Below are 55709 nucleotides of genomic sequence, written 5' to 3' on the forward strand. Positions count from 1 at the left end.
CGGCCAGGCACAGCAGTTTGTGCGGCAGGCGGGCATTGCCGGTCAGCACCACCAGCAGCCGATAGGCCGCGCGCGCGCCGCGCGCCGGCTGGAACAGGCTGTAGATGAAGCCGCGCCGCGACAGCTGTGCCGACACCGCCGACAGCCCGCCATAGCCGGCGTCGCCAGCCAGTTGCTCGCCGGCCTGCTGGCGGCGATCGCCGCAGGCCGCTGCAGCCGCCACCGCTGCCGCAATGGCGCCGGCTGAAGTGCCGCCGATGCTCTTGAAGCGATACTCGCGGGCCAGCGCCAGTACCGCATTGGGGTACACGATGCCGCTGGTGATGCCGCCTTTCATGACCAGATCGCAGTACTTGTCCGCCACTGTCTTGCCCCCGAGCATGCCGTCCGCCGCGTGGGTTGCAGTATGGCGCAGCGGCTTCTCAGGGCCTGAGAACAACGGCGCAGTCCGCGCACGCAATGCGCCGTTCAGCAGAAAGCACGGCTGCAGGCTTGACCCGCCCCGCCATCGGCGTAGCATCTGCAGCAAGCCAAGGGACAGACCCGCGGCTGCCACAACGACATGAGGGATTCTCATGGAATTCGACTATCTCGTCTTCATCGGGCGATTCGAGCCCTTCCACAACGGCCACGCCGCCGTTGCCCGCCTGGCCCTGAGCCGGGCCCGCAAGCTGATCTTCCTGGTCGGCTCTGCCGATACCCCCCGCAGCCTGCGCAATCCCTGGACCGTGGCCGAGCGCGCCGTGATGATCCAGGCGGCCCTCGACGGCCACACCGACCGTCTGCTGATCCGCCCGCTGCGTGACCACCTGTACAACGAAGCACAGTGGATCGCCAACGTGCAGCGCCAGGTGGCTGACGCCCTGCGCAACGACAGTGCCGCCGCCGATGCCAGGGTGGGCCTGATCGGCATGGACAAGGATGCGTCCAGCTACTACCTGCGCGAGTTCCCGCAGTGGCCGCTGGTGGACGTGCAGCACACCGCCACCCTGTCGGCCACCGAGCTGCGGCGCTACCTGTTCGAAGCCGGCGACGTCGACTTCCACGGCGCGCTGCTGATGCTGCGTGGCAATGTGCCGGCGCCGGTGTATGACATGCTTGAAGCGTTCCGCAAGAGCGCGCCTGCCTATGGCCAGCTGGTGGCCGAGTACCGCTTCATCGAACAGTACAAGGCCGCCTGGAAGGATGCGCCCTACGCGCCCACCTTCGTCACCACCGATGCGGTGGTGGTGCATTCGGGCCACGTGCTGCTGGTGCGTCGCCGCTCGGAACCCGGCAAGGGGCTGTGGGCATTGCCCGGCGGCTTCGTCGGCCAGGAACAGAGCCTGCTCGACAGCTGCCTGCGCGAACTGCGCGAGGAAACCCGGCTGAAGATTCCGTTGCCGGTGTTGAAGGGGTCGCTGAAGGGCCAGCAGGTGTTCGACCACCCGGACCGCAGCCAGCGTGGCCGCACCATCACCCACGGTTTCCACTTCGAGTTTCCGGCCGGCGAGCTGCCGCCGGTGCGCGGTGGCGACGATGCCGACAAGGCACGCTGGATACCGGTGAGTGAGGCCCTGGACATGGGCCCGCAGCTGTTCGAAGACCACCTGCACATCCTGGAGTATTTCCTCGGCCGCGGCTGACCGGCCCGGCTGTCCCACTGGCGGATAGACCGCCGGTGCCACCCGACGCGAAGGAGCTTCCGTCATGCACTACCTCGATAATCTTCTCCTCAACACCGACAGCTACAAGGCCAGCCATTGGCTGCAGTACCCGCCGGGTACCGATGCCACGTTCTTCTACGTCGAATCACGTGGCGGCCTGCACGATCGCACGGTGTTCTTCGGCCTGCAGGCGATCCTCAAGGACGCGCTGGCACGGCCGGTCACCCACGCCGACATCGACGACGCTGCTGCGGTATTCGCCGCGCATGGCGAACCGTTCAACGAGGCCGGCTGGCGCGATATCGTCGACCGGCTTGGCGGCCACCTGCCGGTACGCATCCGTGCCGTGCCCGAGGGCAGCGTGGTGCCCACCCACCAGGCACTGATGACCATCGAGTCGACCGATCCGGCCGCGTTCTGGGTGCCGTCGTACCTGGAAACGCTGCTGCTGCGGGTGTGGTATCCAGTCACCGTGGCCACCATCAGCTGGCACGCACGGCAGACCATCGCCGCGTTCCTGCAGCAGACCAGCGATGATCCGCAAGGGCAGCTGCCGTTCAAGCTGCACGACTTCGGCGCGCGCGGTGTATCGAGCCTGGAATCGGCCGCGCTGGGCGGTGCCGCACACCTGGTCAACTTCCTCGGCACCGATACCGTATCGGCGCTGTGCCTGGCGCGCGCGCACTATCACGCGCCGATGGCCGGCTATTCGATTCCCGCCGCCGAGCACAGCACCATCACCAGCTGGGGCCGCGAGCGCGAGGTGGACGCCTACCGCAACATGCTGCGCCAGTTCGGCACGCCCGGTGCGATCGTGGCGGTGGTATCGGACAGCTATGACATCTACCGCGCCATCAGTGAGCACTGGGGTACCACCCTGCGCGATGACGTGATCGCCTCGGGCGCCACCCTGGTCATCCGCCCCGACTCGGGCGACCCGGTGGAGGTGGTGGCCGAAAGCCTGCGCCGGCTGGATGAAGCCTTCGGCCACACCCTCAACAGCAAGGGCTACCGCGTGCTCAACCACGTGCGGGTGATCCAGGGCGATGGCATCAACCCGGATACCATCCGCACCATCCTGCAACGCATCACCGACGACGGCTACGCCGCCGACAACGTAGCCTTCGGCATGGGCGGTGCGCTGCTGCAGCGGCTGGACCGCGATACGCAGAAGTTCGCGCTGAAGTGCTCGGCGGCGAGGGTCGAGGGTGAGTGGATCGACGTCTACAAGGATCCGGTCACCGATGCTGGCAAGACCAGCAAGCGCGGTCGCATGCGCCTGCTGCGGCGCCTGGACGATGGCAGCCTGCATACGGTGCCACTGCCGGCCAACGGCGACGACACCCTGCCGGACGGCTTCGAGGACGCAATGGTGACCGTGTGGGAGAACGGCCGCCTGCTGCACGACCAGCGGCTGGACGACATCCGCACGCGGGCGGCCGTGGGGCATTGAAGGTGCATCCCGACCGGGGTCAGAGCCCGCTGCGTGGCAGCGGGATCCGACCCCTTCCTTCCGCTGGGGTCGGATCCCGTTGCAGCGTAGCGGGTTCTGACCCCTGCGCTCTTGACCGGCGCCACCAACAGGTCCACCTTGCACACGCCGAAGGTATCCCTCCCATCGCTGCGGCGCGGGGAGGGATTTAAACGGGAATCCGGTGAAGGCGCCTCGCGCGTCCATTCCGGAGCTGCCCCGCAGCGGTGAATGGAAACGAATCCTGCCAACAGCACTGGGCTCGCGCCTGGGAAGCGGCGGGTAGTAGGTGGGCTGCGGCCCGTGTCCATCAGCCCGAATACCGGCCCCGGCCGGGGGACACGACCGTCCCCTGACTCGATCTGGAATCTCCGCGGGGAGGTTGCCGGGGCCGTCGTCGTCCTGCGCGTGCAGGCGGTGTGGCCGCGCGCGTCCTGTTCACGGTATCCGGCCAGACCCGTTCACCCACGCGCTGATGCATGGGCCACCGCCGTTGCCGGCGGTCCATGCGGTACCTGACGATGACCGAGCTCCAACGCCCCACCCTGACCCTGCCCGCCGACGGCAAGCGCCTGCTGCTGCATTCGTGCTGCGCGCCCTGTTCCGGCGAAGTGATGGAGGCGATCACCGCCTCCGGGATCGACTACGCGATCTTCTTCTACAACCCCAACATCCACCCGGTGAAGGAATACGAGCTGCGCAAGCAGGAGAACATCCGCTTCGCCGAGCAGCACGGCATTCCCTTCATCGACTGCGACTACGACACCGACAACTGGTTCAGCCGTGCGCGGGGCATGGAAAACGAACCCGAACGCGGTATCCGCTGCACGATGTGCTTCGACATGCGTTTCGAGCGCACCGCGCTGTATGCGCACGAGCACGGCTACGACACCATCAGTTCGTCGCTGGGCATCTCGCGCTGGAAGAACATGGCGCAGATCAACGACTGCGGGATCCGTGCGGCGTCGCGCTATGAAGGCCTGCAGTACTGGGACTACAACTGGCGCAAGGGCGGCGGCGCCAGCCGCATGATCGAGATCAGCAAGCGCGAGCAGTTCTACCAGCAGGAATACTGCGGCTGCGTGTACTCGCTTCGCGATGCGAACCGCCATCGCCGCGAGAATGGCCGCGAGCGGATCAGGATCGGCCTGTTGTACTACGGGCAGGACGCTGGGACGCCGCAGGGCGATTGACGTGCAGGCATGGGGCGGCCACGCTGGTCGCCCCTTCTGTTGTAGCGGACCTGCCATGACCGCCCTGCCCGCCGATGTCGCCCTGCTGGTGATCGACCTGCAGCCGGACTTCATGCCCGGTGGCGCCTTGGCCTGCGACCAAGGCGATGCGCTGGTGGCACCGATCGCCGATCTGTTGGCGCAGCGCCGCTACCGCACCGTGGTGGCGACCCAGGACTGGCACCCGGCCGACCATGCCTCGTTCGCCAGCCAGCACCCCGGCCAACGCCCCTTCGAGACCATCCTGCTGCACGCGCAGCCGCAGACGCTGTGGCCGGACCACTGCGTGCAGGGCAGCGCCGGTGCCGCGCTGCACCCGGGCGTGGACTGGACCGTGGCCGACCTGATCCTGCGCAAGGGCACGCGCCAACAGGTGGATTCGTACAGCGCCTTCCGCGAGAACCATGGCCCCGATGGCGAGCGCCCGGCCACCGGCCTGGCCGGCTGGCTGCACGAGCGCCGCATCCGCGAAGTGCACGTGTGCGGCCTGGCCCGCGATTACTGCGTGCTGTGGAGCGCGCAGGACGCGGTGAAGTCCGGCTTCCGGGTGAAGTTCCTGTGGGAGCTGACCCGGCCGGTGACCGAAGCCAACGACGCGATGGTGCGCGAGGCGCTGGGCAAGGCGGGAATCGCGACCGCCTGACCCACAACGGTAGTGCCGGCCGCTGGCCGGCAACGCCTGGATCCCTGCAGTTGCCGGCCAGCGGCCGGCACTACCGGATCACATCCGTGGGTAGCGCCGGGCCATGCCCGGCGGACCCGGAAGGGGCAGCGCGTTACCGGAACACCACCGTGCGATGCCCGTTGAGCAGGATGCGGTGCTCCACATGGCGGCGCACGGCGCGTGCCAGCACCAGCGATTCGGTATCGCTGCCCAGCCGCACCAGCTCGCGCGGCGCCATGGCGTGATCCACGCGGGCCACGTCCTGTTCGATGATCGGTCCTTCGTCCAGATCCTCGGTGACGTAGTGCGCGGTGGCGCCGATGATCTTGACCCCGCGCGCGTGCGCCTGGTGGTACGGCTGCGCGCCCTTGAAGCTGGGCAGGAAGCTGTGGTGGATGTTGATCGCACGCCCGGCCAGCGCGCGGCACAGCGTGGGTGACAGGATCTGCATGTAGCGTGCCAGCACCACCAGGTCGATGCGCTCGCGCTCGACCAGGTCGATGATCTGCTGCTCCTGCACCGCACGCGTATCGGCGGTTACCGGCAGGTGGTGGAACGGTACCTGGTAGGACGCGGCCAATGGCGCGAAGTCGGCGTGGTTGGAGGCCACCGCGGCAATGTCGACCTTCAGCTGGCCGCTGTGGGCGCGGAACAGCAGGTCGTTGAGGCAGTGCCCCTGCTTGCTGACCAGCACCAGCAGGCGTGCACGGCGGCGGCCATCATGCAGCTGCCAGTCCATGCCGAAGCCTTCGGCAAGCGTGGCCATCGCGGCGTGCACGGTCTCCAGCGGCAGGCCGGCGTCACGGTCGAAATGCACGCGCAGGAAGAAGCGGCCGCTTTCCTCATCGCCGAACTGCTGGGCGTCGAGGATGTTGCAGCCGTGGTCGAACAGCAGGCCGGACACGCGGTAGACGATGCCGGTACGGTCGGGGCAGGACAGGGTGAGGATGGAATCGGGGCGCATCGCCACAGTGTAGGGCAGCTTCCTGTCCAGCAGCCGGATGATCACCGATGCAACCGAACCGCTTGGTTCAGTCCCAAGCGATACTTGGCCATCACCGTGGCAAGCTGGTCGGTCATGAACCTGTTGCAACTGATCCGCAGCTTCACCCGCACCGCAGAGACCGGCAGCATTGCCGCCGCGGCCCGCATCCTTGGCATCAGCGCCACCGCAGTCGGCCAGAACATCAACCGGCTGGAAGCGCATCTGGGCGTACGGCTGCTGAACCGGAGTACGCGCCAGCTGGCGCTCAGCGAGGCCGGCGCGCTGTACCTGGCGCAGGTGCGCCACATCGAGGCCGACCTGGCGCGCGCACAGGCGATGGTCACCTCCGGTGATATCGAACCGGCCGGGCCGCTGCGCATCGCCAGCAGCAGCGCGTTCGGCCGCCACGTGCTGGCCCCGTTGCTGCCGTCACTGCAGCAACGCTACCCGCAGCTGCAGCTGGAACTGCGGCTGACCGACCGCGCCGTGCAGCATGGTCCAGAGGCGGTGGATGCCAGCATCCGCATCGGGGCGCAGCTGGAGGATGGGGTGGTCGCGCGACAGCTGGCGCGTGTTCCGTTCGTGTTCTGTGCCTCGCCGGCCTACCTGAAGGCCCATGGCACCCCGCAGGAACCATCAGATCTGGGCAGCCATCGCGGGCTGCTGCACCGCTTCCCCACCGATGGCCGGCCGTTGCGCTGGGGCCTGCTGAAGGACGGCCAGCGTGTGGACGCCGCGCTACCGCCGAGCATGGTCTGCGATGACATCGATGCGCTGGCGTCGTTGGCGGCGGCCGGTGCCGGCATCACGCGGTTGGCTGCGTTCGTGGCCGAGCCCTACCTGCGCGATGGACGCCTGCAGGCCGTGTTCGGCGCCGACAGCACGTGGCGTCCGGAGCCGATGGAGGTCTATTTCTGCGTCAGCGATCGCCGCGACTTCACCGCCAAGATCCGCGCGCTGTTCGAGCACCTGCAGGCCGGCATGGCGCCGGCCTGGCGGGTGTGAGCCTCAGCGCGCCTTGAACACGCCGCGCGCATCGCGCGGCTCGCAGCGCAGGTACTGCGGCGCCGGTTCAACGCTGTCGCGCAATGCGGCGGCGGCATGCCACGGCCAGCGCGGGTCGTAGAGGATGCCGCGCGCCAGGGCCACGGCATCGGCGTGGCGATGGCGCAGGATCGATTCGGCCTGCTCCGGTTCGGTGATCATGCCCACGGCGATCACCGGCATGCGCACCTTGGCCTTGATCGCTGCTGCGAACGGCACCTGGTAGCCCGGACCGACGGTGATCTTCTGGCGCTCGTCCAGGCCGCCACTGGAGACATGCAGGAAATTGCAGCCGCGCGCGTCCAGCACCTGGGCCAGTGCTTCGCTCTGCACCAGGTCCCAGCCACCCTCGACCCAGTCGCTGGCGGAAATGCGCACGCCCACGGCGACCTTGTCGGACACCGCCGCGCGTACCGCGTCGAACACTTCCACCAGCAGGCGCAGGCGGTTCGGCAGCGACCCACCGTAACCATCGGTGCGGCGGTTGCTCAGCGGCGACAGGAACTGGTGCAGCAGGTAACCGTGCGCGGCATGCAGCTCGATCAGCTCGAAGCCCAGGCGCTCGGCGCGCACCGCACTGGCAGCGAAGGCGGCGATGACCTCGGCGATGCCGGCTTCGTCCAGTTCCTGCGGTGCCGGATCGGCGGCATGGAACGGCAGCGGCGACGGCGCCACGGTGGCCCAGCCACGCGCATCGCCGGCCGGCAACTGGCCACCCCCGTCCCACGGGCGGGCGGTGGATGCCTTGCGGCCGGCATGGCCCAGCTGGATGCCCAGCGGCATCGGCGACCAGCGGCGGACGCTGGCCAGCACCTGTGCCAGCGCGGCCTCGGTGCCGTCATCCCACAGGCCCAGGTCGGCCCAGCTGATGCGGCCGCGCGGCTCGACCGCGGTGGCTTCCAGGATCAACAGGCCGGCGCCGGACTGCGCCAGGTTGCCCAGGTGCATGGCGTGCCAGTCGCTGGCGCGGCCGTCTTCGGCGGAGTACTGGCACATCGGCGCGATGACGATGCGGTTGGACAGGGTCAGGGGGCCGAACGAGATCGGCGAAAACAGCTGGCTCAAGGGGGTGATGAACGACGTAGGGGGTGCGTATTGCACCGCTGCGCGGCTTCTGGATCAACCGTCTGGATGGATCGCTGTTTCGCAGCCGATCATGCCGCCGAGCGCCGAACAGTCCCTTGTAGAGCCGAGCCGACGCTCGGCTCAGCCCGCCACCCAACCGGACAAGGCTTCAGCGCAGTCCCGCTCATCCTTGAACAACAGCAGGTCGTCGGCACGGGTGCGGCCGCGGTTCAGCGCCGCCACCGGCAACCCTGCCTTCGCCGCCGCCTGCACGAAGCGGAAGCCGGAATAGACCATCAGTGACGAGCCCACCACCAGCACTGCATCGGCCTGCTGCAGATGATCGTGCACCGCCGCCACCCGCTCGCGCGGCACGTTCTCGCCGAAGAACACCACGTCCGGCTTCAGCACGCCGCCGCAGTGCGGGCAATCAGGCACCACGAACGTGGAGAAATCGGTCTCCAGGTCGGCGTCGCCATCCGGGGCGATGCCGGCCTCCAGCGCGTCCCAGCCGGGATTGGCGTCCAGCAGCCGCTGCTGGAAATCCTCGCGGCCACTGCGGCGCTCGCAGCCCATGCAGCGCACCAGATCCAGGCGGCCATGCAGGTCGATCACGTTGCGGCTGCCGGCGCGCTGGTGCAGGCCGTCCACGTTCTGGGTCAGCAGCACCTGCAGCTTGCCGCGGCTTTCCAGGGCGGCCAGGGCCTGGTGGGTGCCGTTGGGCCGGGCCAGGCCGAAGCGAGGCCAGCCCAGCAGGCTGCGCGCCCAGTAACGCTGGCGGGTGGTCGCCTCGCCCATGAAGGCCTGGTAGGTCACCGGCGGCGTGCGTTTCCACTGGCCGTCGGCGTCCCGGTAATCGGGTATGCCCGAGGCGGTGCTGCAACCCGCGCCGGTCAGCACGAACAGGCGCTCGGCGCGGTCGATGAAGTCGGTCAGTGGCAGGGTCATGGCTGCCAGATGGGGGCGCCGCAGCGCCCCCGCAAGCACCGGTTCAGCCGGTGGTCTCAGGCGGCCGGCAGCGGCGCCACCGCGATCGGGTGGCCTTCCTCGTCCAGCGCGATCATCACGAAGTGGCCGCGGGTGCACAGCTTGCGCTCGCCGCTGTGCAGGTCCTCGGCGACCAGTTCCACCTCGACCTTCATCGAGCTGCGGCCGACTTCGACGATGCGGCCGATGGTTTCCACCATCTGGCCGATGCGGATCGGCAGCTTGAAGTCGACCTGGTCGCTGCGCGCGGTCACCACGGTGCGGCGCGAATAGCGGGCGGCGGCCAGGAACGCGGCCTTGTCCATCCATGCCAATGCCTGGCCACCGAACAGGGTGCCCAGGTGGTTGGTGTGGTTGGGGAAGACGATTTCAGCCATGCGCACTTCGGTGGGCGGCACGGTCTCGGGGATCGGGGTCATGGGGGTGCTTCGGTGTGGGGTGCTGCGGATTCTAAGCGACCGGCGTGATGGCCATCGGCATGCACGTGCAACGGTCACCCGGCAGCGGTGCCTGCGCAGGCCGCGCCTGCGGCAGGCGTTACACTGCGCCACGCCCACTGCCAGGACTGCCCATGCCCGCCACTTCCGACCTGCTGGCCTTTGCGCTGGTTTCGCTGGCCATGGTGCTCACGCCCGGGCCGAACATGATCTACGTCATCTCGCGCTCGATCTGCCAGGGGCCGATGGCTGGCCTGATCTCGCTGGGCGGGGTGGCGCTGGGCTTTGTGTTCTACATGCTGTGTGCGGCACTGGGTATCACCGCCCTGCTGATGACCGTGCCGTTCGCCTACGACGCGCTGCGCATCGGCGGCGCGCTGTACCTGCTGTACCTGGCCTGGCAGGCGCTCAGGCCCGGCGGCCGTTCGCCGTTCGCGGTGCGTGACCTGCCGCAGGACAGCCCGCGCAAGCTGTTCACGATGGGCTTCCTGACCAATCTGCTGAACCCGAAGGTGGCGGTGATGTACCTGTCGCTGCTGCCACAGTTCCTGCACCCGGACGGCGAAGGCAGCGTGCTGATGCAGTCAATCGTGCTGGGCTCCACCCAGATCCTGGTCAGCGTCAGCGTGAACGGCATGATCGCGCTGACCGCCGGCAGCATCGCCGGCTTCCTGGCCGCGCGCCCCACCTGGCAGATGGTGCAGCGCTGGCTGATGGGCACGGTGCTGGCCGGGCTGGCGGTGCGCATGGCGGTGGAAGGGCGGCGCTAGCCGCTCCTTGTAGAGTCGAGCCGTGCTCGACTGCTGTTTGCGAAGATCAGTCGAGCATGGCTCGACGCTACGGAAACAAGAAACCCCGGCATTGGCCGGGGTTCTTCGTTGCGACAGGCCTGGCCGTTTCGATCAGAAGTTCATGTCGAAGGCGACTTCGCCCTGCACGCCGACCTGGTAGGCCGAGACGCGGCGTTCGAAGAAGTTGGTCAGCTCCTGCACGTCCTGCAGTTCCATGAACGGCAGCGGGTTGCGCACGTTGTACTTCTTTTCCATGCCCAGCTTGGCGAAGTGCTGGTCGGCGCAGTGCTGCAGGTACTGGCGCATGTCGCGGGTCGAGATGCCGGCCACGCCGCCGGACAGCACGTCCTCGGCGAACTGCACTTCGCATTCGATGGCTTCGGCCAGCATGTCGTAGACCTGCTGCTTCATCTCGTCGTCGAACAGGTCCGGCTCTTCCTCACGCACCACGCGCACCGACTCGAACGCAAACTCCATGTGCGCGCTCTCGTCGCGGAACACCCAGTTGGTGCCCGAGGCCAGGCCCGGCAGCAGGCCGCGCGAACGGAAGTAGTACACGTAGGCGAACGCAGCGAAGAAGAACAGGCCTTCGATGCAGGCGGCAAAGCAGATCTGGTTGAGCAGGAACTGGCGGCGCTGTTCGCGGGTCTCGATGCGGGTCAGGTCCTGGATCGAGTCGATCCACTTGAAGCAGAAATCGGCCTTCTTCTTGATCGAGTCGATGTTCTCCACCGCCGAGAACGCCTTGGCGCGCTCTTCCGGATCCGGCAGGTAGTTGTCCAGCAGGGTCAGGTAGAACTGCACGTGCAGTGCTTCTTCATACAGCTGGCGCGACAGGTACATGCGCGCTTCGGGCGCATTGAGATGCTGGTACAGGTTCAGCACCAGGTTGTTGGAGACGATCGAGTCGCCGGTGGCGAAGAACGCGACCAGGCGGTGGATCAGGTGGCGCTCACCCGGCGACATCTTGCTGTGCAGGTCGGTGATGTCGATCTGGAAGTTGATCTCTTCCACCGTCCAGGTGTTCTTGATCGCATTCCGGTACATGTCATAGAACTGCGGGTAGCGCATCGGGCGCAGGGTCAGTTCAAAACCGGGATCGAGCAGCATCTGCTTGGGCTTGTCGGCCATGGGTGTTTCCTTGAATTCCTGGGTGAGCCGCCGGGCGTGGCCCGGCGCTACCGTGGGTGTTTTTCCGCAGCCGAGCATGGCTCGGCTCTACAGGTGCGAGGTGTTCGAGTGCCGACCAACGGTCGGCACCCACCGCGCGGTGTCTTACTGGCAGGCCTCGCAGGCTTCCGGGTTTTCCAGCGAGCAGGCGATGGCTTCGTCCGGGCTGAACACCTTGGCCGGGGCCGCAGCGCTGACCGTGGTCTTGGCGATCTTGGTGGCCGGGCGCGAACGCAGGTAGTAGGTGGTCTTGATGCCCTGCTTCCAGGCGTACATGTACATGGAGGACATCGCGCCGATGTTCGGGCTTTCCATGAACAGGTTGAGCGAGGCCGACTGGTCGATGAAGGCGCCACGCTCGGCGGCCATGTCGATCAGCGAACGCATCGGCAGTTCCCACGCGGTGCGGTAGACCTCGCGCAGCGTTTCCGGAATCTGCGCCACGCCGGCGATGGAGCCTTCGGCCAGCTTGATGGCATCGCGCATGTCGGCGGTCCACAGGCCCAGCTTCTTCAGCTCGTTGACCAGGTAACGGTTGACCTGCAGGAAGTCACCGGACAGGGTCTCGCGCTTGAACAGGTTGGACACCTGCGGCTCGACGCACTCGTAGCAGCCGGCGATCGAGGCGATGGTCGCGGTCGGGGCGATCGCGATCATCAGCGAGTTGCGCAGGCCGTGTTCCTTGATGCGGGCGCGCAGGGCATCCCAGCGCGCGGTGTCTTCCGGCACCACGTTCCAGGCGTCGAACTGCAGTTCGCCACCGGCGGCACGGGTGTCGTTGAACGACGGGTGCTTGCCACGTTCCTGGGCCAGCTCGCAGGAGGTTTCCAGCGCGTGGAAGTAGATCGCTTCGGCAATCTTCTTCGACAGGGCGCGGGCTTCGGCGCTGTCGAACGGCAGGCGCTTGCGGAAGAACACGTCCTGCAGGCCCATGCAGCCCAGGCCGACCGGACGCCAGCGCAGGTTGGCGCGGCGGGCGGTTTCGATCGGGTAGAAGTTCAGGTCGATGACGCGGTCGAGCTGGCGCACGGCCAGGCGAACGGTCTCGGCCAGCTTCTCGAAGTCGAACTCGTTGTGCTCGTCGAAGTGGTTGCCCAGGTTGATCGAACCCAGGTTGCACACGGCGGTTTCATCGTTGGAAGTGACTTCCAGGATTTCGGTGCACAGGTTGGACAGGTGGATCACGTTGCCCGGACGCAGGGTCTGGTTGCTGGCGCGGTTGCACTTGTCCTTGAAGGTCATCCAGCCGTTGCCGGTCTCGGCCAGGGTACGCATCATGCGGGCATACAGCTTGCGCGCGGAGATGGTGCGGTTGGCCTTGCCCTGGGCTTCGGCCTGCAGGTAGGCCTGCTCGAAGGCTTCGCCGAACAGGTCGGTGAACTCCGGCACGACGCGCGGATCGAACAGCGACCATTCCTGGTCGGCTTCGACGCGCTTCATGAACAGGTCCGGCACCCAGTTGGCCAGGTTCAGGTTGTGCGCACGACGGGCTTCGTCACCGGTGTTGTCACGCAGCTCGAGGAAGTCCTCGATGTCGGCGTGCCAGGTTTCCAGGTACACGCAGGCCGCGCCCTTGCGCTTGCCGCCCTGGTTCACCGCGGCCACCGACGAATCCATGGTCTTCAGCCACGGCACGATGCCGTTGGAGTGGCCGTTGGTCGACTTGATCAGCGAGCCACGCGAACGCACGCGGGTGTAGCTGACGCCGATACCGCCGGAGAACTTCGACAGCTGGGCGATGTCGCCGTACTTGGCATAGATCGACTCCAGCGAGTCCTGCGGCGAGTCCAGCAGGAAGCACGAGGACAGCTGCTCGTGGGTGGTGCCAGAATTGAACAGGGTCGGGCTGGACGGCAGGTAGTCCAGGTTGCCCATGCGCTTGTACAGCGCCAGGGTCTCGGACACGTCCTCGCTCAGCGCGCTGGCGATGCGCAGGAAGAACTGCTGCGGGGTCTCGATCACCTTGCGGGTGTGCGGGTGGCGCAGCAGGTAACGGTCGTACAGGGTACGCAGGCCGAAGTAATCGAAGTTCAGGTCCAGCGAGATGTCGATGGCATCGTTGAGCTTGCGTGCGTTGGTCTGCACGAAGTTCAGCAGGCGGTCGTTGATCAGGCCGACTTCATGGCCACGGCTGACCGACTGCGAGAAGGCGTAGATTTCCTGGCCCGAGACTTCCTTGGCGATGTAGTTGGCCAGCAGGCGCGCGGCGAGGCGGCCGTACTCGGGCTCTTCACCGATCAGCAGGGCGGCGGTGCGGATGGACAGTTCGTCCAGCTCGCGGGTGGTGGCACCGTTGTACAGGCCGGAAATGGTGCGGGTGGCCACGCGCATCGGGTCGACGGCGTGCAGGCCTTCGGAGGAACGCTGCACCGCACGCACGATCTTGTTCAGGTCCACCAGTTCGGTGGTCCCATTGCGCTTGGTCACACTCATCGCGTTGGCCGTCGGCGGCGACGTCAACAGGAATTCGCTTTCCTTCTCGATGGTGGCGCTGGATTCGGTGCTCACGGCGTGTGTCCTCTTGGCGTGATTTGGGGGTGCTCGATGCATCGGGTGACGCGGCCCGGGACATGACAGCCCAGGATGGCAGGACGGCGTCGCAGGGGATGAGACCCTGCGCCTGCCACTGCCGTTGACGATCGCGGATGGGTACCCCGGGGCAACCCCTGGAATGGGGGTTGCTGCGACCGACGGCCACAAGATAGTGGGGGTAATGGGGTCCGTCAACGCCAAATGTAGTGAAATTCGGCAATCCCTTGCGCCGCAAGGATCGTGCCATCGGCGCCCTGATCAGACGCTTCAGACCTGCCGGAACGGGCTGCGCAGTCAAGTCCGAAAGGCGTCATTGCGGTGGCACAACGCACCGCGAAAACGGAACAATGACAGCTTCACATGACAGTGATGAAACTGGCTAGGGACAACCCTGTGGATAGGTGGTGGGCAGCCGGTGGGAAAGCCGGTATGGCCGGACGAATCGCCATCGCGCAGTGACTTTCGGCGGGTGACGGCGCCTGCCGAACGCGGGATGCTGGGGTCCTGCAATGACCGGAAAGGATTCCACCATGCGCCTGTCAGCACCCGCCTTGGCCCTGCTGGCTGCTGTGGTCACCGTACCTGCAATTGCCGCTGACACCCCGAAGCTGCGCGCGGACCAGTGCGGTATCCACACCGACTATGACGTGCTGGTGGACAGCGGTGGCATCTGGCTGCGGCATGGCCCGCAGGCACCGCACGAGGTGGTGTTCCACGATGGCGTGCTGAGCCTGGACGACACGGTCGTGCCGGTCAGCGAGGCCGACGCGGCCCGCCTTCGGCAGATGGAGGCCGGGGCACGGCAGCTGATGCCGGCCGCCACGGCGCTGGCCCATGAAGTGAGCGGACTGAGCTTCGACGTGCTCGACGGGGTCTATGAAAGCCTCACCGGTACCGCCAACAGCCGCAAGGTCCGGCGCCTGCGCCGGCAGGCCGATGACTGGATCGGCGGCACGCTGGGCAAGGGCTACTGGGAACAGGCTGTGTTCGGGCCAGGCTTCGAGGCCAAGGTGCAGGACATGGCCGAGTCGCTGTCCGCCTCCATCGCCCGCAGCATGCTGTGGCAGATCTTCACCGGACGCAGCGCTGCGATGGAGGCACGCGCCGACCGTCTGGACGCGCAGATGGAACAGCAGCTGGAAGGCCGCGCCGAACGCATCGAGGCCCAAGCACAGTCGCTGTGCCCGCTGGTGCAGTCGCTGGCCGACACCCATGACGCGCTGGAAGTGCGCTACCAAGGCCAACCGCTGCGGCTGCTGGAGCGCAGCGAGAGCGTTCGGGTGGAGCACGGCGATGGCTCGGGCCTGCAGGTGTCGGCCGGGCCGGATGAGCGGCCGCGTGACAACGCTGTGGCACCTTCCCGATAGCTGCGCGGCGCTGCTGTAGAGCCGAGCCCATGCTCGGCTCCCTTTCGGCACATCATCCAGAAGCAGCCGAGCGTGGGCTCGGCTCTACAGTAAACCGCCCTCACGCCCGGTGCGGGGTACCCAGGTACTCGGCGCTCTGCATCTCGATCAGGCGCGAGGCGGTGCGCTCGAACGCGCCCTGCAGGCGCTGGCCGGTGTACAGCTCGATCGGCGAGGTGCTGGCGGTGCAGACCAGGTTGACGTGGCGGTCGTACAGCTCGTCGATCAGGTTGACGAAGCGGCGCGCGGCATCCTCATTCAAGCGGTCGAAGGCGGGAATGCCGCCCAGCAGCACCGTGTTGAACTCGTGCGCGATCTCGATGTAATCCGAGGGCCCGCGCGGGCCTTCGCACAGCGCGGCGAAATCGAACCAGGCAATGCTCTTGCCACGGCCGCGTACCGGAATCTTGCGGCCCTCGATCTCGATGTTGCCGGCCTTGGCCGGCTGGCCGCCACTCAACTCGTTCCAGCGCGTGGCCAGCCAGTCGTCGCTGTCGGCCGCCAGCGGTGCGCGGTATACCGGCGAGCGGGTCAGCGCGCGCATCCGGTAATCCTCGGTACCTTCGGCGTACAGCTCCACGCAGAAGCGCTGCAGCAGGCCGATGGCCGGCAGGAAGCTCTCGCGCTGCAGGCCGTTGAGGTACAGGTTCTCCACTGCGGTGTTGGAGGTGGTGACCAGGGTCACGCCCTCGGCGAACAGCCGCTCCAGCAGCCGCGCCAGCAGCATCGCATCGCCGATGTCGGTGACGAAGAACTCGTCCAGCACCAGCACGCGCAGGTTGCTGCGCCATTCCTGGGCGATCTTCGCCAGCGGGTCGCTCTGGCCCTGGTGCTCGCGCAGGCGCTCATGGACGCTGCGCATGAAGCGGTGGAAATGGGTGCGGTACTTCTGCTTGATCGGCAGCCCGTCGTAGAACAGGTCGACCAGGAAGGTCTTGCCACGGCCGACGCCGCCCCAGAAGTACAGGCCCTTGACCGGCTCGGGCTTCTTCCAGAACGAAGACAGGCGGTCCAGCCAGCCATCCTCGGCACTGTCCAGCAGGCCCAGGTGGATGCGGTCCAGCTCGGCCAGCGCCGCATGCTGGGCCGGATCGTTCTGCCAGTCGCCACGGGCAACCCCTTCCGCATACCGCTGCGACGGGGTCAGCTCGGGTGCACTCATGCCGCCGCGCCCAGCCAGTGCTTGACGCCGTGGGTCAGCGCGCCGCGCAGGTCGATCAGCTTGCGGTGGAAGAAGTGGCTGGTCTCGGGCATGCGTACCAGCTCATGCGGGGCGTCCAGCGTGTCCAGCCACTGGTAGACGACCTGCGGGTCGACGATCTCGTCCTGCTCGCCCTGGATCACCAGCCAGCGCGCCGGCGGCGCGATGCCGTCGAAATCCCAGCGACCGGCCGGCGGCGCGATCGAGATCAGCGCTTCCGGCTGCAGCGTGGCGGCGGCCTTCAGCGACACGAACGCGCCGAAGCTGAAACCGGCCAGCCACAGGCGGTCGTCCGGGCGCTGGCTGCGCACCCAGGCCGCGACGGCCTTCAGGTCATCCTGCTCGCCCACGCCGCCATCGAAGGTGCCAGCCGAACCACCCACGCTGCGGAAGTTGAAGCGCACCGTGGCGATGCCCAGCTCGCGCAGGGTGGAGGCGGTCATGGTGACCACCTTGTTGTGCAGGGTGCCACCTTCGGTGGACAGCGGATGGCAGACGATGGCCACGATCGGCTGCACCGGCACATCGGCCTTGGGCAGGTCGACGACCACTTCCAGCGGGCCGGCCGGGCCGTCCAGTTCGAGGCAGGCGGTTTCGCCGGGGGCAACGGGGAACAAGGGCTTGTGCATGGCACCATGATACCGTCCCCCGCCCCTGCCCTGTGCCCGCCCCATGCTCTATCTGTCACTGGCCGTGATCTGCAGTGTGCTGGTTTCGGTGTTGTTGAAGGTGGCCGCACGCCGCCAGCTGGATGTTGCGCAGATGGTCACCTGGAACTATCTGGTGGCGGCAACGCTCACCGCCGTGGTGCTGCAGCCACCGCTGGATGCGCTGCGCGCGCCGCATGCGCCGTGGCTGTCACTGCTGGCGCTGGCGGTGGTGCTGCCCTCGATCTTCCTGGTACTGGGCCGCGCGGTGGCGGTGGCCGGCATCGTCCGCAGCGACGTGGCGCAGCGGCTGTCGTTGCTGCTTTCCCTGGCCGCCGCCTTCCTGTGCTTCGGCCAGACCGCAACGCCCTGGAAACTGGCCGGCCTGGGCCTGGGCCTGCTGGCGATGGTGGCCATCAGCCTGCGCCCGCGCGGCCCGGCGGTGGCGTCCTCACCCGGCGGCTGGGGCTGGCTGCTGGGCGTATGGGCCGGATTCGCAGTGGTGGACGTGCTGCTCAAGCAGGTGGCGCTGTCCGGCACGCCGTCGATGGCGGCGGTGCTGGCCAGTTTCAGCGTCGCCTTCGTGCTGATGCTGGCAATGCAGCTGTGGCGGCATGTCAGTGGCCGCAGCCGACTGGCCTGGCGCAACCTCGGCGCGGGTGCACTGCTGGGCCTGCTCAATGGCGGCAACATCCTGTTCTATGTGCATGCGCACCAGGCGATGCCAGAGAGCCCGGCCACCGTGTTCGCCGGCATGAACATCGGCGTGGTGGTGCTGGGCGCGCTGGTAGGCATGTTCGTCTTCGGCGAGGCCACCACGAAGTGGAACCGCGCGGGACTGGCGCTGGCGGTGCTGGCGATCGGGATGATCGCCTGGGGGTGAGCGATACCCGGGGTCGGATCCCATTCCCACGGAATGGGCTCTGACCCCTACGCCTCAGACCCCGCGATGCCTTGGGTCAGAGCCCATTCCGTGGGAATGGGATCCGACCCCGGCCTGGCGCGTTACTTGTCGAAGCCCAGCAGCAGCGGGTCGTGGTCGGAGCTGCGCCACGGGCCCTGCACGTTGCGGCCCTGGTAGCCGCTGGCGTCCTGCTCGTCGGCGTTGCTGTGCCATTCGGCGGCACCGCGCAGGCGCCTGGCCATGCCCGGGTTCAGCAGCGCGTGGTCGAGGCGGCCGGTGTAGCCGTTGTAGACGTAGCTGTAGGGATGCTCGACCTTGGCAACCTTGAACGCGTCCTGCCAGCCCAGATCATGCAGGGCGCGGATCGGGTCTTCCATCGCGTAGGCATTGAAGTCACCCAGCAGCACCGCGTCCCTGGCGCCGGTACCGGTCGGATCGGTCTGCAGCCAGGCGTGCAGCTGCTGCGCCGACGTCACACGGGTGGCGTTCCAGCAGCCCTGATTGTCGTTGCGGTCGGCGTCGGCACCGGCCGCGTCACGGCAACCCTTCGATTTGAAATGGTTGGCAACCACCACGAACGGCGCGCCCTGCTTGCCCTGGAAGGCCTGCGCCAACGGTACGCGGCTGTGCTCGACGAACGGGCCGCCGGTCAGCGTGGCCGGCTTGCCGACCGGCTGCAGGCGCGTGCTTCGGTAGATGATCCCGACCCGGATCGGGTTGTCGCCGGGGCCGTTGCCGGCGTCGACGAAGCGCCAGTCGCCCTGCGCGCCGCGGTCGCGGTTGAGCGCGTCGACCAGTTCGGCGATGGCCGAGTGCGGGCCGTAGCCGTCGTTCTCCAGTTCCATCAGCGCAGCGACATCGGCGCCCAACGCGTTGACCGTGGTGACCAGCTTGGCGAGCTGCGCCTTGTGCTCGTCCAGCGTGCGCGCGCCGCGCAGCGTCGGGAAGCCACCGCCCTGGCCGTCACCATTGAAGAAATTCTCCAGGTTGAAGGCGGCCACGTGCAGGCTGCCCGGCACCGTGGGTACTGCCGGGCGCTTCAGTTCCGGCAGCTTCAGCGCGCCTTCGACCTGCAGGCGCGGATGGCCCTGCGCGTCCACGCGCACGATGCCCTCCACGTTGCGCAGCTGCATGCCGGTGCGCAGCACCGGGTTGCCCGGCAGGTAGGGCACGCTGGCGGGGTCGCGGGCATCGCTGCCATCTTCCAGCACCAGGCGGCGGCGCCGGTTGTCGGCCATCACCTGCTCATAGCCGGCAGTGCCCGGCGCGGCCACTTCGGTCGGCTGCCAGAGACGGCCATCGAACGCCACCGTGAGCTGGCCGAAGTGCTGCAGGCCGTCGGTACCGGCCAGGGTGAGCGGCGCGGCGATGCGCACGCGCTGCCCATCCAGCGCGCGCCAGTCGGCCGGCGCGGCGGTCAGCACCACAGTGGCGCTGCCGCGCGCGACGGAGGGCGCGACCGGCGTGGCCTGCGGCTGGGCCTGGGCAAAGGCGCCGGCCGGCAGCAGCAGGGACAGGGCAAGGGCGAGGGAACGGCGGCGCATCAACGGGCGACTCCATGGAAGAGGCGCACAGACTAACCCTGAAATGCGAAACCCCGCCTGCGCAGCGGGGGCATATGAGCGATCAGGCCTCGGTGGGCAAAGCCGGGGGATCGTAGAGCCGAGCCCATGCTCGGCTGCACCTGGCCGCACCGCGCGGAGAGCAGCCGAGCGCGGGCTCGGCTCTACAGGAAGCGGCGCGTTGCGGCGGTTACTTCAGGTTGCCCAGCATCCAGTCCACGGTGGCATGGATCTGTTCTTCGGTCAGCGCCGGGTTGCCGCCCTTGGGCGGCATGATGCCGCCGTCGGGGCCGGTATAGCCCTCGATGGCGTGCTTGTAGAGGGTGTCCTTGCCCTGCGCGATGCGCTTGTCCCAATGCGAATGGTCCAGCGTCGGTGCCATGCCCACACCGTTGGTGTGGCAGGCGGTGCACAGGTTGTCGAAGATCACCTTGCCATCCTTGGTGCCGCCGTAGGCCACCTGCGAGGCGGCCTTGGCCAGAGCGGCAGCCTTGGCCGCGGCCTGCGCGGCGGCGCCGGTGCTGCCGGCATAGACCGCGCCGGTGGGCGAGATGCGCTGTTCGGTGCGCTTGGCCGCGGTCGGCGACACCTCGGGCGGAATCCGGGTGTGGATGTAGGCGGCAAGGAGGATGAGGCCGAGGGTGATGGTCGCCAGCAGCGCGATCACCATGGAGAAGCGTTTCAGGAACTCCAGATCGTAATTCCGCACTCTTCGTTACCCCTGGCTGATAGTCGTTGGACCACGGCTGAGCGACTGCGTGATGGACCGAGTATAGAACGCGCCTTGCGTGCGACAACAGGCGTCACTGCTGGTGCGGCGCAACATGCCGGGGGATGCGGTCGGGGATGGGGTCAGATCCCTTTTGCGGCGCAAAAGGGATCTGACCCCAGCAACAGAAGCCGGCCAGCGGCCGGCGCTACCGGATTACCGGGGCACCGATCGCGCGCAGGCAGAAGCTGCAGATCGCATCCACCAGCGCGTCTTCGTCGCGGTGCGCTTCGCGGCTGGGCGCGGTCGGACCGACCATCGCTTCGGTGAAGGCGCCGACCAGGCACGCGGCGGCCACATGCGCGTCCTGCGCCGGCAGCTCACCGGCGGCCACGCCTTCCTCCACCAGCCGCAGGAACACGTCGCCGAACGCGCGACGTCCGCGCATGCGCTCGGCCTCCACGTCCGGATCGACCGGTTCGACGATGAAGGCGTGCGCCAGCCCCGGCCCGGCCAGGGCGCGGCGGACGAAGGCGGTGATTGCCAGCCGCAGGCGCTCGCTGGCCACCTCCGGACCGCTGGCGATGCGCTCCATGATCGCGACCTCGTGGGCCACCGCGGCGTTGAGCACCTCCACGAACAGCTCGGCCTTGGACGGGAAGTGGCGATAGATCAGGCCGGTGGACACCCCCGCCTGGGTCGCCACGGCGGTCACCGGGGCGTTGCGCCAGCCGCCGGTGGCGACCAGCTCGCGGGTGGCCAGCAGGATCCGTTCACGGGCGCCCGCCAGGCGTTCTTCCATCAATGCAGAGCGTTTATAGGCCATGTTCTGATTCTAGTTTCAATTTTTGAATTCGTATTCACTTCTTATCCGAACCCCGCTACGCTGGGGCCATCGCCCGTGCGGGTGGCGGTCCTGCCGACCGCCGCCCGCTCCCCCGCCGGGTGCGTCCATTCCCTGCCATCCCGCCGTGGAGCCACCACAATGCACGTGCCATCCCTGAACTTCGATCTTGGCGAAGACATCGACCTGCTGCGCCAGAGCGTGGCCCATTTTGCCGCCGCCGAGGTCGCACCGCTGGCCGCCGAGGCTGATGCCAGTAACCAGTTCCCGCTGGCCCTGTGGCCGAAGCTGGGCGAACAGGGCCTGCTCGGCCTCACCGTGGAAGAAGAATACGGTGGTACCGGCATGGGCTACCTGGCCCACGTGGTGGCGATGGAAGAAATCTCGCGCGCCTCCGGCGGCATCGGCCTGTCCTATGGCGCGCACTCCAACCTGTGCGTGAACCAGCTGCGCAAGAACGGCAACGAAGAACAGAAGCAGCGCTTCCTGCCCGGCCTGTGCAATGGCAGCCTGGTCGGCGCACTGGCGATGAGCGAACCGGGTGCCGGTTCGGACGTGGTGTCGATGAAGCTGCGTGCCGACAAGCGCGGCGACCGCTACGTGCTCAACGGCAACAAGATGTGGATCACCAACGGCCCGGATGCCGACGTGCTGGTGGTCTACGCCAAGACCGACATGGACGCCGGTGCCAAGGGCATCACCGCGTTCCTGGTCGAGAAGGGCATGAAGGGCTTCTCCACCGCGCAGAAGCTGGACAAGCTCGGCATGCGCTCCTCGCCCACCTGCGAGCTGGTGTTCCAGGACTGCGAGATTCCCGAAGAGAACGTGCTGGGCCAGGTCGGCGGTGGCGTGCGCGTACTGATGTCCGGCCTGGACTACGAGCGCGTGGTGCTGTCCGGTGGCCCGCTGGGCCTGATGGCCGCGGCCATGGACGTGGTCATGCCCTATGTGCACGAGCGCCACCAGTTCGGCGAACCGATCGGCAGCTTCCAGCTGATCCAGGCCAAGATCGCCGACATGTACGTGGGCCTGGGTGCCTGCCGCGCGTATGTCTATGCCGTGGCGCGCGCCTGCGACCAGGGCCGCACCACCCGCCAGGACGCCGCCGGTGCGATCCTGTACGCCGCCGAGAAGGCCACCTGGCTGACCGGCCAGGCGATCCAGATCCTCGGCGGCAACGGCTACATCAACGAATACCCGACCGGCCGCTTGTGGCGCGACGCCAAGCTGTATGAAATCGGCGCCGGCACCTCGGAGATCCGCCGCATGCTGATCGGCCGCGAACTATTCCAGCGCACCCTGTAAGGCCACCGCGATGACCGTCCTGAACAGCCAGCTGCAACCGGGCAGCGAAACGTTTGAAAGCAACCGCGCGGCCATGCAGGCCGTGGTCGACGACCTGCATGCCACCCTCGCGCGCACCGCGCTGGGTGGCAGTGAGGCGGCACGCGCCAAGCACACCGCGCGCGGCAAGCTGCTGGTGCGCGACCGCATCGACGCCCTGCTCGACCCCGGCAGCGCCTTTCTGGAAATCGCGCCGTTGGCCGCGCACGGCATGTATGAAGACGCCGTGCCCGCCGCGGGCGTGGTGGCCGGCATCGGCCGGGTGAGCGGCGTGGAATGCGTGATCGTGGCCAACGACGCCACGGTCAAGGGCGGCACCTACTACCCGATGACGGTGAAGAAGCACCTGCGCGCGCAGGAGATCGCCGAGCAGAACCACCTGCCGTGCATCTACCTGGTCGATTCCGGTGGCGCGTTCCTGCCGCTGCAGGACGAAGTCTTCCCCGACCGCGACCATTTCGGCCGCATCTTCTACAACCAGGCCAACCTGTCGGCGCAGGGCATTCCGCAGATCGCCTGCGTGATGGGTAGCTGCACCGCCGGTGGCGCCTATGTGCCGGCGATGAGCGACGAGACCGTGATCGTGCGCGAGCAGGGCACGATCTTCCTCGGCGGCCCGCCGCTGGTGAAGGCGGCCACCGGTGAAGTGGTCACGGCCGAGGAACTGGGTGGCGCCGACGTGCACACCCGCATCTCCGGCGTGGCCGACCACATGGCCGACAACGATCTGCAGGCACTGGCACGGGTGCGCGCGATCATCGCCCAGCTCAACTGGCGCAAGCCGGAACCGGCGATGGCGGTGCGGGCCCCTGAAGCGCCATTGCTGCCGGCCCATGAGCTGTATGGCGTGATCCCAGCCGATACGCGCAAGCCCTACGACGTTCGCGAAGTGATCGCGCGGCTGGTGGATGGCTCGCGCTTCGACGAGTTCAAGCCGCGCTACGGCGCAACGCTGGTGACCGGTTTCGCCCATCTGAACGGCTACCCGATCGGCATCATCGCCAACAACGGGATCCTGTTCTCCGAGTCGGCCCTGAAGGGCGCGCACTTCATCGAGCTGTGCACCCAGCGCAACATCCCGCTGGTGTTCCTGCAGAACATCACCGGCTTCATGGTCGGCCGCAAGTACGAACAGGGCGGCATCGCCAAGGACGGCGCCAAGCTGGTGATGGCGGTGGCCTGTGCCAAGGTGCCCAAGTTCACCGTGGTGATCGGCGGCTCGTTCGGTGCCGGCAACTACGGCATGTGCGGCCGTGCGTACTCGCCGAACTTCCTGTGGATGTGGCCGAACGCGCGCATCGGCGTGATGGGCGGCGAGCAGGCCGCCAGTGTGCTGGCCACGGTCAAGCGCGATGGCATTGAAGCCAAGGGCGGCCAGTGGCCGGCGGCGGAAGAGGATGCCTTCAAGGCACCGATCCGCGACCAGTTCGAACAGCAGGGCCACCCGTACTACGCCAGCGCGCGCCTGTGGGACGACGGCGTGATCGATCCGGCCGACACCCGCCAGGTGCTGGCGCTGGCGCTGTCGGCCAGCCTCAACGCCGCCCCTCAGCAGACGCGCTTCGGCGTGTTCCGCATGTGACCCGTGCCATGACCGAGCACGCTCCTATGAAGCACGTTGCCATGTTCAGCAAAGTCCTGATCGCCAACCGCGGCGAAATCGCCTGCCGCGTCATCGCTACCTGCCGCCGCCTCGGCATCGCCACCGTGGCGGTGTATTCCGATGCCGACCGCAACGCACGCCACGTGCGCCTGGCCGACGAAGCCGTCCACATCGGCCCGGCCGCCGCACGCGAGAGCTACCTGCGCAGCGATGCCCTGCTTGACGCCGCGCGCGCTACCGGCGCACAGGCCATCCACCCCGGTTACGGCTTCCTGTCCGAGAATGCCGACTTCGCCGATGCCTGCGCCGCCGCCGGCATCACCTTCATCGGGCCACCGCCCAGCGCGATCCGAGCGATGGGTGACAAGAGCGCGGCCAAGGCGCTGATGGCCAAGGCCGGTGTGCCGCTGACGCCGGGTTACCACGGTGACCAGCAGGCGCCGGACTTCCTGCGCGCGCAGGCCGATGGCATCGGCTACCCGGTGCTGATCAAGGCCAGCGCCGGTGGCGGTGGCAAGGGCATGCGCAAGGTCGAACGCAGCGAGGACTTCGTCGATGCGCTGGCCAGCTGCCAGCGCGAGGCGGCCTCGGCGTTCGGCAACGACCACGTGCTGGTCGAGAAGTACGTCGAGCGCCCGCGCCATATCGAGATCCAGGTGTTCGGTGACAGCCACGGTGAGGCGGTCTACCTGTTCGAGCGCGACTGCTCGGTGCAGCGCCGCCACCAGAAGGTGCTGGAAGAAGCACCCGCGCCGGGCATGAGCGCGGAACGTCGTGCTGCAATGGGCAAGGCCGCGGTCGATGCCGCACGCGCAGTGGGCTATGAGGGTGCGGGCACGGTGGAATTCATCGCCGGCCCGGACGGCGATTTCTACTTCATGGAAATGAACACCCGCCTGCAGGTCGAGCACCCGGTCACCGAATACATCACCGGCACCGACCTGGTGGAGTGGCAGCTGCGCGTGGCTTCGGGCCAACCGCTGCCGCTGCGCCAGGACCAGCTGGCCATCCACGGCCACGCGATCGAAGCGCGTCTGTACGCCGAGGATGCCGACCGTGGCTTCCTGCCCTCCACCGGCACCCTGCGCCGCCTGCGCCTGCCGGCAGCGTCGGCCAACGTGCGCGTCGATACCGGCGTGGAGGAAGGCGACAGCATCACCCCGTACTACGATCCGATGATCGCCAAGCTGATCGTCTGGGACGTGGACCGCGACGCCGCGCTGCGCCGCATGAGCCAGGCCCTGGCCGACTGCCAGGTGGTGGGCGTGACCACCAACGCCGGCTTCCTGCGCCGCCTGGTGAATACCGATTCGTTCGCGCACGCCAGGCTGGATACGGCGCTGATCGAACGCGAACAGGCGGCATTGAGTGCCGTGGGCGACGCGGGTGCGGACCTGTGGCTGCTGGCCGCCGTGGCTGCGGTGGCAAGCACGGTGCCCGCCAGCACCGACGTGCGCGATCCGCATTCGCCGTGGCGGTCACAGGATGGCTGGCGCCTCGGCGCGTCCGCGCCGCGCGTAGTGCCGCTGCAGCAGGGCGAACGCAAGCACACGCTGAAGGTGTGGGCGCAGGCCGATGGCTGGCGCGTGCAGTGCGATGACGCTGCACCGGTGCGGATGATCGGCACGGCCGATGTGCACGGCCTGACGGTGCAGCTGGGCGAGCGCCGCGGGTCGCTGCAGCTGCTGCGCGACGGTAACCAGCTGTACCTGTTCGGCGCCGACGGCCAGCACCGCTTCACCCTGCATGATCCAGTGGGTGAATCGGACCACGCCGTGGCCGACGCCGGCAGCCTGCTGGCACCCATGCCGGGCAGGATCGTGGCCACGCTGGTCGCGGCCGGTACCGAGGTCAAGCGCGGCACGCCGCTGGTGGTGCTGGAAGCGATGAAGATGGAGCACACCCTGCAGGCACCGGCCGATGGCACGGTGAAGGGTTACCGTGCCAAGGCCGGCGACCAGGTCGGCGACGGCGCGGTGCTGGTGGACTTCGAAGCGGCGTGAACGCCGGGGCGGCGACCGCTCAGCGGTCGTCGCCCGCCACCACCCGGCCAGCGGGATCGAATTCGGCCGTGTCCAGCGTGGCACTGCGCCAGCCCAGGCCGCAGATGGCCATCGCACTCTGTCCGATGCCGTCGAAACCGAAGGCGCGATCGACATCGGCATCGTTGATGGCTGCGGTGACAAATGCCGCCAGGCCACGCTCGGTCGCGCACAGGTACAGCAGCTGCGAGATGTGGCCGACATCCAGCGTCACCGCACGATATGCCTTGGCGTGATTGCGGTACTTCCAGAAGCAGCGGTCGTACCGCGGTGCCAGCACCAGCAGCGCCGGTGCATCGGCGAACCACTCCTGACCGGACAGCATCCGCCGTGCCAGCGCAGGCAATGCATCTGCCGGCGGCGAAGGCAACGGCAGTACCGCGTGCTGCACGGGGTGGTAGTGGTACAGCCCCGGTACCAGTCCTTCCACGTTCTGTACCAGCAGGAAACCTTCGGTAGGATGCAGGCCGCCACCAGAGGGCACGTTCTTCTTCAGGAACTCGGTATCACGCTCGACCTTCTGCACCGCGTGCGCCATCAGCGTACGCTGCAGCACCTGGGCCAGCAGCGGCAGCGGCAACGCGCGCTGCGGGTCGAAATTGCGGCAGGTGGTGCGACGCGCCAGCAGTGCATCGAACGCGGCCTCTTCGCTGCGCGGCAGCGGCTGGTAGTCGCCCTGCATCGGCTGCACCACCGGCGGTGGCGGCCCCAGGCGCTGGCGCAGGCCGGCCGCGGTGTCCAACCCCTGCCGGCGCATGTCCTCCACGCTGTCCACGGCCTGCCAGCGCGCATGGCGATGGGCCAGCGCAGCCAATGGCCACCACTGGCTGCGCCGCAGCGCCTCGTCGCGCATCTGGTGCCCCACCTCGCTCGGTGGGTCGGTCAACAGCAGGCCCTGTTCGACCAGGCGGGCCAGCATGGCCGGGCAGGCATCGGCGGGCGGTTCGCTCCAGCGGTGCGCGCTGAGCCCGCCCAGCAGCTGGCGCTCCTCGGCGTCCACCGGCAGTGGCTGGTCCAGGTGGGCGGCCAGCGCCACCCAGCTGATCTGGCTGTCCAGCTCGGCGTGGCCGGCCAGCATCGCACGCAGGTCCAGGGTGACCGCCTCGCGAGGCTCGAACATCAGGCTGGCGCAGCGGCGCAGGCGCATCGGTTTCCTTCCTTGTGCCGCACAGCCGGCATAGCAGCAACGACCGCAGCGCGGCCAACTTTAGCGACGTGCACAGCGCGGCCCTCAATGGCAGGCTGTCGCGGCCGATAGGAGTAGCTCCACCTACGGACAATCCCCATGAGCCATCCCCGTCTTTCCGCCGCCGACGCCAGCACCCTGCTGGACCACCTGATCGGCAGCGAAGCGTTCCGTAGCCACTTCACTGCTTCGCCGGCCAAGGCCCTGGCCTCGATCGGGCTGGACGGTGCCGTTGGCGAAAACGACTGCATGAAGATCGGCACCCTGGCCTCGGTCGAGGAACTGAGCCGGGTGCGTGATGGGCTGCAGGCCCACCTGTCCGGGTCGGTAGCGGCCATGACCGTGGTGTTCTGCTTCGAAGCCGGCAAGGTCGGCGAACGCATCGACGGCTGACCGACCATCACGGTGCGCCGGCCGTGGCCGGCGTCGCCCACGTGGAGACGTCATGCACGTTCAGCGGTTGCCACACCTGCAGCGCGGTGACCTCGGCAATCGCCCGGCCCCGGTGCTGGGCCAGCCAGGCCTGCTGGCGGCGGACGGCGGCGGCGTCGCCCTGCGCACGCAACGCGAGCAGCAGCACCACGTGGGCCTGCACCGGCTCGTTGCCGTCGAGCATCGGCTCGATCAGGGTGCGGGCGGCATCCGGTCGCTGCATCTGCAGTTGATCCTCCGCGCTGACGATGCGCAGCCAGCGTTCCGCGACTGGACTACGCAGGCTGCTCAGCAGCGGCCGCTGCTCGTCCAGCCAGCGCCTGGCCAGATCGAACTGGCCCTGGCGCTGGGCCAGGTGCACCAGCGCCAGCCATTGCAGGACACGCGCATGCAGCATGGGATCATCGCGCTCCTGCAGCATCGGCTGCAGCAGTGCGGCGATGGCCTGCAGTCCGGTCCGGTCCGCCGTGCCGCACAGCGCCGATACGCTGGCGTGCTGCAGTCGCTGCTGCACCTGGAAGTCGGCCAGCGTCGGCGCCGGTGCGTCTTCGCGTACCGCCTGCTGCATGGCCGCGCAATCGCGCTGCGCGGCCGCCAGCAGCAGCTGCGCGCGCAGCTTCATGCGCTGCTGCAGGGCATCGGTGGCACGGATCTGCGGCAGCAGCTGCGCGGCCTTCGCATACTGTCCCTGCGCCACCAGCACGTCCACGCCGGTCTCATCGACATCATCACGACCGCGCAGGACCTGTGCCTGGGCCAGCGTCCCGGCCGCAAGCTGCGGCTGGTTGGCGGCGATCTGTATCCGCACCAGGTGGACCAGCGGATACAGGCGCAGCGGATCCTGCGGCACCGCAGCCGCACGCGCATAGGGTTCGGCCTCGCTGAACTGGTTGGCCTGCAACAGGTACCAGGACGTGTTGGACAGCCCCGCGAACGAATCCGGATAGACCTTGGCCAGCGTGCGCCAGTGCTCCAGCGGCCAGCCACCGGGCTCCAGCTCGGCCATCCAGGCCTTCAGGTACAGCCGCTCGCGTGGCGGCAGGCGATCCTGCAGGTCCAGCGCGTGCTGCATGGCTTCGCGCGCGCGCCGCCCTTCCTCGACGCGCGCATGCAGCTTGGCCACGCCCATGTAGGCCAGGGCAAAACCGGGATCGATGTCGATCGCGGCCTGGTAGAGGTTGCGGGCTTCTTCGAAGCGACGCTGACCCAGTGCGCTCTCGGCCAGCGCGAACGCGCGCAGTGCGCGCAGGTCCTGGGTCGAGGCGCGCGGCAGCGGCAGGGATTGCTCCAGGCTGGCCACCGACTCGCCCAGTCCGCGACGCAGGCGACCGACCACGTCGTCCACCGCGAACACCATCTGGTCGGATCGATCGACGGTGGCGGTGAAGGTCTGGATCACCTGGCCACTGCCCGGTGCGGCAACATCGATGGCCAGCTCGTAGCCACCGATCTTCTGCCGCACGGTCGGCAGCAGCACCGCGCGCGCGCCCTCCCGCACCGCCACATCGACCGCGGTATCGCGGTTGAGCCGGGTATCGCCCGAGAGCCGCGCCATTTCCAGGCTTTCGCGGATCTTGCCTTCCGACAGCACGTTCACGTAGCGCGACTGTTCCAGCGCGATCCGGATCGCGTGCCGCATCGAGTCATCGAAGATCGGATCGCCGGTGAGGTTGTCGACATCGCCAAGCACCACCCAGTCACGTTCGGCGAAGGCAATGGCCGGCTCCGACCGCAGCAGCAGCCAGCCGCCCAGCACGGCCGCGGCAAGGATCAGGCCTTCGGCGGCCAGCACCAGCGGTTGCCGCCACAGCGGCAGGTCGCGGCGCGCCTTGGCGTTGGCGCGCGGCATGCGCAGCGGCGCCGAACCGATCTCGCCCACTTCGATCACTTCCTGCACCACCGGCACGCCCTTGAAGCGCCAGCGCCCGTGCGATTTCCACAGCAGGCGCGTGCCACGCTCGCCCAGTGCATCGGTGGCACGGCGGGTCAGCGATTCGGCCACCGCCGACAGCAGGATCTGGCCGGGGCGGGCCAGCATCATCAGGCGCGCCGCCATCGGCTTGGCCAGGCCTTCCACCTCCATCGACTTGGCACCGGCACGGACCGCCTCGGCACTGTTCTCCCAGGTCAGCACGTCGCCCACGTGCAGGCCGGCGCGCGCGCGCAGTTCAATCGCGCGCTGCTGGCCCAGCGCGTGCAGTTCGCGCTGGTAGTCCAGGGCGAAGCCCAGTGCGTCGACGACGCGCTCGAACAGCATGAACAAGCCATCGGAGCGATCGATCAGCTGGCCGTTCCAGCGCTGCTGCAGCACCAGTACCAGGCGATCGTGTTCCTGGAACAGGCTTGCCGCCGCCACATCGCCGATCCGCTCGACCAGCTGCAGCGAATCACACAGATCGGTGAACAGCAGGGCGCGCAGCTGTGGGCTATGCGGGGCTGACGTTCCGTTGTCGCCATTCATCGCCTGCCTCTCCCTATTGGCCGTCCGGATCATCCGCCCAGCGCAGGCAGTTGCCGCCATCGCGCTTGGCCTGGTACAGCGCACGATCCGCGCAGGCATACCACTCGCTCCAGCCTGCCTCCGGCGCCAACAGGCAGGCGCCGATGCTGACCAGGCTCACATGCGGCGTGCCATGGCTGCGCTCGAGCAGGCCATGCACCGCACTGATGATGAACTCGGCCGCGTGCTGCACGATCTCGTGATTGCCACGGCGCAGGATCAGGCAGAACTCATCGCCACCAAGCCGGCAGGCCAGGTCCTGCTCGCCGGCCATCGAGCGCAGGATGTTGCCCATGCTCTGCAGCACGCGGTCGCCGGCCTGGTGGCCATGGCGGTCGTTGATCTGCTTGAAGCGGTCGCAATCGATCAGCAGCAGCGCCTGCGGCGGCCCCTCGGCCCGCTCGCGGCACTCCTGCAGGTACAGGGTGAGGCCTCGCCGGTTGTGCAGCCCGGTCAGTTCATCGGTACGCACCAGCTCACGGGTGTGGGTCAACTGATGGGTAGTGATGTACAGATTGTCCAGCGCGGTTTCCAGATCGTGGTTGCGCCGGCGCAGCTGTGCGATCAGTGCCTGTTCGTTGGCCAGCACGCGCATGATCGTGCGGCGCAGGAAATAGGCCACCAGGCCGGGATCGGATTCGACCAGCCGATGGAAATCGGCCGGGCCCAGCTCCAGCACATCGCAGTCGACCAGCGCGCGCGCACTGGCGCTGCGCAGGTGGTCGCCGACCAACAGGCCCAGTTCTCCGAAGAACTCGTGCTGCCCGAGCGTCTTGATCACCAGGTCCTCGCCGAAGTCCAGTTCGATCTGGCCTTCGAGGATCACATACATGCGCTCGCCGCGGTGGCCACGCTGGAACAGCCACTGTCCGGCACGGAGCTTGCATGCGCGGGCGAATCTGGCGAACAATGCCACCTCGGCATCGGACAACAGAGCGTGCACGATCTCGGCCATCGCCACCCGGGCGATACCTGTCGTCACATCACTGTTCTCGGCCGCACCCCTGCCGGTCATTCCCTGCACCCGCCGCCAGCGTCCCCTGGTGAGCCGCGGAGCATAGCACCGCTTTAAAGTGTGCGCCCTATCTCATTTTGACCCTTCTGCCGATCTTGATTGATGTGAAGATCGGTGATGGCCCGTTCTGGTCACGGGTGTCCGGGCAAAACTCCTGCTGGATCAATCCGATGCCGGGTTTCACAGGGTTTCGGCCAAGTTGCTGGCACCGGGGTGCGCCTGATTGACGCTCCGCGCGTGCTGCGCCCTTGCATCGATACAACAACGCCGGCAGGTCCCCCGACCGGCCGGCGTTGTCTGGCCCTTCCCTGGCCACCCTGATCACCCGGAGCCCGTTAGTGCCGGCCGCTGGCCGGCAACTGCATGGGCTTCGGAAACATCGATGGGTTGCCGGCCAGCGGCCGTCACCACCGGATCACGCGGCGCGCCGCATCACGCCGCGCGTTCGCTGCGCCCGCCATGGAACTGTTCTTCCTCGGTCGAGCCGGTCAGCGCGGTGGTCGACGACTGGCCCTGCTGGATCGCCTGGGTCACCGCATCGAAGTAGCCGGTACCGACCTCGCGCTGGTGCTTGACCGCAGTGAAGCCGCGCTCGGCCGCTTCGAACTCGGCTTCCTGCAACTCGACGAACGCGCTCATCTGGCGGCGTGCGTAGCCGTGGGCCAGATTGAACATGCCGTAGTTCAACGCATGGAACCCGGCCAGGGTGATGAACTGGAACTTGTAGCCGTAGCTGCCCAGTTCGCGCTGGAACTTCGCAATGGTGGCGTCGTCCAGGTTCTTCTTCCAGTTGAAGCTGGGCGAGCAGTTGTAGGCCAGCAGCTTGCCCGGGAACTTCGCGTGGATCGCCTCGGCGAACCTGCGTGCGAACTCCAGGTCCGGCTTGCCGGTCTCGCACCACACCAGGTCGGCGTAGGGCGCATAGGCCAGGCCGCGGCTGATCGCCTGGTCCAGGCCGTTGCGGGTCTTGTAGAAGCCTTCGACGGTGCGCTCGCCGGTGGTGAACGGCTTGTCGTTGCCGTCGATGTCGCTGGTCAGCAGATCAGCCGCTTCGGCATCGGTGCGCGCCACCAGCAGGGTCGGCACACCCAGCACATCGGCGGCCAGCCGCGCGGCATTGAGCTTCTCGATCGCCTCGCGGGTCGGCACCAGCACCTTGCCGCCCATGTGCCCGCACTTCTTCACCGACGCCAACTGGTCTTCGAAATGCACGCCGGCGGCACCGGCCTCGATCATCGCCTTCATCAGTTCGAACGCATTGAGCACGCCGCCGAAACCGGCCTCCGCATCGGCGACGATCGGCTGCAGGAAGTCGATGTCATCCTTGCCTTCGGCGTGGTGCAGCTGGTCGGCGCGCAGCAGCGTGTTGTTGATGCGCTTGACCACTGCCGGCACCGAATCGGCCGGGTACAGCGACTGGTCCGGATACATCTGCCCGGCCAGGTTGGCGTCGGCCGCCACCTGCCAACCGGACAGGTAGATCGCCTTCAGGCCCGCCTTGACCTGCTGCATGGCCTGGTTGCCGGTCAATGCACCCAGCGCGTTGACGAACTCGCGCTCATGCAGCGATGCCCACAGCTTCTCCGCACCCAGGCGGGCCAGCGAATGCTCGATGTGGACGGTGCCGCGCAGGCGCACCACGTCGGCGGCACTGTAGTTGCGCTGGATGCCTTCCCAGCGCGGGTTGGTATCCCAGTCGTGCTGGATCTGTTCGGCAGTGGGCAGCTTGCTCATGTCTTTCTCCAGTTCGGTTCGTGCGTGCAGCGGGGAGGGAAACGGCGGGAGACGCGGGCGGCGATCAGTCGATGCGCGCGTAGGCCGGCAGGGTCAGGAAATCGGTCAGTTCGTCGCTGCGGCTCAGTTCGCCGAGCAGGGCGATGGCCTCGCCGATGCGTGCGCCACCGGGCAGCGTGGCGGTGTCACCCAGCCGTGCCGGCAGCTGTGCCAGCGTGGCATCCAGCAGTGCCAGGTCGATGGCGGTGCCATCGTCCAGCTGCTGGCCCGGCGTATGCAGCCACTGCCACAACTGGCTGCGGCTGATCTCGGCGGTGGCCGCGTCCTCCATCAGGTGGTGGATCGGCACGCAGCCGTTGCCATCCAGCCATGCCGCCAGGTAGCGCACGCAGACTTCCACGTTGCCTTCGAAGCCGGCGCGGGTGATGGTGCCGGGCGGCCGTGCGATCAGTTCGTCGCGGCCGACGCACACATCCTGGCGCAGCACGCTGTGCTGGTTCGCACCGGGCATGTGTTCGTCGAAGATCGCCATCGCCACCGGAATCAGCGCCGGATGCGCGACCCAGGTGCCGTCGTGGCCGGCGGTCACTTCGCGCAGCTTGTCAGCGCGCACGCGGGCCATCGCCTGTTCGTTGGCGGCGGCATCGTTGTTGATCGGAATCTGCGCGGCCATGCCACCCATCGCATGTGCACCACGGCGATGGCAGGTCTGGATCAGCAGTTCCGAATAGGCCTTCAGGAACGGCTGGGTCATGGTCACCTGGCCGCGCTCGGGCAGCACGCGGTCGGCGTGGCGCCGGAAGGTCTTCAGGTACGAGAAGATGTAGTCCCAGCGCCCACAGTTCAGGCCGACGATGCGGTCACGCAGCGCGTGCAGGATCTCATCCATCTCGAACACCGCCGGCAGCGTTTCGATCAGCACGGTTACCTTGATCTGGCCGTGCGGCAGGCCGAGCATGCCTTCGATGTGCGACAGCGCGGTTTCCCACAGCGCCGCCTCTTCCATGCTCTGCAGCTTGGGCAGGTAGAAGTACGGGCCGCGGTCCTTCGCCTGCAGGGTGCGGGCGTTGTGGAAGGCGAACACCGCCGCGTCGAACAGGCCGCCGGCGATGAACTGGCCATCGATGCGCACGTGCTTTTCGTCCAGGTGCCAGCCACGTGGCCGCACGATCAGCACCGCCTGCTCGTCATACGGGCGCAGCGTGTAGTGCTTGCCATTGGGGGCGGTGTAGTCGAGATCGCCACGCACCGCGGCGGCCAGCGACTGCTGCCCGGCCAGCAGGTTGCGCCAGGTCGGCGAGGTCGAATCCTCGAAGTCGGCCATGAACACCTTGGCGCCGGAGTTCAGCGCGTTGATGACCATCTTCGGGTCGGTGGGGCCGGTGATCTCGACGCGGCGGTCCTGCAGCGCGGCCGGCAGCGGCGCAACGCGCCAGTCGCCGCTACGGATCGCAGCGGTGTCCTCGCGGAAGTCCGGCAGGCCGCCCTGGTCGAAGAACGCCTGGCGCTCGCGGCGCGCCTGCAGCCGTGCCTGCCGGCCCGGTTCCACCGCACGGTGCAGCGACACCAGCAGGGCCAGCAGCGGCGCCGGCAGCACGGTGTCCTGGCCGGCCACGCGGGTCGCCAGGGCGATGCCGGGGGTAGCCTTGCTGGCAGGGGTGGGAACAGCGGAAGCGACGGCGGACATGGGGCGACTCCAGCGGTGGGGAACGTCTCCACGGTGCCGCTGGGCCGGAGTATTTGGCAAAACAGTTTTTGCAATGTTCTACATAAGTTGTGCTAATACTCGTGACACGATGAGCACACGCACCCCGCCAAGTCCGCGTTTTTCCTACAAATCCGACCGGCTGAAGCCATTGCGTGCGTTCTGCCAGACGGTGCGCCTGGGCTCGGTCTCACGGGCGGCTGAGGCACTTTTCGTCAGCCAGCCGGCCATCAGCCTGCAGTTGCAGGCGTTGGAGCGCGAGCTGGGAGTGCCATTGTTCGAGCGCAGCGGGCGGCGCCTGGTGCCCAGCCGCGAGGGCCAGCTGCTGTACGAGATGGCGCAGCCACTGGTGGAAAACCTGGACGGGCTGGAGGCGCGCTTCCGCGACAAGGTGCGCGGCCTGGATGCGGGCGAGCTGAACATCGCCGCCAACAGCTCGACGATCCTGTACCTGCTGCCGAAGATCGTCGAGCGCTTCCGCCTGCACCACCCGGACGTGCGCCTGACCCTGCACAACGCGATCAGCGCCGATGGCACCGACCTGCTGCGCGAGGACGCCGCCGACCTGGCGATCGGTTCGATGACCGATGTACCGGCCGACCTGACCTACGCCCCGGCCTACCGCTTCGAGCAGGTACTGATCGCGCCGCACGACCATCCGCTGGCCAGTGGCGGCGAGCTGGAGCTGGCTGACATCGCGCGCTACCCGCTGGTGCTGCCGCCGAAGCGGCAGATCACCTACCGGCTGGTTGACCAGGTATTCCAGCGCCACCGCATCGCCTACACCGTGGCACTGGAAGTGGGCGGCTGGGAGGTGATCAAGCAGTACGTGGCGATGGGCATGGGCATTTCCATCGTGCCGGCGCTGTGCCTGAACGAGGCCGACCGCGAGCGGTTGGCGGCGCAGTCGATGAAGCGCTGGTTCCCCGAGCGCAGTTACGGGGTGATCGTGCGCCGGGGCAAGGCGCTGTCGGCGCAGGCGCGCGCGTTCATCGAGCTGATCCAGCCGGAGTTGTTCAGTCCGCGCGATTACGACCAGAGCGGGCATTCGGAGCGGTGAGCGGTGTTCGGCAGGGCTGCGCCCTGCACCTGCTGAAGCCAAAGCAACAGCAAAAGCCTGCTATCCGTAGATGGCGGGGCGGTGTGGGTGGGCAGGACACGCCGTGAACCCCTCCTTGGGGGCTCGATGGCGCCATCCATGGCGCCAACGGTCCTGCCCACCCACACCGCCCCGCCTCTGACAGATTCCTGCTGCTGTTGGTATCTGCTGCTGTGGGTAGGTGTCGACCTTGGTCGACACGGTAGATCCACGCCATGCGTGGATGACGGGTGACCGGGGTCAGATCCGTTTTCCGCAGGAAAACGGATCTGACCCCATTTCCGGCTGGCGATGCATAGACTGGGCGCATGTCCATCGAACTCCGCCACCTGCGTTACTTCCTCGCCGTTGCCGATACGCTGCACTTCGGCCAGGCGGCGGAGCGGCTGGGCATGTCGCAACCGCCGCTCAGCCAGCAGATCCGCCAGCTGGAAGACCTGATCGGGGCGCGCCTGTTCGTGCGCAGCCATCGTCGTGTGCAGCTGACGCCTGCGGGTGAGCTGCTGCAGGAGCGCGCACGGGCCATCGTGCAGCAGGTGGAAACCGCGGTGGACGAGGTACAGCGCGCGCAGCGCGGCGAGCAGGGCGAACTGCGTATCGGCCTGACCCGGGCCACGCCGCTGTCGCCGCAGATTCCGCGTTCGATCCTGCGCTACCGCCAGCAGTACCCACAGGTGCGGCTGCAGCTGAGCGAGATGAACACGCTGCAGCAGATCGATGCGCTGCTCGACGGTTCACTGGACGTGGGCATCATCCGCAAGCGCGCATTGCCGCCGGAGCTGGTGGCGCACAGCCTGTTCGTCGATCCACTGGCGTTGATCGTGCATGCCGACCACCCTGCCCTGCGCAGGCTGTCGAAGCAGGGCACGTTGTCGCTACGCGACTTCGCGCAGGAGCCGTTCGTGGCATTTCGCCGCAGCGCGGGCGCGGGCATCCATGACCACATGATCGCGCTGTGCGCGGCCGCCGGGTTCACGCCGCGCATCGTGCAGGAAGCCGGTGAGGCATCGACATTGATCAGTCTTGCGGCTGCAGGCCTGGGTGCGGCGATCCTGCCCTCGTCCTGCGATCACATCCGCGTGGAAGGCGCGCGCTTCGTGGCGCTGGCCGATGCCGGTGCGCATTCGGAGGTGCAGCTGGCATGGCACCGCGAGGGGGTGACGCCGCTGATCCGCAACTTCGCCGGGCTGTTGCGCGGGGCGTTCGCCGAAGGGTGAAGTGCCACCCACTTAGGTTTGGTAGACGCCAACCTTGGTTGGCTGCCGTGCCAGAGCGCCGACCAAGGTCGGCATCTACCAGAGCAACGCCGCGCCCGTGCGGAACGCGAGGCTGGCGTCAGGCCGTGACCGGCTGCGGCGCGCGCTGCTGCAGCGCCCAGACGATGCCGCCCCCGATCAGGGTCAGCACGGCAGCGAACGCGCACACGCCCAGCCAGTCCCAGGCCGCGTAGGCCAGGCCGCCGACCCCGCCCAGCACGCTGGAGCCCAAGTAGTAGGCGAACAGGTACAGCGCCGACGCTTCCGCGCGCATCGTACCGGCACGGCTGCCGACCCAGCTGCTGGCCACCGAGTGACCACCGAAGAAGCCGAAGGTCACCAGCGCGATGCCCAGGGCCATCGTGCTCAGCCACGGCATCGCCAGCAGCGCGATGCCGGCGCCGATCAGCGCGAACGAGATCGACAGGATGCGGCCGCGCCCGTACCGCGTGGCCTGCTGGCCCATCCACGCCGAACTGAAGGTGCCCACCAGGTACACGCTGAAGATCAGCCCGACCACGGTCTGGCTGAGGTGGTACGGCGGCGCCAGCAGGTGATAGCCCAGGTAGTTGTAGAGGGTGACGAACACGCCCATCAGCACGAACGAGGTGGCGAACAGCCACGGCAGGCCCCGGTCGGCGAACAGCGTGCGCCAGCGCGACGGCAACTCGCGCAGGCCATCGCGTCGCGCGCTGAAATGACGCGACGGCGGCAGCTGCAGCCACAGCAGCACGGTGCTGGCCACGGCGATGATCGACACCACGCCGATGCCCCAACGCCAGCCCCAGTGATCGGCGATGATGCCGGCCAGCAGGCGCCCGCTCATGCCACCGATGGCGTTGCCGCCGATGTACAGGCCCATCGCCAGGCCCAGCGCGCGGCTGTCCATCTCCTCGACCAGGTAGGTCATCGCCACTGCCGGCACGCCGCTCAGCGCCAGGCCAAGCAGGGTGCGCAGCACCAGCAGCGTGGTCCAGTCGTCCACCAGCGCCGTGCTCAGCGACAGCATGGCCGAGGCCAGCAGCGCGGCAATCATCAACGGGCGGCGGCCGACCGCATCGGACAGCAGGCCGGCCAACAGCATCGCCACCGCCAGCGTGCCGGTGGTCAGCGACAACGACATCGCGCTGCCTGCGGCGGACACGCCGAAGTGGCGGCTGAACTCGGGCAGCAGCGGCTGCACGGTGTACAGCAGGCCGAAGGTGGAGAAGCCGGCCAGGAACAGTGCCAGCGCGGTGCGGCGGAAGGCCGGCGTGCCCTGCTGGATGCGGGTCTCGGCGATGGGATCGACAGTGGGGGGACGGCGCTCGACGGCCGCCGCGGTTTCGCCAGTCATGGGATCGAAGGGCCGGTGGGGCGGCCGGGCATGGGAGGGAACGGGCCTCAGACTAGGCCTGTCGATCCAGTCGATCCATAACCTGATAAGTCAGGATTGATACTCAAGAAATATCAATTCAGCTTACAGGCGCTGCCACTCGAAACCGTCGCCGCGGCGGTAGTACACCGCCACCGCACGGCCGTAGACCTTGTCGGCGTCGACGAAGCCGAAGAAGCGGCCGTCGAAGCTGTTGCCGCGGTGGTCACCCAGCACCAGCACCTTGCCGGCCGGCACCACCAGATCGGCGATGTCCGGACCGCCGCCCATGTCCAGGTCGAGGCGGGCACGGCGCTCGCCGAAGGCTTCCACGTCCTGCAGATCGGCGATCTGCAGCGGCTGGCCGTTGATGCTCAGATGGCCCTCGCGCATCTGCACGTGGTCACCGGCCACCGCCGCCACGCGCTTGATCAGGCGGGTGCCGTCGGCCGGTGAATCGAACACCGCCACTTCACCGCGCTGCGGGACGCCGGTGGCCATCAGTTCCTTGCCGGTGAACGGCAGGCGCAGGCCGTAGGCGCGCATGTCCACCACCACCCGGTCGCCCGGCTGCAGGGTCGGCTGCATCGAGCCACTCGGCACCACGTAGTGGTTGGCGAGGGTATCGCGGGCGGCGGCGAGCAGGCCGAGCATCACCAGCAGCGGCAATGCTTCCTTCTTCAGCCAGACCAGCGCGCGTTCGGACAAGGGAGGACGGGCAGCAGCATCCATGACAGGCTCCGGGTGGGTGGTAGCTGCATCAGACCACATCCAGGCGGGAGAGGTTCCCGCGACGCGATCCGGTAGAGCCGAGCCCACGCTCGGCTTGTTCCTTGCAGCGTCGAGGTTGCCCGACTGGGGCGCAGAGCGGCCGAGCGCAGGCTCGGCTCTACAGGAAGGGTTACGCAGGTTTTACGCGCGGGACCGGCCGCGGGCATCGCACCTTTACGGGCGGCACGCGCATCGTGTGCCCACCGCGCCGCAGGGCGCATTCCGCAAGGTGTTGTATGACCCTCCTGGTGATCCGCCACGCCTCTTCGTCGGCACCGCGTCCCCAACTGCCGACGCAGCTGGCCGGCCATCGCGTGCTGTGCAGCGACTGCGCCAGCCTGTCCGAGGTACGCCAGTGCCTGTGCCAGCCGCAGGCGCGCTCGGCCGACTGGGTACTGCTGGATGTCGGTACCGCTGACGAGGCGCAATGGCAGGCCGAAGGTGGCGCGCTGCAGGCGGCGCTGGAACGGCTGCCGGCGCAGTACATCGAACTGCAGGCCCCCAGCGAACCCGGTCTGGAGGCACGCCTGCGCCTGCAGCACGGTCCCGCCGCCGTGGTGGTCGACCAGCGCAGCCAGCAGGCCGGCTACCCGTTGTCGCTGGCCATTGTCGGCCGCCGCCTGGCACAGGAGGGCTGAGCCATGTCGATCTTCATCATCCGTGGCCCGGAAGCGGCCGGCGCCCTGATCCGCACCGCGATGCCGCTGCCGGCACCGGTCCTGAAGTCACTGGTGCATCGTGCGATCGACGCCGGCACCAGCGTGGCGATCCGTGCCTGTGGTTCGGAACAGGAACTGCTGGACGCCCTACGCGTGGCCGACCACAGCCGCGGCGAGGTGACCCTGCTCGACCCGGGCGCGTGTGCCAACAGCCTGCGCCTGCAGCGCCTGCTGCCGTACCTGCACAACGCCTATGTGGAAGTGCATGACGACGGCGCGGTAGCCGAGCCGTGCCTGCCGGCTGGTGTCGGCCAGCGCCTGGGCATCGCCGCCGGCTACGGCGCGCAGAGTTACGTGCTGGCGCTGGATATCGCGCTGGATCACCTGGGCCTGGCCGAGCAGGCCAACCGGGTGCACGTGGGAACGTAACGCTGTTTGTAGAGCCGAGCCCATGCTCGGCTGCCTTTCCAGGAACCATCAGCCGAGCGTGGGCTCGGCTCTACAGAAGAACGTCGAGCATGGCTCGACGCTACAGAAAGAAAAACGGCGGGGTTGCCCCCGCCGTTTTCGCTTTCTTACTTCAACCCGCGGAACTTCAGCAGCGGTTCCACCGACGGGTCCTTGCCACGGAAATCGCGGTACAGGGTCGACAGTTCCACGCTGTTGCCGCGCGAGAGGATCTTGTCGCGGAACTCCTGGCCATTGGCCGCGGTCAGGCCACCGTGCTCGGTGAACCACTGGTAGGCGTCATGGTCGAGCACTTCGGCCCAGAAGTAGGCGTAGTAGCCGGCCGAGTAACCGCCACCCCAGATATGGTCGAAGTAGGTGGTGCGGTAGCGCGGCGGCACCTGCGGCAGGTCGACCTTGAACTTCTTCAGCGCGCTGGCTTCAAAGGCGCCGACATCCTGCAGCGGCGCGTCGGCCTTCTGCGTGTGCCAGGCCAGGTCCAGCAGCGCGGCCGACAGGTACTCGGTCGTCGCGTAGCCCTGGTTGAAGCTGCGTGCCTTGAGGATCTTGTCGACCAGCTCCTGCGGCATCGCCTCGCCGGTCTTGTAGTGCTTGGCGTAGTTGGCGAACACCTTCGGGTCCAGCGCCCAGTGCTCGTTGAACTGCGACGGGAACTCGACGAAGTCGCGCGAGGTCGCGGTGCCGGCGATCGACGGGTACTTCACGTTCGAGAACATGCCGTGCAGCGCATGGCCGAACTCATGGAACATGGTGGTGACGTCGTCGAAGCTGATCAGCGCAGGCTGGCCGGCGGCCGGCTTGGTGAAGTTGCAGACGTTGTAGACCACCGGCTTGGCACCGGTCAGGCCGTCCTGCTCGACGAACACGTCCATCCAGGCGCCACCGGACTTGCTGTCACGCTTGAAGTAGTCGGTGTAGAACAGCGCCAGCGAGGTGCCGTCCTTGTCGAACACTTCGTACACCTTCATGTCCGGGTTGTAGGTCGGAATGTCGGTGCGCGGCTTGAAGGTGATGCCGTACAGCTGGGTGGCGGCGTAGAAGACGCCGTTCTGCAGCACGTTGTCCAGTTCGAAGTACGGCTTGATCTGCGACTCGTCCAGATCGTACTTGGCCTTGCGCACCTGCTCGGCGTAGAAGTCCCAGTCCGAAGCGGCCACCTGGAATCCGCCCTTCTGCGCGTCGATCACCTTCTGGATCTCGCCAGCTTCGGCACGCGCCTTGGCAGTGGCGGCCGGCACGGTATCGGTCAGCAGCTTGAGCGCGGCGGCCGGGGTCTTGGCCATCTGGTCGCCCAGCTGGTAGTCGGCGAAGGTGTCAAAGCCGAGCAGCTTGGCCTTCTGCGCACGCAGCTGGGCCAGGCGCTGCACGGTCTGCCGGGTGTCGTTGGCATCGCCGCGCTCGGCGCGGGTTTCCGAGGCCTTCAGCACGGCGGCGCGCTGGTCGCGGTCGCTCAGCGAGCCGAGCACCGGCTGCTGGGTGGTGTTCTGCAGCGGCAGCAGGAACTTGCCATCCAGCTTGCGGTCCTTGGCGGCGGCCGCAGCGTTGTTGATAGCGCCCTCGTCCAGGCCGGCCAGCTTGGCCTTGTCGTCAACGACAACGGCCGCAGCGGCGGTGGCGGCCACCAGGCGGGTATGGAACTGGGTGGAGAGCGTGGTCTCTTCCACGTTGAGCTTGCGCAGGCTCGCCTTGTCGGCGTCGGACAGCTGCGCACCGGCGCGCACCAGGCCATCGTAGTAGTGCTCGACCAGGCGCTTCTGCACCGGGTCCAGCTCCAGCGTGTCACGCTGGTCGTACAGCGACTTCACGCGCGCGAACAGCTTCGGATCGAGGTTGATCTCGTCCTGGTGCGCGGCCAGCTTCGGCGCCACTTCTTCCTGGATCTTCTGGCGCGCATCGTTGGTATCGGCCTGGACCAGGCCGAAGAAGATGCGCGACACGCGGGTCAGGGTCTCGCCGCTGCGCTCCATCGCCACGATGGTGTTGTCGAAGGTGGCCGGCTCGCTGCTGTCGGCGATCCTGCGCACGTCGGCCAGGTGCTGGCGCATGCCTTCTTCAAACGCCGGCAGGTAGTCGCTGTCCTTGATCTTGTCGAACGGCGGTGCCTGGAACGGCAGCGTGCTCGCGCTCAGCAGCGGATTGGTGGAGGCTTCGGCCGGCTGCTGGGCCGGGGTCTTCTGGGCATCGGACACGGGGGTGGACTCCTTGCCGGAACAGGCCGCCAGCGCCAGGCTGATGGCGGCGGCCAGGACTACGGTACGCGACATGTAAAACGCTCCTTGGGCAGACGGTATGGATACCAGCCCTCCACCCTACTCCTGTCGCGCTCGCCCGGCATGTGCCGGACGTGGCGTCTATGCGGCGGCCTGCAACCGGCTCAGACCGTGCCGCGGGTCTTGCCGATCCAGGGCCGGTAGAACTCGCGGATGGCAGCCATGTCGGCCACATCGTCGCCGCTCGGGGTGAACAGCGGACCGATGCCGATGGTCTTTTCCGGATAGTGGAAATACGCCGCCAAGATCGGCACGTCAGCCATCCGGGCGATCTTCAGGAAACCGGCCTTCCAGTCCTTCACCGCCTTGCGGGTGCCCTCGGGCGTGATGGCGAACCACATCTTCTCGTTGTTGCGCAGCAGGTCCACGGCCTGGCCGACGGTGCCCTGCGGCGAGCTGCGATCGAGCGGGATCACGCCCAGCTTGTGCAGCAGCGGGCCCAGCGGCCACCAGAACAGCGAGGCCTTGCCCAGCACCTTCACCTTCATGCCCAGCGCGATCTTCGCCGCCATGCCCCACAGCCCGTCCCAGTTGGACGAATGCGGGGCGATGATGAAGACCAGCCTGGGGATGTCCGGCAGGGTGCCGGTCACCTTCCAGCCGCCCATGCGCAGGGTGCAGCGCGCCAGCCAGCGCAGGAAGGCGTTGGGTTTGACCTGCGGCATCTGCGGCGGCACGGCCGGCAGCAACGAAGTCGGGTTGTTCAAGCAATCACTCCCAGTCACGTGATGAGCGCCCGCGCTTGATCTGCGCGCGCCCGCGTTTGGCGTCCAGACGACGCAGTTTCGACCCGAGGGTCGGCTTGGTGGCCTTGCGCGGTTTGGGCACGCTCAGCCCGGCCTGGATGAAGGCCGCCAGCCGCTCGCGCGCATCCTCGCGATTGCGATCCTGGGTGCGGAATCGTTGCGCGTCGATGACCAGCACGCCTTCGCCGGTCATGCGCCGGTCACGCCGCGCCAGCAGGCGCGCGCGCAACGGTTCGGGCAACGAGGGCGAGTTGGCCACGTCGAAACGCAGTTCCACCGCGGTGGACACCTTGTTGACGTTCTGGCCGCCGGCGCCACTGGCGCGCACGAACCGCTCGACGATCTCGCCGTCGGGGATTTCAAGCTGCGCGCTGATGGTGACCGGTCCACTGCCCATCCGCGCATTGTAGCGGCAGGCACGTGGTGAAGTACGCCATCGCGCCCCGTATGCCGCCGATCAGGCACCGAACACGCCGCCTTCGCCTGGGCTGCGGGTATGCTGGCGGTCCCATGTACCGCAGGAAGCCCCGCATGACCCGCTCCACACCCGCCCTGCCGTCCCTGCTGCGCCGCGCCGCCCTGCTGCTGGCGCTGGCCGTGGCCAGCGTTCCGGCCCTGGCCGCCCCGCCGACCGACGGCGACATCAACCGCCTGCTGTCGGCCTCGCGCGCGCAGAGCATGATCGACACCATGGTGCCGCAGATCGAAGCCATGCAGCAGCAGCAGTTCCAGCAGGTGGCCGCGCAGCGCCAGCTCACCGCCCAGCAGCAGGAACAGCTGAAGCGGATCCAGGCCCGGACCAGCCAGACCCTGCGCCAGGCGATGTCGTGGCAACAGCTGCGGCCCATGTACGTGGACCTGTACAAGAAGACCTTCAGCAAGGAAGACGTGCTGGCAATGGCCGAGTTCTACGAGAGCGCGGCCGGCCAGAGCCTGCTGGACAAGACCCCGGCGCTGATGCAGAACGTGATGGTGGCGATCCAGGCGCGCATGCAGCCGCTGTTCGCGGATCTGCAGAAGGACCTGGAAGCGATCGTCAACGAGCCGGAAAAGAAATAACGGGGTGCGCCGGGCCACGCCCGGCCGCTGGCTGTAGAGCCGAGCCCACGCTCGGCTTACCGCAGCAGCATCAGGCGTCGTCCACCTGCCAACCGAACAGGTCCAGCGCCTTCTGGAACTCGCGATCCAGCGGCGCACTGACATCCACGCTGCCACCGTCCGGGTGCGGGAAGCGCAGGCGCTCGGCGTGCAGCAGCATGCGGTGCACGCCCTGCATGCGGAAGATGCGGTTGTGGCGGCCATCGCCGTGGCTGGTGTCGCCGATCATGTGGTGCGACAGGTGCTTGAGGTGCCGGCGGATCTGCCGGAAGCGCCCGGTCTGCGGCTGGCAGCGCAGCAGCGCGTAGCGCGAACTGCTGAACTCACCCACCGGCACCGACAGCTCGCCGGTGGCCAGGCGCTGGAAGTCGGTGACCGCCGGCTTCTTCACCGGCTTGCCCGGCCCGCCGTCCAGGTCATGGTCCACCCGCCAGGACAGCTCGGCCGGCCAGCCCCGGCAGACCGTCAGGTAGTCCTTGGCCACTTCACCCCCCATCAACGCCTTGCCCAGCGCACTGGCGGTCTCGCGGTCGAAGGCCAGCAGCAGGCAGCCGCTGGTGGCCCGGTCCAGGCGGTGCACGAGGAAGATCGGGCGGCCCAGCTGCTCGCGCAGGCGGTCGGCCAGGAAATCATCTTCGCCACGGGCCAGCTTGCTGTCGTGGACCATCAGCCCGGCGGGCTTGTTGACCACGGCCAGGCGCTCGTCCAGGTGCAGCAGCTGCAGGGGCGCGGTTTCGGTCTCGACCGCGGCGAGGGTGTCAGGTTCGGTGCTCACCGCAGGATTATACGGGCGCCCTGATCGGGGTCAGATCCCTTTTCCTGCGGAAAAGGGATCTGACCCCGGGTTGGTGGCGCGGCGGTCAAGCGTTGCGCACGGCCAGAAGCTCGCCGTTGCCCACCGGCACCAGGCTGGTGCCGAAGTCCGGATCGGCATCCAGCAACGCGCGCAACGGTTCCATCTGCGCGGCGTGCGAGGTGGCGTTGTCCACCACCAGCAGCCCCCCCCGCCGCAGCACGCGGCGCAGCCGCGGCCACCAGCCGGCGTACTGTTCGCGGTCCGAATCGAGGAACAGCAGGTCAATGCTGGCATCGGCGGCCTGTGCCAGCCACTGCCCGGCATCGCCGTGGACCAGCGTGATGCGATCGGCAAGGCCACTGCGCGCGAAGGTGTCACGCGCCATCGCCACCTTGTCTCCGGCGTATTCCAGCGTCGTCACGTGGCCGTCGATGGCGGCTGCGGCTTCGGCAATCCACAGCGTGGAATAACCGTTGGAGGTGCCGATCTCCAGCACCCGGCGCGCATTGCCGAAACGCACCAGCACCGACAGGAATTCACCGGTGTCCGGCGTGATGTTGAGCATGCGCCGAGCGCGCTCGGTTTCATGCGCGTCGTTTTCAGCACCGAAGCGTGCCAGTTCGTTCTTCAATTCCGAAAGCTGCATCGTCATTGCTTCTTTCATTTGCCACAGCAAGGGTGAGCATTGTGGCCTGTCCGGCCACATTTCGTACTTGTCTTAAGCCTGTACTCCGATGGGGTTGCGATAGTTCCCGCCTTCTTCACGCGGGATGGTCCACCGGCCCGCGGCCCTCATTGGTTTCCGCAAGGACACGGCCATGGTTCTCGACATTCTGGCAATCGGCGCCCACCCCGACGACATCGAACTCGGTTGCGGCGGCAGCCTGGCCAAGCTGGCCCGCGACGGTGCACGCATCCATGCGCTGGTGCTCAGCCGTGGTGGCCGTGGCTGCCATGCCGGCATCGACCGCAGCGACGAATCCCACCGCGCGTTGCGCCGCCTGGGTGTGACCGAGGTGATCCAGCAGGATTTCCCGGATACGCGCTTTCCTGCCTGCCGCAACGACATCGTCGCGGTGATCGAGCAGGCCTGCGCGCAGATCGCACCGCATCGCGTCTACACGATGTGCGGCGAAGACCACCACCAGGACCATCGCACCGTCCATGAAGCGTCAATCATCGCCTGCCGCAGCATCCCGCAGATCCTCTGCTACGAGAGCCCCAGCACCCTGCCGCAGTTCGCACCGCAGGTGTTCGAGGACATCAGCGCACAACTGGACCTGAAGATCCACGCATTGCGCGAGCATGCCAGCCAGGGCGATCGCCACTACATGCAGGAGGACCACCTGCGCTGCCACGCGCAGTTCCGCGGCCAGCAGATCGGCATCGGCCCCAGTGAGGGCTTCGTGCCCTACCGGCTGGTGCTGTGATGAAAACGCTGCTGTTCCTGGCCATGTGTGCCTTCATCCTGGTGCGTGTGTGCGTGCAGGCCTCGCGTCGCCCCAGCACGCGCCTGTACAGCATCGATGCGATCGTGCCGGCCTACAACGAAGCGCCGTGCCTGGAGCGCTCGTTGACCGGCCTGCTGCAGAACCCCTACGTGGCACGGGTGATCTGCGTGAACGACGGTTCGACCGACAACACCGCCCAGGTACTTGATGCGCTGCAGGCGCGCTGGCCCGGGCGCCTCGTGGCCGTGCACCAGGCCAACACCGGCAAGGGCGGCGCGCTGATGCATGGCCTGCGGCACGCCACCGCCGAGCAGGTGTTCCTGACCGACGCCGACACCCACATCGATCCGCGCGGCCATGGCCTGGGCCACCTGCTGGACGAGATCGAGCGCGGTGCCGATGCGGTCGGTGGCGTACCCTCGTCCAGCCTGCAGGGTGCCGGCTTCCTGCCGCATGTGCGCGCCAGCCTGAAGCTGCCGATGATCGTCATCAAGCGCAGCTTCCAGCAATGGCTGGGCGGCGCACCGTTCATCGTCTCCGGCTCGTGTGGCCTGTTCCGCACCTCGGTGCTGCGCAAGGTCGGTTTCTCCGACCGTACCCGCGTCGAAGACCTGGACATGTCCTGGTCGCTGGTCGCGCAGGGCTACCGTGTCCGCCAGAGCGTGCGCTGCGTGGTCTACCCGCAGGAATGCAACACGCTGGTGGAGGAATGGCGGCGCTGGCGACGCTGGATCGTCGGCTATGCGGTATGCATGCGCCTGCATCGCGGCCTGCTGCTGACCCGCTTCGGCGTGTTCAGCATCCTGCCGATGATGCTGCTTGCCCTTGCCGGCATCGTGCTGACGCTGCAGGTCTGGTTCGGTGCGGCCCAGCTGCATGGGCCGGGTGGCCTCGCCCTGTCGGTGATGCCGTTGTTCTGGATCGGCATCGTCATGTTGCTGGCGGTGATCAGTGCGATCCACCACCGCCGCGCGTCGCTGGTCCCTGCCGCCGCGTTCTCGATGCTGTACGTGCTGCTCGCCTATGCGATCTGGCTGATGCATGGCGTGGCCGGGCTGTTTACCGGCCGCGAGCCGGCACGCGACAAGCCGACCAGGTATCCGCATGTGGTGGAATGACCTCGCGGCCATGGCCGACGCGCTATCGAGGCTGCCACCCCACGTCGATTCCAGCGCCCAGGTTTCGCCGCGTGCGATCGTGCGGGGCGAGGTACGGATCGGCGCTGGCAGCCGCATCTGCGACGGCGCCCAGCTGCACGGGCCGGTATCGATCGGCCGCGACTGCCTGATCGGCAACAACGCATTGCTGCGCGGTCCGCTGCACATCGGTGATGGCGTGCGCATCGGCTTTGCCAGTGAACTGAAGAACGCACTGATCGGCGACGGCGCCTGCATCGGCCCGCAGTGCTTCATCGCCGACAGCCGCGTCGACGCCCGTGCCTACCTGGGCGCGCTGGTGCGTACCAGCAACCATCGCCTGGATGGCGCAACGGTCACCGTCCACATCGGCGACACCGTCATCGACAGCCAGCGCGACAAGCTCGGCGCCTGGATCGGCGAAGGTGCCGCGCTGGGCGTCGGCGTGATCATTCTGCCCGGTCGCATCGTCGCCCCGGGCAGCCAGTTCGGCCCGCGCATCACCGTGGAACGAAACCTGCCGCCCGGTCGCTACCGGCTGCTGCAGTCGCTGCATTCCCAACCCCTGGAGTAACCCCATGCGATTGATCATCCGTGGCGCACTGCCGTGCGCCCTGCTGCTGGCTGTGTCCAGCGCCCATGCCGGCATCGACCGGGTCTCGGTGCAGCTGGATCATGCCGACTACACCGATGGCTTTGGCAAGCGCGACGTACAGACCGTGGATGTGGCCGGTCGCAGCGGTGACAGCCGCTGGCATCTGGGCCTGGCCCATGGTGAACGCGACTACGGCAGCAAACGCTTCAGCGGCAATCGGGTGCAGGGCTCCCTGCACCAGCGCTGGAGTCAACGCTTTTCGACCCGCACCGCCTTCACCGCCTCCAACGATGACCCGGTATTCGTCAACCGCCAGCTCAACCAGGACTTCCAGTGGAAGGTGGCACCGCAGACCGTGCTGAGCGTGGGCGGCAAGTACGCCCAGTACCATGCCGGCGCATACGTGAGTGGCTGGTCGGTAGGTGCCTCGCACTACTTCCCGCGCGTGACCACCTCACTGCGCCACGAGCGGCATCGCCAGTCCAATGGGCCCGACGGCCATGGCACCACGCTGTCACTGCGCCTGAAGGATGCGCAGGGCGGTGGTTCGACCCAGCTGTGGCTGGGCAGCGGTACGTCCGGCTACACCGCCGATTCCGATCCGCTGCTGCTGCGCGAACACGATGCACGTCGTGCCTTCCTGCGCCGCAGCCAGCCGCTGGGGGAGCATCTGGTGCTGGACATGGGCATTGGCAAGACCTGGCACAGGACGCGCCTGGACCGCTTCCAGAGCGTGCAGTCGCACCTGGGCCTGGGCTACCACTGGTAGAGCCGTGGCCGGTCGGCGGCGCGTGACGCCGCCGACCCTCGATCAACAGGCTTCAGCGCCACCACGCGCGCGCCAGCGCCAGCGCGCCGACGGCACCGGACACCCAGCTCCACATCGGCAGGTCGCCCCAGTACCAGCCTGGCGGCTGCAGCACGTACACCAGTGCGGCGATGGCCAGCAGGCCGACGCCGGTGATCGCACCGACCGCGCGTTTCTGCAGGCGCTGCACGCTGGCATCGAGCGCGACCAGATCGCGCGAGCGCATCGCCAGCTCATGGCGGCCCTCCACCTGCTGGGTCAGCCAGGCGTGCACCAGGCGCGGCATGTCCGGCGCGTGGGTCATGATTTCCGGCAAGCGCTTGCCGATCTCGCGCACGACCCGACGCGGGCTGTAGCGCTCACGCAGGATCTTCGCCAGCACCGGCTTGGCCACCGCCCAGATGTCGATCTGCGGATCCAGCTGGCGCCCGACACCTTCGATGTTCAGCAGGGTCTTCTGCAGCAGGATCAGCTGCGGCTGCAGGGTCAGCTGGTAGCGCTGCGCCACGCGGAACAGCTTCATCAGCACTTCGGCCAGCGAGATCTGCGACAGCGGGCGGGTGAAGTACGGCTCGCACACCGAACGCACGGCCGCTTCCAGATCATCGATGCGCACGTTGTCCGGCATCCAGCGCGCCTGCACGTGCAGTTCGGCGATGCGGCGATAATCGCGGTTGAAGATGGCCATGAAGTTCTCGGCCAGGTAGTACTGATCTTCCTGCGACAGCTGGCCCATGATGCCGAAGTCCAGCGCGATGAAGCGCGGGTTGGCGCGACGCGACGGATCGGTATCGACCCAGATGTTGCCGGCGTGCGCATCGGCATGGAAGAAGTTGTCGCGGAACACCTGGGTGTAGAACACCCGCACGCCCTTGGCGGCCAGCGCCTTGCGGTCGATGCCGGCCTTGTCCAGTGCAGCGATGTCATCGGACGGAATGCCCCACACGCGCTCCAGGGTCAGCGCGCGCTCGGCGGTGTGGCTCCAGATCACTTCCGGCACGTACAGGTCGTCGCTGTTTTCCCAGAAGCGGCGCAGCACGCTGGCATTGGCGCCTTCGCGCTGCAGGTCCAGCTCAGCGGCCAGGGTGTTCTCGACTTCGGCCACCACTTCGCGCGGACGGATCTTGTCGGCACGCGGATGGGTACGCTCGACCAGGGCGGCCAGCGAGTTGAGCAGGGCGATGTCGGCGTCGATCTGCTTCTCGATGCCCGGGCGCAGCACCTTGACCACCACCTGGCGGCCATCGGCCAGCGTGGCCGCATGCACCTGTGCGATCGAGGCCGAGGCCAGCGGTTCGGTATCGAAGCTGGCGAATGCCTCGCTGACCGGCAGGCCGAGTGCTTCCTCGACGATGCGGCGCGCGGTATCGCCGTCGAACGGCTTGACCCGGTCCTGCAGCAGGGTCAGTTCGTTGGCCACGTCCGGCGGCACCAGGTCGCGGCGGGTGGACAGGATCTGGCCGAACTTGACGAAGATCGGGCCGAGATCCTGCAGCGCCAGGCGCAGGCGCGCACCGCGCGACTGTACAGCGATGTCGGCCGAAGCACGCGGCACGAACGGTTTGGCCAGGCGCAGCCAGCGCTCAGCCGGCGTGCCCTGCAGCAGGTCGTCCAGGCGGTAGCGCAGGATCACCCGGCCGATGCGGCTTGCCCGCAGCACGGCCTTCATGCGGCACCCCGCAGGCGCTGGACGCGCGCGCCAAGGCGCTCGACGTCATCGCGCAGCACGTCCACATCATCGTGGAAGGCATCCAGTTCGGCGCGCGGCACCACGTCGCGCGATTCCTCGGTGATGAATTCGGCGGCGCTGTGGGCCAGATCGATCGCACCCTGGCGCGCGTGCTGCAGGGCGCTGCGCAGGGTGTTGGCCACCTGCACGCCCAGTACCTCGCCGAACACGCTGACGAAGGGCTGCTGCCAGTCCGGGTCGAAGCCCTGGGCCAGCTGCTGGAGGCGTCGCGCCAGTTCGGCGTCACCGGCCACGCGTACACGGCCCTTGTTGTTGGACTCGCCGCGCCGTGCGTTGGCCAGCAGCGGCAGCTGCGCCAGCACACCGGCCAGGCTGCTGCGCACGGCCAGGTCGGCTTCCTGCGCATCCACCGGGCCGACCCGCAGCTGGTCGCCGTCGACGCTGATGCGCATCGCCAGCGACGGCGCTTCCAGGGTCAGGTCGATGTGCCGGCCATCGAGGCTGGCCAGTGCATGGCGGGTATCCGGATCCAGCGCCAGCGCGCGGTTCAGGGCGATCTGCAGGGCGCGGCCGGCGACCGGCTTGAGGGACTTGAGCAGGGAAAGAGCCATGTGCGCATTCTACCTGCGTGGGTGGGGGGCTTGCGCCGGGCTGCCGCCCGGCACCCGCGGTAGTGCCGTCCGCTGGCCGGCAACCTCAACCTCAAAAGCTGGCGACCCGTGGGATGGCGGGGTGGGTCCCGTTGCTGCGCAACGGGCTCTGACCCCAATGCTGATGGGATCTGGCGTTGGTAGATGCCGACCTTGGTCGGCGCTGGATGTCAGGGGGCCAACCATGTTTGGCCGCTACCCGAGCTGACAGCCCGGTGATTCATCTGTGCCTCACCTGGGTGGCTATGGAAGGTTCATGCTGTACGGCCACGCAACGCACAGGACATCTCATTCCCATGGCACGGACCCGGGTCGGCATTATCTTCGGGGGCAAATCCTCCGAGCACGAGGTTTCACTGCAGTCGGCGAAGAACATCCTCGATGCGCTTGATCGCGAGCGCTTCGAGCCGGTGCTGGTCGGCATCGACAAGCAGGGCCAGTGGCATCTGAACCAGCCGGACACCTTCCTGATCAACGCCGATGATCCGTCGCGCATCGCGCTGCATCGCTCTGGCCAGTCGCTGGCGGTGCGCCCGGGTGCGGAAAAGGCACAGCTGCAGCCGTCCGATCCGGCCAGCGCGCTGGGCCAGATCGATGTGGTGCTGCCGATCGTGCATGGGCCGCTGGGCGAAGACGGTGCGCTGCAGGGCCTGCTGCGCATGGCCAACCTGCCCTTCGTCGGCTCGCCGGTACTGGGTTCGGCAGTGGCGATGGACAAGGACGTGACCAAGCGCCTGTTGCGCGACGCTGGCCTGCAGGTGGCACCGTGGCTGTGCATCCGTCGCCACCAGGCGGCAACGGTCGATGTCGATGCGGTGATCGCACAGCTCGGCCTGCCGCTGTTCGTGAAGCCGGCCAACCAGGGTTCGTCGGTGGGCGTGAGCAGGGTCAAGGACGCAGCGGGCTTCGCCGAGGCACTGGCATTGGCGCTGCGCTACGACCACAAGGTGCTGGTGGAATCGGCGGTGGTCGGCCGCGAGATCGAGTGCGCGGTACTGGGCAACGCGCATCCGCAGGCCAGCCTGTGCGGCGAGGTGGTGGTGCACGACGAGTTCTACGCCTACGACACCAAGTACATCAACGAAACTGGCGCCGAGGTGGTGGTACCTGCGGATATCGATGCCGCAACCCAGGCGCGCATCCAGCAGATCGCACTGCAGGCCTACCAGGCGCTGGAGTGTGCCGGCATGGCGCGCGTGGACGTATTCCTTACTGCTGGCGGCGGGATCGTCATCAACGAGGTCAACACGCTGCCGGGCTTCACCCGCATCAGCATGTACCCGAAATTGTGGGGTGCCAGCGGTGTCGATTACACGACGTTGATTACGCGCCTGATCGAACTGGCACAGGAGCGTCACGAAGCCGATCGCGGATTGCACAGCGCCGTGTAGCGTTGTGATCGCCCGCAGAGCCGAGCATGGCTCGACTCTGCGGAAAGCGATGCCGGCCAGCGGCCGGCACTACCGGCTAGCCGCGCTTGCGGAACATCGAGATCACCGCAAGGATCAGGAACACCACGAACAGGATCCAGGCGATGTTCGTTGCGGCGCCGGCAATGCCGGAAAAGCCCAGAACGGCGGCGATGATGGCGATGACAAAGAAAATGATGGCGTAATGCAGCATGGCGCTCCTCGCGGGTGGTCGAGCCTTGGATGGCGTGGGTCCATCCTCCCGATCCTGCGGTGTGCAACCAGTGACGGCGATCTATGCAGCAGATGAAGCCTTCAGCCTGCGCAGCCCTTCTTCGATGCTGACCTGCGGCACATAGCCGAAATCGCGGCGGGCCGGCTCCATGCTGTACCAGTGCGGCGTGCACAGCTGCTCGGCCAGGAAGCGGGTGAGCGGCGGCTCGCCACGCAGGCGCAGCAGCGGCCACAGCCGTTCGCAGACCGCGCCGATGCGATAGGCGGTCTTGAAACTGATCGCCTTGTCCACCGTCGGCGCGCCAACAGCGGCCAGCAGCCGGTTGACCAGCTCGCGCATGGGCAGCGGTTCGCCGTTGGAAATGAAGTAGGCCTTGCCCGCACACGCGGCACCCGGCGCCAATGCCTCGAAAGCGAGGAAATGCGCGAGCGCGGCGTTGTCGATGTAGGTGGTATCGACCTTGTTGTTGCCGTCGCCGACCAAGCGCAGGCGACCCTGACGTGCACGCTCGGCCAGGCGTGGCACCAGCTGCTGGTCACCCGGGCCCCAGATCAGGCGCGGGCGCAGTGCCACCGTCGCCAGCGATACATCGTTGGCGGCCAGCACGCGCTGTTCGGCGATCGCCTTGGTCGCCGCATACGGTGCCTGGAAGTCCTCGCCGTACGGCACCTCGTCAGCCCCCAGGCCTTCCACCGGATGCGTGGCGCGGTGGGTCACGCTGGGCGTTGAGGTGTAGACCAGCCGGTTGATGCCGTGCGCGCGGCATGCCGCAATGACATTGTCGGTGCCGACCACGTTGGCCTGGTGGTAGCTGTCATAGCTGCCCCAGGCGCCGGCCTTGGCGCCGTTGTGGAACACCGCATCGACGCCGGCCACCGCGTGCAGCACTGCCTGCGCATCGGCCAGATCGCCGCGGATCTGGCCCACGCCCATGGCCTGCAGTTCCGGGTAGTGGCTGCGGTTGAACGCCAGCACCTGGTGGCCACGTTCGACCAGCCCGCGGCACAGCGCCTGGCCAAGGAAACCACCACCACCGGTGACCAGGATCTTCATGCGCGCTTCTCCAGTTCGGCGCTGGCCCAGACGGCGAGCTTCTCGCGGCCGATCTTGGCGTTGTGACGGATATCGACGGGGAACGCGGGATGCATCAGGAAGTGCTGCAGGCCGGCCTCAGGCGTGCGCGCTGCGGCATGCGCACGCAGCGCTTCCTGCAACGCCGGGCTGTCGCTCTGGCCACGCTGCAGTTCCACGCACAGCACCGGTACCTGCGCACCCGCCGGGCCAACGCCGACCAGTGCCGTGCGTGCCACGCCGGGCACGGTATTGAACACCGGCTCGACCTGTTCGGTGTACAGCGGCCCTTGTGCGGTTTCCACGCGATGGGTCTTGCGCCCGCAGAACCACAGCCGGCCCTGCGCATCGAAGTAGCCCACGTCACCCATGCGATGGACGATGCGGGTGCTGCCATCGGCCAGCGTCTCGCGGATCTTCGCGGCGGCCGTGGCCTGCGGGCGGTTGAAGTAGCTGTCGGTGGCGGTCGGGCCAGCCACCGTGATTTCTCCCACTTCGCCAACCGCCAGCACGCGCGCCTGCGACCAGTCGGCCAGCGGGGCGTCGTCGATGGCGATGATGCGCACCTCGTTGGGGGCCACCACGCTGCCCACGCAGGTGCCGGCGCCGGCCTCGGTGGCCGCGCGGGTACGCTCCAGCTCACGCCCCTCGACCACCGCCACCGGCAGGCACTCGGTGGCGCCGTACGGGGTCCAGAACTGCGCATCGGCGGGCAGCAGGCTGCGGATGGTGGCGACCACGTCCGGCGGCACCGGCGCACCGGCCGAGGTCACCCGGGTCACCGTCGGCAACGGCCGGCCATGCCGGGCCAGCACCCGCATCAATGCCGGCGAGCCGAACAGCTGGGTCACGCCGAAGCGCTGGATGGCATCGTGCAGGCGTGCCGGATCGGCCTGCGCCGGCCGGGTCGGGTCCATGTCCGGGATCACCGAGGTCAGGCCCAGCGCCGGGTCGAACAAGGCAAAGGGCGGGAAGGTCGGCAGGTCCACGCCGCCCGCTTCCATGCCGAACGCGCTGCCCAGCAGCTGGATCTGGCCCACGAAGTGGCGGTGGCGGTAGACCACGCCCTTGGGCACACCGGTGGAGCCGCTGGTGAACAGGATCGCCGCCATGTCCTCGCCATCGGTATCGGCCAGCATCGCCCCGCCCTTGGCGCCGGCGCGCTCCAGCGCAGCCAGGCTGGTACCGCCCCAGCCGAGGCGGCGGCCAACGGTGACCAGGCGGGTCGCCGACGGCGCCCAGCGCAGCGCCAGCCGCGCCACGTGCGCCAACGGAATGCCGATGAAGGC

51 protein-coding genes and 1 riboswitch (2 of these 52 cut by a window edge) are annotated in these 55709 nt (G+C 67.7%); of the genes, 22 read left to right on the top strand and 29 right to left on the bottom strand.

What is annotated here, in order from left to right; all coding sequences use genetic code 11:
* Window positions 1-382, bottom strand: the 5' portion of a protein-coding gene (locus AC5P98_RS15270; RefSeq protein WP_049404990.1) for a patatin-like phospholipase family protein. Its footprint begins 1511 nt before the window's first position; only the first 382 of its 1893 coding nucleotides appear in the window; it begins with the start codon at window positions 380-382; its stop codon lies beyond the left edge, outside the window.
* A gap of 193 nt (window positions 383-575) precedes the next feature.
* Between AC5P98_RS15270 and AC5P98_RS15275 the strand changes: the two genes are divergently transcribed.
* The 4 genes from AC5P98_RS15275 to pncA all read left to right on the top strand — a co-directional run bounded on the left by AC5P98_RS15275 (window position 576) and on the right by pncA (window position 4992).
* Window positions 576-1625: a bifunctional nicotinamide-nucleotide adenylyltransferase/Nudix hydroxylase gene (locus AC5P98_RS15275; RefSeq protein WP_495230089.1), complete on the top strand. Its 1050-nt coding sequence runs from the start codon at window positions 576-578 to the stop codon at window positions 1623-1625.
* Between the two features lie 64 nt (window positions 1626-1689).
* Window positions 1690-3099: a nicotinate phosphoribosyltransferase gene (locus AC5P98_RS15280; RefSeq protein WP_495230090.1), complete on the top strand. Its 1410-nt coding sequence runs from the start codon at window positions 1690-1692 to the stop codon at window positions 3097-3099.
* A 133-nt stretch (window positions 3100-3232) separates the two neighbouring features.
* A riboswitch (cobalamin riboswitch) is annotated at window positions 3233-3462 on the top strand.
* 161 nt (window positions 3463-3623) lie between these two features.
* Entirely contained in the window at window positions 3624-4310 is a 687-nt protein-coding gene (locus AC5P98_RS15285) for an epoxyqueuosine reductase QueH (protein ID WP_080281917.1), read from the top strand.
* A gap of 55 nt (window positions 4311-4365) precedes the next feature.
* Complete coding sequence (pncA, locus tag AC5P98_RS15290; RefSeq protein WP_032962116.1) at window positions 4366-4992, top strand: bifunctional nicotinamidase/pyrazinamidase; 627 nt, start codon at window positions 4366-4368, stop codon at window positions 4990-4992.
* Window positions 4993-5125: 133 nt separating this feature from the next.
* On the opposite strand, the gene purU is transcribed toward pncA, so the two are convergent.
* Window positions 5126-5977, bottom strand: coding sequence for a formyltetrahydrofolate deformylase (gene purU, locus AC5P98_RS15295; protein ID WP_005411937.1), 852 nt, complete (start codon window positions 5975-5977; stop codon window positions 5126-5128).
* Window positions 5978-6091: 114 nt separating this feature from the next.
* On the opposite strand from purU, the gene AC5P98_RS15300 reads away from it, so the two are divergent.
* Window positions 6092-7003, top strand: coding sequence for a LysR family transcriptional regulator (locus tag AC5P98_RS15300; protein WP_032962124.1), 912 nt, complete (start codon window positions 6092-6094; stop codon window positions 7001-7003).
* Window positions 7004-7006: 3 nt separating this feature from the next.
* Here the strand turns inward: AC5P98_RS15300 and AC5P98_RS15305 are convergent, their stop codons facing one another.
* The 3 genes from AC5P98_RS15305 to AC5P98_RS15315 form a co-directional block, all read right to left on the bottom strand.
* Window positions 7007-8107: an NADH:flavin oxidoreductase/NADH oxidase gene (locus tag AC5P98_RS15305; protein WP_014645582.1), complete on the bottom strand. Its 1101-nt coding sequence runs from the start codon at window positions 8105-8107 to the stop codon at window positions 7007-7009.
* 141 nt (window positions 8108-8248) lie between these two features.
* Entirely contained in the window at window positions 8249-9055 is an 807-nt protein-coding gene (locus AC5P98_RS15310; RefSeq protein WP_100450898.1) for an NAD-dependent protein deacetylase, read from the bottom strand.
* Between the two features lie 56 nt (window positions 9056-9111).
* Complete coding sequence (locus AC5P98_RS15315) at window positions 9112-9513, bottom strand: acyl-CoA thioesterase (RefSeq protein WP_053494645.1); 402 nt, start codon at window positions 9511-9513, stop codon at window positions 9112-9114.
* Window positions 9514-9665: 152 nt separating this feature from the next.
* On the opposite strand from AC5P98_RS15315, the gene AC5P98_RS15320 reads away from it, so the two are divergent.
* Window positions 9666-10301 carry a LysE family translocator gene (locus tag AC5P98_RS15320; RefSeq protein WP_032956621.1) on the top strand — a complete coding sequence of 212 codons (636 nt, stop codon included), beginning with the start codon at window positions 9666-9668 and terminating at the stop codon, window positions 10299-10301.
* A 132-nt stretch (window positions 10302-10433) separates the two neighbouring features.
* Here the strand turns inward: AC5P98_RS15320 and AC5P98_RS15325 are convergent, their stop codons facing one another.
* Together AC5P98_RS15325 and AC5P98_RS15330 are read right to left on the bottom strand one after the other, a co-directional pair.
* On the bottom strand, window positions 10434-11453 hold the full coding sequence (locus AC5P98_RS15325; RefSeq protein WP_005420683.1) for a ribonucleotide-diphosphate reductase subunit beta: 1020 nt from the start codon (window positions 11451-11453) through the stop codon (window positions 10434-10436).
* Between the two features lie 144 nt (window positions 11454-11597).
* A complete protein-coding gene (locus AC5P98_RS15330) occupies window positions 11598-14000 on the bottom strand; it encodes a ribonucleoside-diphosphate reductase subunit alpha (RefSeq protein ID WP_262216952.1) in 2403 nt (800 codons plus the stop codon).
* Window positions 14001-14554: 554 nt separating this feature from the next.
* On the opposite strand from AC5P98_RS15330, the gene AC5P98_RS15335 reads away from it, so the two are divergent.
* On the top strand, window positions 14555-15391 hold the full coding sequence (locus AC5P98_RS15335) for a DUF2884 family protein (RefSeq protein WP_414934790.1): 837 nt from the start codon (window positions 14555-14557) through the stop codon (window positions 15389-15391).
* Between the two features lie 100 nt (window positions 15392-15491).
* Here AC5P98_RS15335 and zapE read toward each other — a convergent pair whose 3' ends face one another.
* Together zapE and AC5P98_RS15345 are read right to left on the bottom strand one after the other, a co-directional pair.
* The gene (zapE, locus tag AC5P98_RS15340) at window positions 15492-16592 is read right to left on the bottom strand and encodes a cell division protein ZapE (RefSeq protein ID WP_049407487.1); all 1101 of its coding nucleotides are present in this window, start codon (window positions 16590-16592) and stop codon (window positions 15492-15494) included.
* The gene (locus tag AC5P98_RS15345; protein ID WP_049407483.1) at window positions 16589-17260 is read right to left on the bottom strand and encodes an alpha/beta hydrolase; all 672 of its coding nucleotides are present in this window, start codon (window positions 17258-17260) and stop codon (window positions 16589-16591) included. Before AC5P98_RS15345 ends, zapE begins: the two co-directional genes overlap by 4 nt.
* Window positions 17261-17303: 43 nt before the next feature.
* Here AC5P98_RS15345 and AC5P98_RS15350 point away from each other — a divergent pair, with 43 nt between their 5' ends.
* Window positions 17304-18161 carry a membrane protein gene (locus AC5P98_RS15350; protein ID WP_046428023.1) on the top strand — a complete coding sequence of 286 codons (858 nt, stop codon included), beginning with the start codon at window positions 17304-17306 and terminating at the stop codon, window positions 18159-18161.
* Between the two features lie 122 nt (window positions 18162-18283).
* Here the strand turns inward: AC5P98_RS15350 and AC5P98_RS15355 are convergent, their stop codons facing one another.
* From AC5P98_RS15355 to AC5P98_RS15365, 3 genes are all read right to left on the bottom strand, one after another.
* On the bottom strand, window positions 18284-19726 hold the full coding sequence (locus AC5P98_RS15355; RefSeq protein ID WP_049407481.1) for an ExeM/NucH family extracellular endonuclease: 1443 nt from the start codon (window positions 19724-19726) through the stop codon (window positions 18284-18286).
* Between the two features lie 208 nt (window positions 19727-19934).
* Window positions 19935-20453 carry a c-type cytochrome gene (locus tag AC5P98_RS15360; RefSeq protein WP_014035592.1) on the bottom strand — a complete coding sequence of 173 codons (519 nt, stop codon included), beginning with the start codon at window positions 20451-20453 and terminating at the stop codon, window positions 19935-19937.
* Window positions 20454-20661: 208 nt separating this feature from the next.
* Entirely contained in the window at window positions 20662-21279 is a 618-nt protein-coding gene (locus AC5P98_RS15365) for a TetR/AcrR family transcriptional regulator (RefSeq protein ID WP_014645572.1), read from the bottom strand.
* A gap of 159 nt (window positions 21280-21438) precedes the next feature.
* Between AC5P98_RS15365 and AC5P98_RS15370 the strand changes: the two genes are divergently transcribed.
* The 3 genes from AC5P98_RS15370 to AC5P98_RS15380 are packed head-to-tail and all read left to right on the top strand — an operon-like array spanning window position 21439 to window position 26247.
* Window positions 21439-22602 (top strand): isovaleryl-CoA dehydrogenase, encoded by a 1164-nt coding sequence (locus AC5P98_RS15370; protein ID WP_101764720.1) that lies wholly within the window; start codon window positions 21439-21441, stop codon window positions 22600-22602.
* A gap of 10 nt (window positions 22603-22612) precedes the next feature.
* Complete coding sequence (locus tag AC5P98_RS15375) at window positions 22613-24223, top strand: carboxyl transferase domain-containing protein (RefSeq protein WP_329890313.1); 1611 nt, start codon at window positions 22613-22615, stop codon at window positions 24221-24223.
* 8 nt (window positions 24224-24231) lie between these two features.
* Window positions 24232-26247, top strand: a complete 2016-nt coding sequence (locus tag AC5P98_RS15380) for an acetyl/propionyl/methylcrotonyl-CoA carboxylase subunit alpha (protein WP_425603909.1) — start codon at window positions 24232-24234, stop codon at window positions 26245-26247.
* Between the two features lie 19 nt (window positions 26248-26266).
* On the opposite strand, the gene AC5P98_RS15385 is transcribed toward AC5P98_RS15380, so the two are convergent.
* On the bottom strand, window positions 26267-27433 hold the full coding sequence (locus AC5P98_RS15385; protein WP_049419423.1) for a putative peptide maturation dehydrogenase: 1167 nt from the start codon (window positions 27431-27433) through the stop codon (window positions 26267-26269).
* A 138-nt stretch (window positions 27434-27571) separates the two neighbouring features.
* On the opposite strand from AC5P98_RS15385, the gene AC5P98_RS15390 reads away from it, so the two are divergent.
* Window positions 27572-27865 (top strand): NHLP-related RiPP peptide, encoded by a 294-nt coding sequence (locus AC5P98_RS15390; protein ID WP_032956215.1) that lies wholly within the window; start codon window positions 27572-27574, stop codon window positions 27863-27865.
* A gap of 7 nt (window positions 27866-27872) precedes the next feature.
* Here AC5P98_RS15390 and AC5P98_RS15395 read toward each other — a convergent pair whose 3' ends face one another.
* The 4 genes from AC5P98_RS15395 to aceB form a co-directional block, all read right to left on the bottom strand.
* Window positions 27873-30365, bottom strand: coding sequence for a putative peptide modification system cyclase (locus tag AC5P98_RS15395; protein ID WP_049404596.1), 2493 nt, complete (start codon window positions 30363-30365; stop codon window positions 27873-27875).
* Between the two features lie 13 nt (window positions 30366-30378).
* Window positions 30379-31419, bottom strand: a complete 1041-nt coding sequence (locus AC5P98_RS15400; RefSeq protein ID WP_032956218.1) for a GGDEF domain-containing protein — start codon at window positions 31417-31419, stop codon at window positions 30379-30381.
* Window positions 31420-31851: 432 nt separating this feature from the next.
* Complete coding sequence (aceA, locus tag AC5P98_RS15405; RefSeq protein WP_019337654.1) at window positions 31852-33153, bottom strand: isocitrate lyase; 1302 nt, start codon at window positions 33151-33153, stop codon at window positions 31852-31854.
* A gap of 64 nt (window positions 33154-33217) precedes the next feature.
* Complete coding sequence (gene aceB / locus AC5P98_RS15410) at window positions 33218-34840, bottom strand: malate synthase A (RefSeq protein WP_049404592.1); 1623 nt, start codon at window positions 34838-34840, stop codon at window positions 33218-33220.
* Window positions 34841-34949: 109 nt separating this feature from the next.
* On the opposite strand from aceB, the gene AC5P98_RS15415 reads away from it, so the two are divergent.
* Both AC5P98_RS15415 and AC5P98_RS15420 read left to right on the top strand, forming a co-directional pair.
* Window positions 34950-35918, top strand: coding sequence for a LysR family transcriptional regulator (locus AC5P98_RS15415; protein ID WP_049404590.1), 969 nt, complete (start codon window positions 34950-34952; stop codon window positions 35916-35918).
* 347 nt (window positions 35919-36265) lie between these two features.
* Window positions 36266-37174: a LysR family transcriptional regulator gene (locus tag AC5P98_RS15420; RefSeq protein WP_014645561.1), complete on the top strand. Its 909-nt coding sequence runs from the start codon at window positions 36266-36268 to the stop codon at window positions 37172-37174.
* Between the two features lie 118 nt (window positions 37175-37292).
* Here the strand turns inward: AC5P98_RS15420 and AC5P98_RS15425 are convergent, their stop codons facing one another.
* Together AC5P98_RS15425 and lepB are read right to left on the bottom strand one after the other, a co-directional pair.
* Complete coding sequence (locus AC5P98_RS15425) at window positions 37293-38549, bottom strand: MFS transporter (protein WP_014645560.1); 1257 nt, start codon at window positions 38547-38549, stop codon at window positions 37293-37295.
* A 123-nt stretch (window positions 38550-38672) separates the two neighbouring features.
* Window positions 38673-39299 carry a signal peptidase I gene (gene lepB, locus AC5P98_RS15430; RefSeq protein ID WP_014645559.1) on the bottom strand — a complete coding sequence of 209 codons (627 nt, stop codon included), beginning with the start codon at window positions 39297-39299 and terminating at the stop codon, window positions 38673-38675.
* A gap of 275 nt (window positions 39300-39574) precedes the next feature.
* Between lepB and AC5P98_RS15435 the strand changes: the two genes are divergently transcribed.
* Complete coding sequence (locus tag AC5P98_RS15435; protein ID WP_014645558.1) at window positions 39575-39976, top strand: hypothetical protein; 402 nt, start codon at window positions 39575-39577, stop codon at window positions 39974-39976.
* Window positions 39977-39979: 3 nt separating this feature from the next.
* Window positions 39980-40426: a 3-dehydroquinate dehydratase gene (locus AC5P98_RS15440; RefSeq protein WP_004153636.1), complete on the top strand. Its 447-nt coding sequence runs from the start codon at window positions 39980-39982 to the stop codon at window positions 40424-40426.
* A 146-nt stretch (window positions 40427-40572) separates the two neighbouring features.
* Here AC5P98_RS15440 and dcp read toward each other — a convergent pair whose 3' ends face one another.
* From dcp to arfB, 3 genes are all read right to left on the bottom strand, one after another.
* Entirely contained in the window at window positions 40573-42729 is a 2157-nt protein-coding gene (gene dcp, locus AC5P98_RS15445) for a peptidyl-dipeptidase Dcp (RefSeq protein WP_049405170.1), read from the bottom strand.
* Window positions 42730-42839: 110 nt separating this feature from the next.
* Window positions 42840-43442, bottom strand: a complete 603-nt coding sequence (locus AC5P98_RS15450) for a lysophospholipid acyltransferase family protein (protein WP_049405171.1) — start codon at window positions 43440-43442, stop codon at window positions 42840-42842.
* Between the two features lie 4 nt (window positions 43443-43446).
* Entirely contained in the window at window positions 43447-43878 is a 432-nt protein-coding gene (gene arfB / locus AC5P98_RS15455; protein WP_005420755.1) for an alternative ribosome rescue aminoacyl-tRNA hydrolase ArfB, read from the bottom strand.
* A gap of 113 nt (window positions 43879-43991) precedes the next feature.
* On the opposite strand from arfB, the gene AC5P98_RS15460 reads away from it, so the two are divergent.
* Entirely contained in the window at window positions 43992-44540 is a 549-nt protein-coding gene (locus tag AC5P98_RS15460; protein WP_401730180.1) for a DUF2059 domain-containing protein, read from the top strand.
* Window positions 44541-44610: 70 nt separating this feature from the next.
* Here the strand turns inward: AC5P98_RS15460 and AC5P98_RS15465 are convergent, their stop codons facing one another.
* Both AC5P98_RS15465 and AC5P98_RS15470 read right to left on the bottom strand, forming a co-directional pair.
* A complete protein-coding gene (locus AC5P98_RS15465) occupies window positions 44611-45354 on the bottom strand; it encodes a pseudouridine synthase (RefSeq protein ID WP_014645554.1) in 744 nt (247 codons plus the stop codon).
* An 85-nt stretch (window positions 45355-45439) separates the two neighbouring features.
* Window positions 45440-46027, bottom strand: a complete 588-nt coding sequence (locus AC5P98_RS15470) for an O-methyltransferase (protein ID WP_049405174.1) — start codon at window positions 46025-46027, stop codon at window positions 45440-45442.
* A 166-nt stretch (window positions 46028-46193) separates the two neighbouring features.
* On the opposite strand from AC5P98_RS15470, the gene AC5P98_RS15475 reads away from it, so the two are divergent.
* Genes AC5P98_RS15475 through AC5P98_RS15490 form a run of 4 tightly spaced genes read left to right on the top strand, consistent with a single transcriptional unit; the run spans window position 46194 to window position 49326 of the window.
* Window positions 46194-46805, top strand: coding sequence for a PIG-L deacetylase family protein (locus tag AC5P98_RS15475; RefSeq protein ID WP_014645552.1), 612 nt, complete (start codon window positions 46194-46196; stop codon window positions 46803-46805).
* Complete coding sequence (locus AC5P98_RS15480) at window positions 46805-47944, top strand: glycosyltransferase family 2 protein (RefSeq protein WP_014645551.1); 1140 nt, start codon at window positions 46805-46807, stop codon at window positions 47942-47944. Before AC5P98_RS15475 ends, AC5P98_RS15480 begins: the two co-directional genes overlap by 1 nt.
* Window positions 47931-48536, top strand: a complete 606-nt coding sequence (locus tag AC5P98_RS15485; RefSeq protein WP_049405179.1) for an LbetaH domain-containing protein — start codon at window positions 47931-47933, stop codon at window positions 48534-48536. Before AC5P98_RS15480 ends, AC5P98_RS15485 begins: the two co-directional genes overlap by 14 nt.
* Window positions 48537-48540: 4 nt before the next feature.
* Window positions 48541-49326, top strand: a complete 786-nt coding sequence (locus tag AC5P98_RS15490; protein ID WP_032962225.1) for a YaiO family outer membrane beta-barrel protein — start codon at window positions 48541-48543, stop codon at window positions 49324-49326.
* A 52-nt stretch (window positions 49327-49378) separates the two neighbouring features.
* On the opposite strand, the gene ubiB is transcribed toward AC5P98_RS15490, so the two are convergent.
* Together ubiB and AC5P98_RS15500 are read right to left on the bottom strand one after the other, a co-directional pair.
* Window positions 49379-51034 (bottom strand): ubiquinone biosynthesis regulatory protein kinase UbiB, encoded by a 1656-nt coding sequence (gene ubiB / locus AC5P98_RS15495; RefSeq protein ID WP_049405181.1) that lies wholly within the window; start codon window positions 51032-51034, stop codon window positions 49379-49381.
* Window positions 51031-51666 carry a ubiquinone biosynthesis accessory factor UbiJ gene (locus tag AC5P98_RS15500; RefSeq protein ID WP_495230091.1) on the bottom strand — a complete coding sequence of 212 codons (636 nt, stop codon included), beginning with the start codon at window positions 51664-51666 and terminating at the stop codon, window positions 51031-51033. Before AC5P98_RS15500 ends, ubiB begins: the two co-directional genes overlap by 4 nt.
* Before the next feature lie 335 nt (window positions 51667-52001).
* On the opposite strand from AC5P98_RS15500, the gene ddlA reads away from it, so the two are divergent.
* Window positions 52002-53096: a D-alanine--D-alanine ligase gene (gene ddlA, locus AC5P98_RS15505; RefSeq protein ID WP_495230092.1), complete on the top strand. Its 1095-nt coding sequence runs from the start codon at window positions 52002-52004 to the stop codon at window positions 53094-53096.
* Window positions 53097-53172: 76 nt separating this feature from the next.
* Here ddlA and AC5P98_RS15510 read toward each other — a convergent pair whose 3' ends face one another.
* From AC5P98_RS15510 to oleC, 3 genes are all read right to left on the bottom strand, one after another.
* Entirely contained in the window at window positions 53173-53328 is a 156-nt protein-coding gene (locus tag AC5P98_RS15510; protein WP_005407633.1) for a DUF1328 domain-containing protein, read from the bottom strand.
* Between the two features lie 81 nt (window positions 53329-53409).
* Window positions 53410-54402 (bottom strand): 2-alkyl-3-oxoalkanoate reductase, encoded by a 993-nt coding sequence (oleD, locus tag AC5P98_RS15515; RefSeq protein WP_014645546.1) that lies wholly within the window; start codon window positions 54400-54402, stop codon window positions 53410-53412.
* Window positions 54399-55709: the 3' portion of an olefin beta-lactone synthetase gene (gene oleC / locus AC5P98_RS15520; RefSeq protein ID WP_041862955.1), read on the bottom strand. It continues 348 nt past the right edge of the window; the window shows 1311 of its 1659 coding nt (coding positions 349-1659); the start codon falls outside the window, past its right edge — the gene reads right to left on this strand; it ends in the stop codon at window positions 54399-54401. The genes oleD and oleC overlap by 4 nt, the downstream gene beginning before the upstream one ends.

It is taken from the genome of Stenotrophomonas sp. YJH_SMC_135 (assembly GCF_059372355.1).

Excerpts from the sequence above, each read along its gene's own strand:
- AC5P98_RS15275 (WP_495230089.1), top strand. The coding sequence starts at position 576 with ATGGAATTCGACTATCTCGTCTTCATCGGGCGATTCGAGCCCTTCCAC.
- AC5P98_RS15280 (WP_495230090.1), top strand. The coding sequence starts at position 1,690 with ATGCACTACCTCGATAATCTTCTCCTCAACACCGACAGCTACAAGGCC.
- AC5P98_RS15285 (WP_080281917.1), top strand. The coding sequence starts at position 3,624 with ATGCGGTACCTGACGATGACCGAGCTCCAACGCCCCACCCTGACCCTG.
- pncA (WP_032962116.1), top strand. The coding sequence starts at position 4,366 with ATGACCGCCCTGCCCGCCGATGTCGCCCTGCTGGTGATCGACCTGCAG.
- purU (WP_005411937.1), bottom strand. The coding sequence starts at position 5,977 with ATGCGCCCCGATTCCATCCTCACCCTGTCCTGCCCCGACCGTACCGGC.
- AC5P98_RS15300 (WP_032962124.1), top strand. The coding sequence starts at position 6,092 with ATGAACCTGTTGCAACTGATCCGCAGCTTCACCCGCACCGCAGAGACC.
- AC5P98_RS15310 (WP_100450898.1), bottom strand. The coding sequence starts at position 9,055 with ATGACCCTGCCACTGACCGACTTCATCGACCGCGCCGAGCGCCTGTTC.
- AC5P98_RS15315 (WP_053494645.1), bottom strand. The coding sequence starts at position 9,513 with ATGACCCCGATCCCCGAGACCGTGCCGCCCACCGAAGTGCGCATGGCT.
- AC5P98_RS15320 (WP_032956621.1), top strand. The coding sequence starts at position 9,666 with ATGCCCGCCACTTCCGACCTGCTGGCCTTTGCGCTGGTTTCGCTGGCC.
- AC5P98_RS15325 (WP_005420683.1), bottom strand. The coding sequence starts at position 11,453 with ATGGCCGACAAGCCCAAGCAGATGCTGCTCGATCCCGGTTTTGAACTG.
- AC5P98_RS15335 (WP_414934790.1), top strand. The coding sequence starts at position 14,555 with ATGCGCCTGTCAGCACCCGCCTTGGCCCTGCTGGCTGCTGTGGTCACC.
- zapE (WP_049407487.1), bottom strand. The coding sequence starts at position 16,592 with ATGAGTGCACCCGAGCTGACCCCGTCGCAGCGGTATGCGGAAGGGGTT.
- AC5P98_RS15345 (WP_049407483.1), bottom strand. The coding sequence starts at position 17,260 with ATGCACAAGCCCTTGTTCCCCGTTGCCCCCGGCGAAACCGCCTGCCTC.
- AC5P98_RS15350 (WP_046428023.1), top strand. The coding sequence starts at position 17,304 with ATGCTCTATCTGTCACTGGCCGTGATCTGCAGTGTGCTGGTTTCGGTG.
- AC5P98_RS15355 (WP_049407481.1), bottom strand. The coding sequence starts at position 19,726 with ATGCGCCGCCGTTCCCTCGCCCTTGCCCTGTCCCTGCTGCTGCCGGCC.
- AC5P98_RS15365 (WP_014645572.1), bottom strand. The coding sequence starts at position 21,279 with ATGGCCTATAAACGCTCTGCATTGATGGAAGAACGCCTGGCGGGCGCC.
- AC5P98_RS15370 (WP_101764720.1), top strand. The coding sequence starts at position 21,439 with ATGCACGTGCCATCCCTGAACTTCGATCTTGGCGAAGACATCGACCTG.
- AC5P98_RS15375 (WP_329890313.1), top strand. The coding sequence starts at position 22,613 with ATGACCGTCCTGAACAGCCAGCTGCAACCGGGCAGCGAAACGTTTGAA.
- AC5P98_RS15380 (WP_425603909.1), top strand. The coding sequence starts at position 24,232 with ATGACCGAGCACGCTCCTATGAAGCACGTTGCCATGTTCAGCAAAGTC.
- AC5P98_RS15385 (WP_049419423.1), bottom strand. The coding sequence starts at position 27,433 with ATGCGCCTGCGCCGCTGCGCCAGCCTGATGTTCGAGCCTCGCGAGGCG.
- AC5P98_RS15390 (WP_032956215.1), top strand. The coding sequence starts at position 27,572 with ATGAGCCATCCCCGTCTTTCCGCCGCCGACGCCAGCACCCTGCTGGAC.
- AC5P98_RS15395 (WP_049404596.1), bottom strand. The coding sequence starts at position 30,365 with ATGAATGGCGACAACGGAACGTCAGCCCCGCATAGCCCACAGCTGCGC.
- AC5P98_RS15400 (WP_032956218.1), bottom strand. The coding sequence starts at position 31,419 with ATGACCGGCAGGGGTGCGGCCGAGAACAGTGATGTGACGACAGGTATC.
- aceA (WP_019337654.1), bottom strand. The coding sequence starts at position 33,153 with ATGAGCAAGCTGCCCACTGCCGAACAGATCCAGCACGACTGGGATACC.
- aceB (WP_049404592.1), bottom strand. The coding sequence starts at position 34,840 with ATGTCCGCCGTCGCTTCCGCTGTTCCCACCCCTGCCAGCAAGGCTACC.
- AC5P98_RS15415 (WP_049404590.1), top strand. The coding sequence starts at position 34,950 with ATGAGCACACGCACCCCGCCAAGTCCGCGTTTTTCCTACAAATCCGAC.
- AC5P98_RS15420 (WP_014645561.1), top strand. The coding sequence starts at position 36,266 with ATGTCCATCGAACTCCGCCACCTGCGTTACTTCCTCGCCGTTGCCGAT.
- AC5P98_RS15425 (WP_014645560.1), bottom strand. The coding sequence starts at position 38,549 with ATGACTGGCGAAACCGCGGCGGCCGTCGAGCGCCGTCCCCCCACTGTC.
- lepB (WP_014645559.1), bottom strand. The coding sequence starts at position 39,299 with ATGGATGCTGCTGCCCGTCCTCCCTTGTCCGAACGCGCGCTGGTCTGG.
- AC5P98_RS15435 (WP_014645558.1), top strand. The coding sequence starts at position 39,575 with ATGACCCTCCTGGTGATCCGCCACGCCTCTTCGTCGGCACCGCGTCCC.
- AC5P98_RS15440 (WP_004153636.1), top strand. The coding sequence starts at position 39,980 with ATGTCGATCTTCATCATCCGTGGCCCGGAAGCGGCCGGCGCCCTGATC.
- dcp (WP_049405170.1), bottom strand. The coding sequence starts at position 42,729 with ATGTCGCGTACCGTAGTCCTGGCCGCCGCCATCAGCCTGGCGCTGGCG.
- arfB (WP_005420755.1), bottom strand. The coding sequence starts at position 43,878 with ATGGGCAGTGGACCGGTCACCATCAGCGCGCAGCTTGAAATCCCCGAC.
- AC5P98_RS15460 (WP_401730180.1), top strand. The coding sequence starts at position 43,992 with ATGTACCGCAGGAAGCCCCGCATGACCCGCTCCACACCCGCCCTGCCG.
- AC5P98_RS15470 (WP_049405174.1), bottom strand. The coding sequence starts at position 46,027 with ATGACGATGCAGCTTTCGGAATTGAAGAACGAACTGGCACGCTTCGGT.
- AC5P98_RS15475 (WP_014645552.1), top strand. The coding sequence starts at position 46,194 with ATGGTTCTCGACATTCTGGCAATCGGCGCCCACCCCGACGACATCGAA.
- AC5P98_RS15480 (WP_014645551.1), top strand. The coding sequence starts at position 46,805 with ATGAAAACGCTGCTGTTCCTGGCCATGTGTGCCTTCATCCTGGTGCGT.
- AC5P98_RS15485 (WP_049405179.1), top strand. The coding sequence starts at position 47,931 with ATGTGGTGGAATGACCTCGCGGCCATGGCCGACGCGCTATCGAGGCTG.
- AC5P98_RS15490 (WP_032962225.1), top strand. The coding sequence starts at position 48,541 with ATGCGATTGATCATCCGTGGCGCACTGCCGTGCGCCCTGCTGCTGGCT.
- ubiB (WP_049405181.1), bottom strand. The coding sequence starts at position 51,034 with ATGAAGGCCGTGCTGCGGGCAAGCCGCATCGGCCGGGTGATCCTGCGC.
- AC5P98_RS15500 (WP_495230091.1), bottom strand. The coding sequence starts at position 51,666 with ATGGCTCTTTCCCTGCTCAAGTCCCTCAAGCCGGTCGCCGGCCGCGCC.
- ddlA (WP_495230092.1), top strand. The coding sequence starts at position 52,002 with ATGGCACGGACCCGGGTCGGCATTATCTTCGGGGGCAAATCCTCCGAG.
- AC5P98_RS15510 (WP_005407633.1), bottom strand. The coding sequence starts at position 53,328 with ATGCTGCATTACGCCATCATTTTCTTTGTCATCGCCATCATCGCCGCC.
- oleD (WP_014645546.1), bottom strand. The coding sequence starts at position 54,402 with ATGAAGATCCTGGTCACCGGTGGTGGTGGTTTCCTTGGCCAGGCGCTG.